General features: G+C 71.5%; 39 protein-coding genes and 2 pseudogenes. 15 read left to right on the top strand and 26 right to left on the bottom strand.

Translation table 11 applies throughout. The features are described from left to right. Together ACZ3TS_RS36245 and ACZ3TS_RS36240 are read right to left on the bottom strand one after the other, a co-directional pair. Positions 1 to 928 (bottom strand): maltotransferase domain-containing protein (locus ACZ3TS_RS36245; RefSeq protein ID WP_467626135.1); only part of this gene is annotated, 928 nt, incomplete at its 3' end. Positions 929 to 988: 60 nt separating this feature from the next. Further along, positions 989 to 1,270, bottom strand: a complete 282-nt coding sequence (locus ACZ3TS_RS36240) for a DUF5133 domain-containing protein (RefSeq protein WP_467626133.1) — start codon at positions 1,268 to 1,270, stop codon at positions 989 to 991. A gap of 326 nt (positions 1,271 to 1,596) precedes the next feature. Here ACZ3TS_RS36240 and ACZ3TS_RS36235 point away from each other — a divergent pair, with 326 nt between their 5' ends. The 4 genes from ACZ3TS_RS36235 (at position 1,597) to ACZ3TS_RS36220 (ending at position 5,372) form a co-directional block, all read left to right on the top strand. Next, on the top strand, positions 1,597 to 2,127 hold the full coding sequence (locus ACZ3TS_RS36235) for a pep a2 (RefSeq protein ID WP_467626132.1): 531 nt from the start codon (positions 1,597 to 1,599) through the stop codon (positions 2,125 to 2,127). A gap of 321 nt (positions 2,128 to 2,448) precedes the next feature. Beyond that, a complete protein-coding gene (sthA, locus tag ACZ3TS_RS36230; protein WP_467626131.1) occupies positions 2,449 to 3,852 on the top strand; it encodes a Si-specific NAD(P)(+) transhydrogenase in 1,404 nt (467 codons plus the stop codon). A 164-nt stretch (positions 3,853 to 4,016) separates the two neighbouring features. After that, positions 4,017 to 4,637 carry an L-threonylcarbamoyladenylate synthase gene (locus tag ACZ3TS_RS36225; RefSeq protein ID WP_467626130.1) on the top strand — a complete coding sequence of 207 codons (621 nt, stop codon included), beginning with the start codon at positions 4,017 to 4,019 and terminating at the stop codon, positions 4,635 to 4,637. Between the two features lie 174 nt (positions 4,638 to 4,811). Next, positions 4,812 to 5,372 carry a hemerythrin domain-containing protein gene (locus ACZ3TS_RS36220; RefSeq protein ID WP_467626129.1) on the top strand — a complete coding sequence of 187 codons (561 nt, stop codon included), beginning with the start codon at positions 4,812 to 4,814 and terminating at the stop codon, positions 5,370 to 5,372. Positions 5,373 to 5,402: 30 nt separating this feature from the next. Here the strand turns inward: ACZ3TS_RS36220 and ACZ3TS_RS36215 are convergent, their stop codons facing one another. Next, positions 5,403 to 5,954, bottom strand: a complete 552-nt coding sequence (locus ACZ3TS_RS36215) for a hypothetical protein (RefSeq protein ID WP_467626128.1) — start codon at positions 5,952 to 5,954, stop codon at positions 5,403 to 5,405. A gap of 178 nt (positions 5,955 to 6,132) precedes the next feature. Here ACZ3TS_RS36215 and ACZ3TS_RS36210 point away from each other — a divergent pair, with 178 nt between their 5' ends. After that, positions 6,133 to 6,390, top strand: coding sequence for a DUF1876 domain-containing protein (locus ACZ3TS_RS36210; RefSeq protein ID WP_329506007.1), 258 nt, complete (start codon positions 6,133 to 6,135; stop codon positions 6,388 to 6,390). A gap of 26 nt (positions 6,391 to 6,416) precedes the next feature. Here ACZ3TS_RS36210 and ACZ3TS_RS36205 read toward each other — a convergent pair whose 3' ends face one another. The 4 genes from ACZ3TS_RS36205 to ACZ3TS_RS36190 form a co-directional block, all read right to left on the bottom strand. Then, entirely contained in the window at positions 6,417 to 6,713 is a 297-nt protein-coding gene (locus tag ACZ3TS_RS36205; RefSeq protein WP_467626127.1) for an SHOCT domain-containing protein, read from the bottom strand. Positions 6,714 to 6,737: 24 nt separating this feature from the next. Next, positions 6,738 to 7,634, bottom strand: a complete 897-nt coding sequence (locus tag ACZ3TS_RS36200; protein WP_467626126.1) for a universal stress protein — start codon at positions 7,632 to 7,634, stop codon at positions 6,738 to 6,740. Between the two features lie 61 nt (positions 7,635 to 7,695). Further along, positions 7,696 to 8,598, bottom strand: coding sequence for a universal stress protein (locus tag ACZ3TS_RS36195; RefSeq protein ID WP_467626124.1), 903 nt, complete (start codon positions 8,596 to 8,598; stop codon positions 7,696 to 7,698). 342 nt (positions 8,599 to 8,940) lie between these two features. Beyond that, on the bottom strand, positions 8,941 to 9,816 hold the full coding sequence (locus ACZ3TS_RS36190; protein ID WP_467626123.1) for a universal stress protein: 876 nt from the start codon (positions 9,814 to 9,816) through the stop codon (positions 8,941 to 8,943). Between the two features lie 621 nt (positions 9,817 to 10,437). Here ACZ3TS_RS36190 and ACZ3TS_RS36185 point away from each other — a divergent pair. Together ACZ3TS_RS36185 and ACZ3TS_RS36180 are read left to right on the top strand one after the other, a co-directional pair. Continuing rightward, on the top strand, positions 10,438 to 10,896 hold the full coding sequence (locus tag ACZ3TS_RS36185; protein ID WP_467626122.1) for a Crp/Fnr family transcriptional regulator: 459 nt from the start codon (positions 10,438 to 10,440) through the stop codon (positions 10,894 to 10,896). A gap of 138 nt (positions 10,897 to 11,034) precedes the next feature. Then, positions 11,035 to 11,655: a CBS domain-containing protein gene (locus ACZ3TS_RS36180; RefSeq protein WP_467626136.1), complete on the top strand. Its 621-nt coding sequence runs from the start codon at positions 11,035 to 11,037 to the stop codon at positions 11,653 to 11,655. Positions 11,656 to 11,691: 36 nt separating this feature from the next. On the opposite strand, the gene ACZ3TS_RS36175 is transcribed toward ACZ3TS_RS36180, so the two are convergent. The 5 genes and pseudogenes from ACZ3TS_RS36175 to ACZ3TS_RS36155 all read right to left on the bottom strand — a co-directional run bounded on the left by ACZ3TS_RS36175 (position 11,692) and on the right by ACZ3TS_RS36155 (position 15,563). Then, positions 11,692 to 12,282: an Rv1733c family protein gene (locus ACZ3TS_RS36175; RefSeq protein WP_467626121.1), complete on the bottom strand. Its 591-nt coding sequence runs from the start codon at positions 12,280 to 12,282 to the stop codon at positions 11,692 to 11,694. 63 nt (positions 12,283 to 12,345) lie between these two features. After that, positions 12,346 to 13,068, bottom strand: coding sequence for a CBS domain-containing protein (locus ACZ3TS_RS36170; RefSeq protein WP_467626119.1), 723 nt, complete (start codon positions 13,066 to 13,068; stop codon positions 12,346 to 12,348). Between the two features lie 270 nt (positions 13,069 to 13,338). Continuing rightward, positions 13,339 to 13,773 (bottom strand): annotated as a pseudogene (locus ACZ3TS_RS36165) (pyridoxamine 5'-phosphate oxidase family protein); the annotation flags it as partial. A 26-nt stretch (positions 13,774 to 13,799) separates the two neighbouring features. After that, positions 13,800 to 14,474, bottom strand: a complete 675-nt coding sequence (locus tag ACZ3TS_RS36160) for a helix-turn-helix domain-containing protein (protein WP_467626118.1) — start codon at positions 14,472 to 14,474, stop codon at positions 13,800 to 13,802. Positions 14,475 to 14,492: 18 nt separating this feature from the next. Next, on the bottom strand, positions 14,493 to 15,563 hold the full coding sequence (locus ACZ3TS_RS36155; protein WP_467626117.1) for a zinc-dependent alcohol dehydrogenase family protein: 1,071 nt from the start codon (positions 15,561 to 15,563) through the stop codon (positions 14,493 to 14,495). A 274-nt stretch (positions 15,564 to 15,837) separates the two neighbouring features. On the opposite strand from ACZ3TS_RS36155, the gene ACZ3TS_RS36150 reads away from it, so the two are divergent. After that, positions 15,838 to 16,221, top strand: a complete 384-nt coding sequence (locus ACZ3TS_RS36150; protein WP_467626116.1) for an STAS domain-containing protein — start codon at positions 15,838 to 15,840, stop codon at positions 16,219 to 16,221. A 564-nt stretch (positions 16,222 to 16,785) separates the two neighbouring features. Here ACZ3TS_RS36150 and ACZ3TS_RS36145 read toward each other — a convergent pair. Then, positions 16,786 to 19,167 carry a phosphoketolase family protein gene (locus tag ACZ3TS_RS36145; protein WP_467626115.1) on the bottom strand — a complete coding sequence of 794 codons (2,382 nt, stop codon included), beginning with the start codon at positions 19,165 to 19,167 and terminating at the stop codon, positions 16,786 to 16,788. A gap of 27 nt (positions 19,168 to 19,194) precedes the next feature. After that, a complete protein-coding gene (locus ACZ3TS_RS36140; RefSeq protein ID WP_467626114.1) occupies positions 19,195 to 19,746 on the bottom strand; it encodes a hypothetical protein in 552 nt (183 codons plus the stop codon). A 460-nt stretch (positions 19,747 to 20,206) separates the two neighbouring features. Here ACZ3TS_RS36140 and ACZ3TS_RS36135 point away from each other — a divergent pair, with 460 nt between their 5' ends. Next, a complete protein-coding gene (locus ACZ3TS_RS36135; RefSeq protein ID WP_467626113.1) occupies positions 20,207 to 20,665 on the top strand; it encodes a pyridoxamine 5'-phosphate oxidase family protein in 459 nt (152 codons plus the stop codon). 15 nt (positions 20,666 to 20,680) lie between these two features. Here the strand turns inward: ACZ3TS_RS36135 and ACZ3TS_RS36130 are convergent, their stop codons facing one another. Continuing rightward, positions 20,681 to 21,067, bottom strand: a complete 387-nt coding sequence (locus tag ACZ3TS_RS36130; protein ID WP_467626112.1) for a hypothetical protein — start codon at positions 21,065 to 21,067, stop codon at positions 20,681 to 20,683. A gap of 274 nt (positions 21,068 to 21,341) precedes the next feature. Then, positions 21,342 to 22,250 carry a universal stress protein gene (locus tag ACZ3TS_RS36125; protein ID WP_467626111.1) on the bottom strand — a complete coding sequence of 303 codons (909 nt, stop codon included), beginning with the start codon at positions 22,248 to 22,250 and terminating at the stop codon, positions 21,342 to 21,344. Positions 22,251 to 22,536: 286 nt separating this feature from the next. Here ACZ3TS_RS36125 and ACZ3TS_RS36120 point away from each other — a divergent pair, with 286 nt between their 5' ends. From ACZ3TS_RS36120 to ACZ3TS_RS36110, 3 genes are all read left to right on the top strand, one after another. Then, on the top strand, positions 22,537 to 23,001 hold the full coding sequence (locus ACZ3TS_RS36120; protein ID WP_467626109.1) for a Crp/Fnr family transcriptional regulator: 465 nt from the start codon (positions 22,537 to 22,539) through the stop codon (positions 22,999 to 23,001). A gap of 27 nt (positions 23,002 to 23,028) precedes the next feature. Then, positions 23,029 to 23,712, top strand: coding sequence for a CBS domain-containing protein (locus tag ACZ3TS_RS36115; protein WP_467626108.1), 684 nt, complete (start codon positions 23,029 to 23,031; stop codon positions 23,710 to 23,712). Positions 23,713 to 24,425: 713 nt separating this feature from the next. Next, positions 24,426 to 25,127: a response regulator gene (locus tag ACZ3TS_RS36110; RefSeq protein WP_467626106.1), complete on the top strand. Its 702-nt coding sequence runs from the start codon at positions 24,426 to 24,428 to the stop codon at positions 25,125 to 25,127. A gap of 124 nt (positions 25,128 to 25,251) precedes the next feature. On the opposite strand, the gene ACZ3TS_RS36105 is transcribed toward ACZ3TS_RS36110, so the two are convergent. Then, positions 25,252 to 26,985, bottom strand: coding sequence for a sensor histidine kinase (locus ACZ3TS_RS36105; RefSeq protein WP_467626105.1), 1,734 nt, complete (start codon positions 26,983 to 26,985; stop codon positions 25,252 to 25,254). Between the two features lie 186 nt (positions 26,986 to 27,171). Between ACZ3TS_RS36105 and ACZ3TS_RS36100 the strand changes: the two genes are divergently transcribed. Beyond that, on the top strand, positions 27,172 to 28,362 hold the full coding sequence (locus tag ACZ3TS_RS36100) for an AI-2E family transporter (protein WP_467626103.1): 1,191 nt from the start codon (positions 27,172 to 27,174) through the stop codon (positions 28,360 to 28,362). Between the two features lie 559 nt (positions 28,363 to 28,921). Here the strand turns inward: ACZ3TS_RS36100 and hypE are convergent. The 9 genes from hypE to ACZ3TS_RS36055 form a co-directional block, all read right to left on the bottom strand. Continuing rightward, a complete protein-coding gene (gene hypE / locus ACZ3TS_RS36095) occupies positions 28,922 to 30,001 on the bottom strand; it encodes a hydrogenase expression/formation protein HypE (protein WP_467626102.1) in 1,080 nt (359 codons plus the stop codon). Further along, positions 29,994 to 31,118: a hydrogenase formation protein HypD gene (gene hypD / locus ACZ3TS_RS36090; protein ID WP_467626101.1), complete on the bottom strand. Its 1,125-nt coding sequence runs from the start codon at positions 31,116 to 31,118 to the stop codon at positions 29,994 to 29,996. The genes hypE and hypD overlap by 8 nt, the downstream gene beginning before the upstream one ends. Beyond that, positions 31,115 to 31,423, bottom strand: coding sequence for a HypC/HybG/HupF family hydrogenase formation chaperone (locus ACZ3TS_RS36085; protein ID WP_467626099.1), 309 nt, complete (start codon positions 31,421 to 31,423; stop codon positions 31,115 to 31,117). The genes hypD and ACZ3TS_RS36085 overlap by 4 nt, the downstream gene beginning before the upstream one ends. 53 nt (positions 31,424 to 31,476) lie before the next feature. Continuing rightward, positions 31,477 to 33,867, bottom strand: coding sequence for a carbamoyltransferase HypF (hypF, locus tag ACZ3TS_RS36080; RefSeq protein WP_467626098.1), 2,391 nt, complete (start codon positions 33,865 to 33,867; stop codon positions 31,477 to 31,479). Continuing rightward, entirely contained in the window at positions 33,864 to 34,613 is a 750-nt protein-coding gene (gene hypB, locus ACZ3TS_RS36075) for a hydrogenase nickel incorporation protein HypB (RefSeq protein ID WP_467626096.1), read from the bottom strand. The genes hypF and hypB overlap by 4 nt, the downstream gene beginning before the upstream one ends. A 2-nt stretch (positions 34,614 to 34,615) precedes the next feature. Further along, on the bottom strand, positions 34,616 to 35,011 hold the full coding sequence (gene hypA, locus ACZ3TS_RS36070) for a hydrogenase maturation nickel metallochaperone HypA (protein ID WP_467626095.1): 396 nt from the start codon (positions 35,009 to 35,011) through the stop codon (positions 34,616 to 34,618). 180 nt (positions 35,012 to 35,191) lie between these two features. Then, entirely contained in the window at positions 35,192 to 35,737 is a 546-nt protein-coding gene (locus ACZ3TS_RS36065) for a hydrogenase maturation protease (protein ID WP_467626094.1), read from the bottom strand. Beyond that, a complete protein-coding gene (locus ACZ3TS_RS36060; RefSeq protein WP_467626092.1) occupies positions 35,734 to 36,984 on the bottom strand; it encodes a hypothetical protein in 1,251 nt (416 codons plus the stop codon). Before ACZ3TS_RS36060 ends, ACZ3TS_RS36065 begins: the two co-directional genes overlap by 4 nt. Next, positions 36,981 to 38,717, bottom strand: a complete 1,737-nt coding sequence (locus tag ACZ3TS_RS36055; RefSeq protein ID WP_467626090.1) for a hydrogenase maturation protein — start codon at positions 38,715 to 38,717, stop codon at positions 36,981 to 36,983. Before ACZ3TS_RS36055 ends, ACZ3TS_RS36060 begins: the two co-directional genes overlap by 4 nt. Before the next feature lie 212 nt (positions 38,718 to 38,929). Here ACZ3TS_RS36055 and ACZ3TS_RS36050 point away from each other — a divergent pair, with 212 nt between their 5' ends. Continuing rightward, complete coding sequence (locus ACZ3TS_RS36050; protein WP_467626089.1) at positions 38,930 to 41,728, top strand: SpoIIE family protein phosphatase; 2,799 nt, start codon at positions 38,930 to 38,932, stop codon at positions 41,726 to 41,728. A 170-nt stretch (positions 41,729 to 41,898) separates the two neighbouring features. Then, positions 41,899 to 42,183 (top strand): annotated as a pseudogene (locus tag ACZ3TS_RS36045) (chitosanase); the annotation flags it as partial. Between the last annotated feature and the right edge of the window lie 1,279 nt (positions 42,184 to 43,462).

The following is a 43,462-nucleotide window of genomic DNA, read 5'->3' as shown; positions in this document are numbered from 1 at the left end:
ACCAGACGAAATCCTCCACCGTCCCCAAACCCGGATGCACCGCATCGTGCCCACCCTCCGGCGACCCGATCGCCCACGGCACCCCCACATCCCCCGCACCCGCCGACAGAGTGTTGTTGCGGCCCTTGCGAAAAGTCGTCCCGATCGGATGAATGGGCGGCAGATACACCACGTCAAAACCCATCCCCGCGATCACCGGCAACCGCCGCGCCGCCGAACGGAACGTCCCGTGCGGCCGCTCACGCGTCCCCTCCGACCGCGGGAAGAACTCGTACCACGACCCGAACAACGCCCGCTCCCGCTCCACCACCAACCCCAGCACATCCGACGACGACACCCACTCACGCAACGGATACCGCGCCAACACCGCATCCACCTCCGGAGTCAACGCCGCCGCCAGACGGGCGACGGGAGGGCGGGACTCGTCGCGCAGTGCGCGGACGGCCGCCCCTATCGCCTCCCGCTGCGGTCCGTCCGGCACTCCTGCGGCAGCCCGCTCGTACAGGTCGGCGCCCTCTTCCAGGACCAGGGAGACGTCGATACGGGACGGAACCTTGATCCGTGCGTGCCGTCGCCACGTGGTGACGGGATCGCTCCACGCCTCCACGGCATAGGTCCAGTTGCCGACTGATGACGGCGTCACCTGGGCGCCCCAGCGGTCCGTGCCGGGCTCCAACTCGTGCATCGGCGTCCACGGTCCGGGGCGGCCCTCCGGGTCCCTCAGGACGACATTGGCGCCGATGGAGCCCTGTCCTTCGCCGAAGACCCTTGCGGTGACCTGAAAGGTCTCCCCCTCCACCGCTTTCGCCGGGCGCCGGCCGCGGTCGACGGCCGGACGGACGTCCACGATCGGGATGCGTCCGATCATCGGCCTCGCGCCCCCGGAGACCGGGGTCACCCCGTCCCGGGGCGGGGCCTGCGGTTCCATGGACTTCGCCTCCTCCGCCCTTCTCGAGCCTCGGTGGACCCCCGCTCTCCGCTCCTCGGTTCAGCGCTTGCGTACGGCGTCCACCCATGCGTCAGCCGACGGTGTGGGCCAAGCGCCGCGCACGGTTCGCTCGCGGGGCCCGTGCCGGGCGTTCAGATACAGCTCGGCGGCGTCGACGGCCTCGCGCGCGCAGCGCTTGCCCATCAGCACGCACAGCGTGTAGCCCGTGTTCTCGAAGTTGCCGCGTACCGCCCGGTTGTCGGGGGACGCGAGCATCAGACGTTCCCACGCCCGGTACCGCTCGAGATGTCTGGCGACCTCGGCTCTGGCTGGCAGCAGCATGGCGCCGGTCACCTCCCAACCTCTTCGCTGGAGCACGGTTCCGGACGGTTCGCGGGGTCGCGGTCCGGAGGGTGCGCGAAGGCCGTCCACGGAGTGGGTTGATCCGTTGCGGCGATCGAGACCTTCACCCATGGTGCACGGTGCGCCACACAGCGTCCTGTTCAGAATTGAACCAGTGGGATGGGTGTGCTTCGTGTTGCACGAATGGAGTAGTGCTCGCACTCTTGAAATGACTCAGGAGCGATGAACGCTCACGCTTCGCGTTCGGGGCTCGGCCCACAGGGGCGAGGAGGAGCGAGAGCTTCGCCGGTGAGGAGCCAACGACGATGAAGACCGCAGCGCCCTGCTACTACCACCTCGACGTGGAGATCAGCCCGGAGCGGATCGGGCAGGTCCGGCGCATTCTGGCCGCCCATCTCCGGTACTGGAACCTGGAGATGCTCGTCGAGCCCGTCTGCCGGTGCGTCGACGCGCTGTTGCGCACGATCGACGCACACGCGACGGACAAGAACACCACCATCGAGATGTGGTGGAACGGTCACCACCTCATCACCGCGGTCCAGGACAGTGAGCGGGACATCCGGCCGCACTACGCGCCGAGCGGCTGCCTGGCGCAGATCGCCGCGCTGAGCAACGGCTGGGGGTGCTGTGCCACCGACACCGGCGGCAAGATCATCTGGTTCTCGCAGCGCGCCCGGTCCGGTGACCACGCCCCGCTCGTCCCGGTGGGCCCCTCGCCGACACTGCGCGAGACGCGGCCGCTGCCCCGCGCACTGCCGCTGACCGCGGACGCCACCGCGCGGGAGCGTGAGAACGCGTCGGAGGAGCAGCGGGAACCGGCCGTGGCCCCCGCCTGACGACCGGGCGCCGGTGGGCGCGCCCCGGCGGACACCCGGGGCGGCGCGCTTCGGCCACGACGGCTGCCGCACCGGGGGCGATGTCCGCCGTGAGCCCGGCAGTCGGTGGCTCGCGCGCGGCACATCCGGCCAGGACCTCATGCGGAGCCGCCGAACTTCCGGGCCGTCCGCCGCGTGCAGGGCCCCGCTCCGGTGCCCAACTACCGGATTCGGCAGGGGCGTTGCGCCTACGTGGTGCCCGCCCGCGATGTGCGCCCATCCCGCGCATCCCGTCGACTCCGCTCTTTCGGCCAGGGGGTCCGGCCTGACAGACTCCGGAGCGTGCCCGACTTCGACATGCTTGTCATCGGATCCGGCCCGGGTGGCCAGAAGGCCGCCATCGCCGCGGCCAAGCTCGGCCGCCGGGTCGCCGTCGTCGACCACCCCGACATGGTCGGCGGGGTCTCCATCCACACAGGGACCATCCCCTCCAAGACCCTCCGCGAGGCCGTCCTTTATCTCACCGGCCTCACTCAGCGGGATCTGTACGGACAGAGCTACCGCCTCAAGGAGGACATCACCGTCGCCGACCTGACCGCGCGCACCCGGCACGTGGTCGGCCGGGAGGTCGACGTCACACGCAACCAGCTCTCCCGCAACCACGTCTCCCTGTTCGCCGGCACCGGGCGGTTCGTGGACCCCCACACCGTCGCCGTGCGCGAAGCGACGGGCAACGAGCGGCTGTTGAGCGCCGAGCACATCATCATCGCCACCGGTACCCGGCCCGCGCGGCCCGCAAGCGTCGAGTTCGACGGCCGGTCGATCATGGACTCGGACAACGTACTCGAACTGGAGCGGGTGCCCCGCTCGATGGTCATCGTCGGGGCGGGTGTGATCGGCATGGAGTACGCCTCCATGTTCGCCGCCCTGGGCAGCAAGGTCACCGTGGTGGAGAAGCGGCCCGGAATGCTCGACTTCTGCGACGTCGAGGTGATCGAGTCGCTGAAGTACCACCTGCGGGACCTGGCGGTCACCTTCCGCTTCGGCGAGACCGTCGCAGCGGTCGAACAGCATCCCAAAGGCACCCTCACCATCCTGGAAAGCGGCAAGAAGATCCCCGCCGACGCCGTGATGTACTCGGCGGGCCGGCAGGGGCTCACCGACGAACTCGGCCTCGACAAGGCGGGCCTGACCGCCGACGCGCGTGGCCGGATCACGGTCGACAAGAACTACCGCACCGAGGTGCCGCACATATACGCCGTCGGGGATGTCATAGGCTTCCCGGCGCTGGCCGCCACCTCCATGGAACAGGGCCGTATGGCGGCCTACCACGCCTGCGGCGAGCCGGTGCACGGGATGTTCGACCTCCAGCCGATCGGCATCTACACCATCCCTGAGATCAGCTTCATCGGGCGAACCGAGGACCAGCTCACGGAGGACTGCGTGCCCTTCGAGGTCGGCGTCTCCCGCTACCGCGAGCTGGCCCGCGGGCAGATCATCGGCGACTCGCACGGCATGCTCAAACTGCTGGTCTCGCCGGAGGACCGGACCCTGCTCGGCGTCCACTGCTTCGGCACGGGTGCCACGGAGCTGATCCACATCGGCCAGGCGGTGATGGGCTGCGGCGGGACGGTCGACTACCTCGTCGACGCTGTCTTCAACTACCCGACGCTCGCGGAGTCGTACAAGGTCGCCGCACTGGACGCGACCAACAAGATCCGGCAGATCGACCGCCTCAGGGACTGAACGACCGATCGGTGCGGCCCGACCACGACGCTCCGTGGTCAGGCACGCGGCACGGACGTGGCGGCCCGTGGCGGCCGGGCCGCCACGCGGACGGCTGACACCTTCGCGCGCCCGCCCGGGCCGTCGCATGGACAGCCCGCCCTCGGGTGATCGAGACTCGGCGGATGGCGAAGTACTTCGACGTTCACCCCGACAACCCCCAGCCGCGCACCATCGGCCAGGTCGCCGACAGCATTCGCGACGGTGCGCTCGTGGTCTACCCGACCGACTCCTGCTTCGCGCTGGGGTGCCGTCTGGGCAGCCGCGACGGCATCGACCGCATCCGGGCGATCCGTCATCTCGACGACCGCCACCACTTCACCCTCGTGTGCCGTGACTTCGCACAACTGGGCCAGTTCGTACACGTCGACAAGGACGTGTTCCGCGCGATCAAGGCGTCGACGCCGGGCAGCTACACGTTCATCCTCCCCGCCACGCGCGAGGTGCCGCGCAAGCTGCTGCACCCGAAGAAGAAGACGGTCGGCGTCCGCATTCCGGATCACGTGGTGGCACAGGCGCTGCTGGCCGAACTCGGCGAGCCGCTTCTGTCCAGCACGCTGCTGCTGCCGGACGAGGAGGAGCCGATGACACAGGGCTGGGAGATCAAGGAGCGGCTCGACCATGTCGTGGACGCCGTGGTCGACTCGGGCGACTGCGGCACCGAGCCGACCACGGTCATCGACTTCTCCAGCGGCGAGCCCGAGATCGTACGGAAGGGTGCGGGCGACACCTCGCGGTTCGAGTGACGTGTCGACGCCATGGCCCGGGCAAGGCCACTCCCCCAACCCGGGGACTACCGGCGAGGGACGTTAGCGACCGATTTGCTTCGGGAAGTGCTGATCGGACGGTTGATGCTGCCACGGGAAGCCGTGGGTGCCGGCCGCCTGCTCACTCATCAGCCACGTCACAGGGAGACCGCCATGGCACACGGTGGCGACATCATCGCCGAGCTCACCACCGACCACCGGGAGGTGGAGGACCTCTTCCAGCAGATCGAGTCGCTGCCCAGCGGCCACCAGGACCGCCGCAAGCTGGCGGACGAGATGACGATCGAGCTCGTACGGCACTCCGTCGCCGAGGAGCAGTACCTCTACCCCGCCGTACGGCAGCACGTCGACGGGGGCAACACGATGGCCGACAAGGAGATCGCCGACCATGCGCGGGTGGAGCAGATCCTCAAGCAGATGGAGCACAGCGAGGTGGACGACCCGGAGTTCGAGCGGTTGTTCACCACCCTGCAGGACGAGGTGACCTCGCACGTGGAGGACGAGGAGAACAACCTCTTCCCGAAGCTTCGGACGGCCTGCACCCAGGACATGCTCGACGAGCTCGGTGACAAGATCCGCATGGCCAAGAAGATGGCGCCCACACGTCCCCACCCGGCTGCCCCGGACCAGCCGCCGCTCAACAAGATCCTCGCCCCGGGCGCCGGCCTCGTCGACCGGGTCCGTGACTTCGTCACAGGCCGCGGCCGTTCGTGACCGCGATGCGTACGCACGGGAGGTCGGACGTCAGCCGCTGACGTGGTCCCCGACCGTCCCGTCCTCGTCCACGGGCTCCTCGTGCAGCCGCTGGACGAGGGAGTCCCGGTGCAGGCCCGCGAGCGCGGCCGACAGGTCGGGGTGGCGCAGCAGCGGCGCCGCCCGGCGGTCCCGCTCGTCGGGGTCGGTGAGCCTGCGGAAGTCGAACGCCAGCCCGGCGGCATGGTCGGTGCCGTCGAGCGCGTCGACCGCGGCGTGGGCGAGGGGCGGCATGGTCAGCAGACAGGCCGCCCAGCTCGCGACGACCTCGTCCACCCACGTCCGCCAGCCGGCATCCGCGTCGTCGGCAGCCGCCGACTCGGAACCGAGGGTCCAGTCGAGGCGGTCGGAGCCGCCGGGTCCCACGAACACGACGAGAGCGGCATCGGCCTCGGTGGGATAGCGCAGCCAGGCGGCGACCGTGACGGCCTGGGATGCCTGGGCCTCCGCGAGGGCGGCGTCGAGGGCTCCTCCGGTACCCGGGTAGGAGCGGAGCAGCCACCGGGTCGTGGCGGCTATGACGGGAGACAGGTCGGCGGACATCGCCGTCACGTTAGTCATCGCCTCGAAACGGGGAAATGACGAGCATCACACCAACAATCCGAAGAATGGTGCGATACATCACCAACCAGTCAAACTGTGCAGGCCGTCCAGGCCGTCCCGGCCGGTAAGCAAGTCCCCGCCTCCCGCCTCGCCGCCCCTCGGCACGGAAGTGATCACGATGGAAGCCAAGCAGTGGACCGTGCAGATCTACATCACCGAGGAGGGCGACGACACCCACGCGCGGGCCGTGCTGAGCACCCGCGACACGGCGACCGTCACCGGCCGCGGCGTGGCCCGGCGCAACCCGATCGACCGGCCGATCCCCGAGATCGGCGACGAACTCGCCGCCAGCCGCGCACTGGAGGACCTCGCCATCAGACTGCACGACGTCGCCTCCGACGACATCGTGGAGCTGGCGGGCCCCGCCGCACCGTGACGGCGCGCCGAACGGCACGTTCCCGCTCAGCGTCCGGGCAGGTCGGAGCGCAGCACGGCGAGCCGCCGCCGGTACTCCTCCTCGTCGATCTCCCCGCGGGCGAACCGCTCAGCGAGTATCCGTTCGGGCGTGCTCGCCGCACCGGGCATGCTTCCCGCACCGGGCGCACTCGCCGCACCGGGCCTGTGCGCGTCCCTGGGCCCGCGGTTCAGTGCGCGGAAGAGCAGCGCGCCCACGGCGATGAGCACGGCCCAGAAGAGGATGGTGCTCAACGACATGGCCAACCAGCCCCAGCCGGTCATTCCGTCGTGGTTCCAGTACATCGTGGATCACTTCCTCGGAACGCGTCAGTCGTGCGGGACCAGCGCGACGGGGCACCGTACGTGGTGGATCACCGCGTGGGCGACCGGACCGGTGTGCGCCCCGACCGCGGTACGGCACCTGCGGTGGCCCGCGACCAGCAGGCCCGCCCCGCCCGCCGCCTTCACGACGGCGTGGGCCGGACGCCCCTCGTACAGGTTTTCGCGGACGAACACAGCGGGGAACTTCTCGGTCCAGGGCGCGAGCACCGCTTCGAGCCGCCGTTCCGCCTCCGCCCTGAGCCGTGCGCGTTCCACGGCGTCCGGGACGCCCCGCGAGAAGGGAACGTGCCAGGCGTGGACCGCCCTCAGGGGGGCCCGGCGCAGTTCGGCGGCGCGGAACGCGAAGTCCAGCACGGCGTCGCACGGCCCGTCGACGTCGACGGCCACGGCGACGTCACGGTAGGGGGTCTGCTCCGACGGCGTCCCGGAGCCGTTCGGCAGATGCTCGTTCTGTGAGCTGTCACCGGACCGTACGAGAACCACCGGCCGCTCGATGTGGGCCACCGTGGTCATGGCGACGGACCCGGAGAGGAACCCACCGACCCGGCTGAGCCCTTGGTTGCCGATGACCAGGAGCTCGGCGTTCTCCGCTTCGGCCAGCAGAGCGGGCCCGGCCTGCCTGTGCACCTGCTCGGCGGCGATGTGCAGTTGCGGGTACCGCTCGCCGAGCCGGTCGGCCGTGCCGCGCAGCATCCGGCGTGCCCGGTACTGCGGGGCACACAGTTCGGGCGGCGGCGCGTCGGTGCTCACGTCGGGCATACCCTCCCAGGCGTGCACCAGACGGAGCGGCAGGCCCCGGCGCACGGCCTCCCTGGCCGCCCAGTCCGCCGCGGCGAGACTTTCGGGCGAACCGTCCAGGCCGACGACGACCGACCTCGGCATGACGGTCACCTCCCAGGCCACCCGGTGCCCGCGTCGGACGCGGCCGGCACGGCCCGGCCTCTCACTGGTGAGGCACGACGGCTACCGGGCAGCCGACGTGATGGATCACGGCGTGGGCCACGGGGCCGGTGCAGGGGATGCTGGCCCGCCCGGCCAGATGATGGCCGACGACCAGCAGACTCGCCGACGAGGCCTCCCGGACGAGGGCGTTCGAGGCCTTGTCGGCCACCACCGACTCCACGACCTCCACGTCGGGGTATTTGTCGTGCCACGGCTGGAGCACGGCCGACAGGAATCCCAGCCACTCGTCCGCCCGCTCTGGGCCGCTCACCAGGCCGATGTCGCCCGAGCCGAGGCCCAGCGGGGACGGGCTCTGCCAGGCGTGCACGGCCCTCAGGCGCGCGTGACGCAGCCGGGCGGCCTCGAAGGCGAACTCGATGACCTCGTCGCACGGGTCCCCGACGTCGATGCCGAGCACCACGTCTCGGGATCCGGTGCGCGTGGAGGCGTTTCCGTCGTCGTCCGGAAGGTGCTCGTCCTCGGCTTCCTCGCCCGCCCGCACGAGAACGACGGGCCGTGTGGCCCTGGCCACCGCGCCGAGGGCGACCGACCCCGCCAGCAACCCGGTGAAGCCACTCAGTCCGCGCGAGCCCAGCACCAGCAGCTCGCCCCGCTCGGCGGCCTTCACCAGGGCCGCGGTGACCGGGCCCGCGACCTGCTCGCAGAACAGGCTAACCTGCGGGTACGTGGCGCGGACGTGTTCCTCGGCCTGCCGCAGAACGCGCCGCGCCAGGTGGCGCTCGGCCGCGCTCGCGGGTTCCCCCTGCCCCTGACGCGGATGCCGGTTCCAGGCGTGCACCAGCCGCAGCGGGCGCTCACGACGCAGGGCCTCGCGGGCCGCCCACTCGGCGGCGGACAGGCTCTCGTCGGATCCGTCGACTCCGGCAACGACGGACGAAAGCATGGTGCCCACCTCCAGCGCTCGGTGTCCTTCTGCAGTTCCAGCGTCGCGCGGGGGCCGTCTCAGGGGGATGGGCTGTCAGGGCCCCGCAGGGGACCGTCCGGCCCATGGGCCAGGTGCGTGTCGACCCCCTCGCCGAGCCCGTACCGGGTCCGGCGCTCGAGCAGGCGTAGCCGTTGCCCAGCGTGCACAGGGACTCGCTCAATCGTTCGTCGCCGGGTCGTAGCCCTCGTACTGCCAGGTCCAGCCGGTCACCGGGGCGCTTCCCACAAGCGGATCCAGAGGCCGCGTACGGCGCTGCCGCTGTCGGCACCTTGCCGCACCAGTCTCCGGCATCCGGGGCCGTCACACCCGCTGAGGCACGATCGCGACCGGGCAGTCCGCGTGGTGCAGCAGCGTGTGCGCCACCCGGCTCAGCTGGAGCCCGAAGTGCCGCTGCCTGCGCCGTGCCCCGATCACGGCGAGGTCGGCGGCGGCCGAGCGTTTCAGCAGCACCGAGCGAGCCGGGCCTTCGACCGTGTACCGGTGCACCCGGACGTCCGGGTGTTCACCGGTCGCGTCCTGAAGCAGGACGTCGAGCAGGGCGGACGCCCGCTGTTCGTCCTCGCGCGCCGGTTCCCCGGCCGGCCGGGGGTGGGAGGTGGTCCTGTGCGCCGGACAGCGCCAGGCCCGTACGACGTCCAGGATGCAGTGGCGTGCCGCGGCCTCCTGGAAGGCGAACCGCACCGCCTCGCCACTCGTGGCGGGGTCTCCGGCACCGAACAGGATCCGCTCGTGCACACCGGTCAGGCCGGCCTTGTCGCCGCGGACGACGATCACCGGGCAGGGGGCACGGGCGGCCACGGCCAGGCCGACCGAGCCGAGGAGCAGCCCCTTGAGCTCGCCGCGACCACGGGATCCGGTCACCAGCGCGGCGGCGTTGTTGCCTTCGTGGAGGAGGGCGTCGACCGCGTCCTCGGGCAGCACCTCCGCGGAGACCTCAACCTCGGGGTTGCGCCTGCGGGCGCGCTCCGTCGCGGAGCCGACGATGTTCTGCGCCATCAGGCTCTCGGACGGGGGCTCGGGGCCGCTCGGCGGTGGGGCGCCTTCGTAGCGTTCCCACAAGGACGCGTACACCAGCCGCAGCGGCAGCCCGTGCCGGGAGGCTTCGTCCACAGCCCAGTCGACCGCCGTCAGGCTGGAATCCGAACCGTCGACGCCCACGATCAGGGGCAGTTCCATCCTCTTCACCGCCTCTCGTCGGCTGCGGAGCCGTGCAGCGACATCCACCTTCACCGTCGCACCCGGTCCCCGACGGCGCGAGGGGCTGTTCGGCCCTCGTCGAGGACGTGCGAACCCCGCCACCGTCCGGCCTGGCGCGTACGCCGCGCACGTGGTGTCCTGAGGGTGACGGGAAGGACTCCTGCGAGAGACGCGGAGAAGCGGCTGACGGCCGCGCACCGCGCAATCAGGATCCGGGAGAACCGGATGGGGTCCTTCCCGCCTCGTCGTGGCGCGCCGGTACCAGGCATGACGCCGACGACCTCGCGGCGTACCTGATCGGTCCGCGTCCCCCGCCCCTCGGTTGGGCCGAACGACCCACGGCCGGGACCGGGCGGCCCGTGTTGCCGCCCGTGCCCGGTCGCCCACGCTGGACCAGGGGAAGCCCATGGCGTTCCGGAGGGGGAAGATGACAATCAGCCCCGCGACCGCCGTCCTGGACCGGAACGGGCTCGACGTCCGGTCACTACCTCGGCTGCGCAGGGACCACGGCGGCCCGGTGTGCGCCGAGGCGCGCAGCCGGTACCGACCGCGGCCGACCGCCGACCGGCTGCGGCGACAGGAACGAAAGGACACGGAGCGATGACGACCTCTGTCACCACCATGACCGCGGCCCTGCCGCCCGAGTACCGCGAGCGGCTCATGCGGATCGCCCGCGAGGTCTCCTTCGAGGAGGGGACCCGGCTGTTCGAGGAGGGCCGGCTCGCCAACCGGTTCTGGATCGTCCGGACCGGGACCGTGGCGCTGGACCTGCATGTGCCCGGCCGCCGGGCCGCCGTCATCGAGTCGCTCGGGCGTGGCGAGCTGGTCGGCTGGTCCTGGCACTTCACGCCCCACGTCTGGCAGCTGGGCGCCGAGGCGACGACTCCGGTGCGCGCCTACGAGTTCGACGCGTTGGCCGTTCGGGCGATGTGCGACGAGGACGCCGAGTTCGGCCGTGCCATCGCAGTCTGGGTCGGCCGGGTGCTCGCCCATCGGCTGCACGCGGCCCGCACACGGCTGCTCGATCTGTACGCCCCCTATGGCAGCGGCAGCCGGTGACGAACGATGACCACCCTGTGCCGCGACAACACCTCGTCGCTCCCGCGCTCCGCCCGCTTCCTCGACCGCACCGCCGACCGCACCTGACACCCCGAGGAGGAGACCGTGACCGGCAGCCTGCACGTCGTGGGCGATGTGATGACCCACTCCGTCGTCGCCATCGGTCGTGACGCCCCGTTCAAGGACATCGTCAAGCTCATGGAGCAGTGGAAGGTCAGCGCCCTGCCCGTGCTGGAGGGAGAGGGCCGTGTGGTCGGCGTCGTCTCCGAGGCGGACCTGCTGCCCAAGGAGGAGTTCCGCGACAGCGATCCCGACCGGTACACACAGCTGCGCCGTTTGTCCGACCTGGAGAAGGCCGGCGCGGTGACCGCGGGGGAGCTGATGACCGCGCCGGCGATCACCGTCCACTCCGACAGCACCCTCGCCCAGGCAGCCCGGATCATGGCCCAGCGCAGGGTCAAACGCCTCCCGGTCGTCAACGACGAGGGCATGCTCGAAGGCGTCGTCAGTCGCGCCGATCTGCTGAAGGTGTTCCTGCGCCCGGACAACGACATCGCCGACGACGTCCGGCGCGACATCGTCGACATCCTCTTCCCGGTTCCGGTCGAGCCCGTTCACGTCATGGTCGTCGAGGGCGTCGTCACCCTCACCGGGAAGGTGTCCGACGCCGCCCTGATCCCGGTGGCCGTCCGGCTCGCACGTGCCGTCGAGGGCGTGGTGGACGTCGACTGCCACCTCTCCGGAGCCGACACGGGGTGAGAGTGGTCGCCGACCGGCAACCGGTCACCGTCCGGGTCAGCCGATGGTCCTGCGCCACCGGGGACCCACGGACGCCCACTCCCGGTCCCATGCCTGCAGGCGTCGACGGTCCAGGCGCCCGAGCGCCAGCCGCCCGCAGACCAGCGCCCCGCCCGCCGCGCCGAGACCGACCAGCGAGCCGACGACCGAGGCCTGCTGCCGCGTCTGTTCCGCGGTGGCCGGCTTGGAGACCAGTCGACCCGCCCGGTCCGTCCACACGGTGACCGGGGTGCCTGCCCTCATGCCCGGCTCGACCTTCGCCAGACCCCTGTGCCGGGCGCCTGCGTCGGTCCAGCGCACCTGCGCCCAGACGCTGCCGTCGCCGTACTCGGACACCGCCTGTGGTGCTCTGGCCGCGTCCTCGGTCAGCACGGCCCGCACGGGGTGCGAGCCCGCGCTGCGTGCGGCGAGCGCATGTTCGACCGCCGCCGTCGCGGCCAGCCCGGCAAGCACCCCTGCCAGCAGGACGAGCACCCATGTGACGAGGACGATCCACGCTTCCAGAAGGTCACTGGGGCGCCGGAGGGGATTCCGCCGCCACCGCCAGAGCCACACCCTCGTCCCCCTCGTACGGCGCGTCGTCGCCATGGGTCGCCACCTTCTTCTGCATCCTGCGGTCCGTGACTGCGGGGTAGGTCCTTCCGGTGCAGGTCAGGTGATGCTTCCGGCTCTCCGGGGCCACCGTGCCCCGCCGTCCCCGGGGAGATCGGCGTCGAGGTCGGGAACACGAGGGGGTCCCGCGAGCGCGCAGTCCACGTCCACCACGCCCTCGATGCCCAGCACCAGGCGTGTCGCGACGGGCACCAGCGTGGTGTCCCGGATGCGGCCGGTGAGCCTCACGACACCGTCGCGCACCTCCACGCGGATGGGGTCCAGCGGAGCCGGGAAAAGCTGGGTGACGATCTCCTGGCGGATCTCCTCGGCGATGTCCTCGTCCTCACGCAGGAACACCTTGAGCAGGTCGGAGCGGCTGACGATGCCCAGCAGCGTGTCCTCCTCGCTCACCACGGGCAGCCGCTTGATCCTGGCCCGGGCCATGGTGCGGGCGGCCTGTCCGACGGTCTCGTTCGCACGGACGGTGACGGCAGGAGCGGTCATCAGTTCCTCGGCGGTCACCGCTCCGGCCTTGACGAGTTCCGACAGCCGCTGAAGGCGGTCGTACCGGTCGGGCTCGCTGCCGCGGTACTCCTCCTTGCGCAGCAGGTCGGCCTCGGAGACGACGCCGACGACCCGGTTCTCCTCCTCGACCACGGGCAGGGCGCTGACCTTCCACTGCCGCATGGCCTTGACGATGTCCTTGAAGGTCGCCGTACGGCCGACTGCGACGACTCGGCGGGTCATGACATCGCTCACGAGGTGGGGAGTGCCGTGCATGGTGTCCTCCGGTGGTGCCGGGGCGGGGACAGGGTTACGACACCTTCAGGGTGGGTCATCGACCGGGCGACTGCATGGGCCGAGTGGCCCAGCCCGGCGTCCCGACCGGCTCTCGTTCGACGTGTCGTGCGGCGGGGGACCGGGCCTGCCGACGGACGCGCGCTCCTACGGCCCCGGGGATGCGCCGCCCTGCCCCTCGGCCGCTCGCAGAGGGCCGGCCGGCCCATACGACGGGGCGGGCGGCACCTGCCCGTCAGCGGCTCGCTCACGAGAGAGGTCCACCCCGTACAGGGTGCTGCCACCCACAAGTTCGCGGCCCGTCACCAGTTCGGGCTCGATGCGCACGAAGACCTCCTGGGGAGAGGGCACCCAGGAGAGCGGGCCTGTCCGGCTCAGCCGCTCGCGTTCGGCGGGATCGGTCACGACCGCGGCCGGCCCGGTGACGACGACGCTCCAGCCGGAGTGCGCTCTCGCGTCGACCTCGTCCGCCTCGAAGGCGACCACCGAGCCGTCGATGGCACGGACCAGCTCCGAGGCCGCCGAGGTCCGCAGCAGCACGGCGCCGTCGCCGTCCAGGCCGAAGTTGATCGGCAGGACCGCGGGCAGGGCCTGACGCGTGTGGACGATACGGCCGACGGGGACCTTCGCCAGCAGACGCAGGCACTCATGCCGGTCGAGTTCACGGAAACCGTCGTTGGGATACATCAGTCGTGTCCTTCGCCGAGGTGCTGTCACACGGTGATGCGCCGCCCGGTGATGTTGTCGGGGTCGATGCGGATCCACAGGTCCAGCCGCCCGCTCGGCCAGGACCTGTTGCACGCCTGCTCCTCCAGCCGCTGCACGTCATCGGGGTCCGTGACGGTGCTGGCGTGTCCGCGTACCAGGACGCTCCAGCCCTGGCTGAACGCGGCGTCGATGCGGTCCACCTCGAAGGCGACCTGAGTGTCGGCCGCCTCCCACCGCACCGTGTCGGGGGCGGTCCTGAAGACGATGGAGCCTCCGATGAGGCCGTAGTTCACGGGGACGATCTCCGGCCCCGTGTCGACGGTCACTGCGAGTCTTCCCACGCCGTGGGTGGAGAGCAGGTCGTGACACTCCCGGGTCGTCAGTTCGGTGAACCTCGGATGCCGCCCGGGCTGTCCCAGGCCTGGTGGCAGTTCGACGTCGCCGCCGGTGAGTTCGAGCACCGTGGTCTCGAGCGCGCCGGCCAGCCTGAGGAGGGTGCTCACCCCGGGTGCGGCGGTGGGCTGCCCCTCCAGGTACTGCAGGTAGCTGGGGGCCATGCCCGCCCGGTTGGCCGCCTCGTCGAGCGACAGTCCGAGTTCCTCGCGCCGCAGAGCGATCCGACGCCCGAGATTGCCCGGAGGGTGGCCCTCCACCGTGTCCGCCGATTCCCGTGCGGCCATGGCCCGTCACATCCTCTCTCACGCCGCGCGAACAGCGACCACTTCGTGCTGCTGACCGCCTAGTACCACCTTGAGCGCGCCGGTGTCGGCGCCCCGGCCGAAGACGTCGTACGCCTCCTCCATCTGGTCCAGCGGGAAGGTGTGCGTGACCAGCGACGAGGTGGGCAGCCGGCCGGCGGCCGCCATCCGCAGGAGCGTGGGGGTGGAGTAGGTGTCGACCAGTCCCGTGGTGATCGTCACGTTCTTCATCCACAGGTCTTCGAGGTGCAGCGTCACGGGCTTGCCGTGCACACCGACGTTGGCCACGTGCCCGCCGGGCCGCACCATGCGCGTGCACAGCTCGAAGCTCTCCGGTTCGCCGACCGCCTCGATGACCACGTCGGCGCCCAGTCCGTCGGTGAGGTCGTCGATCAGCTGCTCGGGGGCCTCCTCGGCATCCGCGAAGGCGTCGGCGCCGAGCCGCTTGGCCGCGTCCAGCCGCGTCGCCGCCAGATCCACGGCGACGATGCGCTGGGGGGCGAACAGCCGGGCCGTGGCGATCGCCGCGAGCCCGATGGGGCCGACCCCGACGACGGCAACGGTGTCCCCGGGCCGTACGTGTCCGTTGAGGACGCCCACCTCGTAGGCGGTGGGGAAGATGTCCGCGAGCAGCACGGCGTCCTTGCTGTCCACCGCGCCGGGCAGGGCGTGCACGGACAGGTCCGCGTAGGGAACGCGGACGAATTCGGCCTGCGTGCCGTCGATCACATGCCCGAGGATCCAGCCTCCGCCGCCACGGCACTGGCCGTATGTCCTCTCCCAGCAGTAGCCGCACCTGCCGCAGGCCGTGATGCAGGAGACGAGGACACGGTCACCCGGCTGCACGGTGTGCACGTCGCGGCCGGTCTCCACGATCTCGCCGACCGCCTCGTGCCCCAGCACGGTGCCGGGGCGCACCTCGGGCACGTCGCCCTTGAGGATGTGCAGGTCCGTCCCGCAGATGGTGGTCGTGTCGACGCGCACGATCGCATCGGTGGATTCCTTGATGTCGGGGTCCGGAACCTCCTCCCACGCGGACTGTCCTGGGCCGTGGAAGACGAAGCCCTTCATGACGATCCTTCCTTCCTCTCCCCGGGCCGATGTCCCGGGGACTCTCCGGAAGCCGGTACTGTCGAGCATCCGACAAGATGTCGGGATTGCCCAGCAGGTCCAGCTTGTCCGACCCCTTCCGAGATCCGCTTGGGCCGGTCGGCCCTCATCGTTCCGCCGGAAGGGACCGTCCCGGCGGAAGGGCCGCGCACAGCCCCTGAGGACCCGAACGGACGGGCCGCGAGGGACCGAACGGCCCTACCGCACACCCCGCGCCTGCCGCTTGTCTGTGACCATGTCCGAAAACCGGCCCAGGTCCCTGCCGACGGACACGGAACGGGTGGTCGGCGGCACGACCGTCGTGGAGTTGTGCGGCGAGATCGACATCCTCACCGCGCCACTGCTGCAGACGCGCCTGGACGCCCTGAGCCCCGCAGCGCACCTCGACCTGGTGGTGGACCTGCGCCAGGTGTCCTTCATCGACTGCGCCGGCCTCGGCCTGCTGTGCCGGGTGCGGAACCGGGTTCTGAGCCGGGACGGGCGATTGCGGATCATCACCGACAACGCCCGCTTGCTGCGCATCCTGCGCCACGCCCGTCTGGCAGGTGTATTCGAGATCTGCTCGCGCCTCCCCGCGGACCTCGTGGCCATACCGGACCACAACGCCGCCGCGGGCTGATCGCGGGCCGCGTGGTGCCGGGTCGCCGGGACCTCACCGGGGCCGTTCGCCCCCCGGCGCTCGGCGGCACACGCGCATCAGGGCAGGGCGGGGAGGGCCTCTTCCCTGCATGCCCGGGAGCGGATCGTCATGGAACAAGTCGTGCTTGCCCGTGCCGACCGGTCGGCGAGCGGGAGCGCCGTGTCCCTGTGGGCTCGCGCGCGAGGCACTGCTGCGCGAGCCGCCGCTTCGAGTGCTCACCGTCCCACCGCCCGACGGCTGGGACCGCCGCCCCGAAGGCATCCACGCTGGGCGTCGACACCCACGAACCCATGGCAGAGGCGGTCGACTTCGCCTTCGAGACCGCCGTGCGTCGCCCGCCGCCGAGTACGGGCGGGACGGCGCGCTCGGAGGCCGAGGGGTCGAGCGGGCCTCCGCGGAACAACCACCCCGGCAGCAGGTGGGCCCGGCATGGCGGGCGGGGCGATGTAGTCGACCGCCACCACATCGACGTCTGGGATCCCGCCGCGGCTCGGTCGAGCGCCGCGCGCGGACAGGTGCGGCCGATACGGCCCATGAAGGAGATCACGATGTCCATGTCCAGTCGGCGACCGCCGGCAGGTCCGTGCCGTGCTCGCGGATCCAGGCGTGGTGGCGGGTGCGGGCGTCGGCCATCTGCTGACGTACGCCGGCGGCGCGGACGGCGAGTCCGGGTACGCGGTCGATGACGTCCATGACCAGGCGGTAGCGGTCCAGGTCGTTGCGGACCACCATGTCGAACGGGGTGGTAGTGGTCCCGGACTCCTTGTAGCCGCGCACGTGCAGGTTGTTGTGGCCTTCGCGACGGTAGGCGAGGCGGTGGATCAGCCACGGGTAGCCGTGGTAGGCGAAGATGACGGGCCTGTCGGCGGTGAAGAGACCGTCGTACTCGAAGTCCGTCATGCCGTGCGGGTGTTCCTCGTGCGGCAGCAGCCGGGTCATGTCGACCACGTTGACGACGCGGACGGCGAGCTGGGGCAGGTGACGGCGCAGCAGCTGTGCGGCGGCCAGCACCTCCTGTGTGGGCACATCACCCGCGCAGGCGAGGACCACGTCCGGCTCGGCGCCGTTCTCGGTGCCCGCCCACTCCCAGATGCCGGCACCGCGCGCGCAGTGGACCCGGGCCTGGTCCATGGACAGCCAGTCGAAGCAGGGCTGTTTGCCCGCCACGATCACGTTGACGTAGTCCCGGCTGCGCAGGGCGTGGTCCGCCACCGACAGGAGGGTGTTCGCGTCCGGCGGCAGATAGACGCGGACGACCTCCGGGCTCTTGTTGAGGACGTGGTCGACGAATCCCGGGTCCTGGTGGGAGAAGCCGTTGTGGTCCTGGCGCCAGACGTGCGAGGTCAGCAGGTAGTTGAGGGAGGCGACAGGGGCACGCCAGTTCAGCTGTCGGGACGTCTTCAGCCACTTGATGTGCTGGTTGACCATCGAGTCGACGATGTGCACGAACGCCTCGTAGCAGGAGAACAGCCCGTGCCGTCCGGTCAGGAGGTAGCCCTCCAGCCAGCCCTGGCAGAGGTGTTCGGAGAGGATCTCCACCACCCGGCCGTGCCGGTCGAGGTGTTCGTCCACCTGGAGCATCTGGGCCTGCCACGCCTTGCCGCTGGCGTCGAAGACGGCCTGCAGCCGGTTGGAGGCGGTCTCGTCCGGGCCGACCAGGCGGAAGTCCCGGCGGGCCGACGTGTCCTCCATGACCCGCTCCAGGAGGCCACCGAGGACGCGGGTGGGTTCGTGCAGGGTGGTGCCCGGCTTGTCGACGGGGACCGCGAAGTCGTCCAGGGAGGGGATCGGCAGATCGCGCACCAGCATCCCGCCGTTGGCGTAGGGAGTGGCGCCCAGCCGACGGGCGCCCTCGGGCACGCAGGAGAGCACGTCGGCGCGCGGGCGCCCTTCGGAGTCGAAGAGTTCATCGGGTCGGTACGACTTCAGCCACGCCTCCAACTGCCGCAGGTGGTCGGGGTTTTCGCGGACGCCCGGCAGCGGGACCTGGTGTGCGCGCCAGGTGCCTTCGACCGGCACGCCGTCCACCTCGGCCGGACCGGTCCAGCCTTTGGGGGTGCGCAGCACGATCACCGGCCAGTGCGGGCGCTCGGTCACGTCCTCCTCGCGTGCCGTGCGCTGCAACAGGGCGATGCGGTCGAGCGCCTCGTCGAAGGCCTGTGCCAGGGCCCGGTGGACCTGGACGGGGTCGTCACCGGTGACATGGATCGGCTCGTGGCCGTATCCCCGTAGCAGTGCGTCGAGTTCGCTCTCCGGGAGACGGGACAGCACGGTCGGGTTGGCGATCTTGTAGCCGTTGAGGTGGAGGATCGGCACTACCGCCCCGTCGTGGACGGGATCGAGGAACTTGTTGGAGTGCCAGGATGCCGCCAGCGGTCCCGTCTCCGCTTCGCCGTCGCCGATCACGCAGGCGACCAGCAGGTTCGGGTGGTCGAAGGCGGCGCCGTAGGCGTGGGCGAGCGAGTAGCCGAGCTCACCGCCCTCGTGGATGGAGCCGGGCACTTCCGGTGCGACGTGGCTGGGTACGCCCCCGGGGAACGAGAACTGCCGGAACAGCTTCGCCATCCCTTGCGCGTCCCGCGTCACGTCGGGATATGTCTCGCTGTAACTGCCTTCCAGCCAGGAGTTGGCGAGCACGGACGGCCCGCCGTGCCCGGGCCCCCAGATACACAGTGCATCGAGGCCGCGGGCCTTGACGACGCGGTTGAGGTGGGTGTACACGAGGTTGAGTCCGGGCGAGGTGCCCCAGTGGCCCAGCAGCCGCGGCTTGATGTGCTCGGGCTTCAGGGGCTCGGTCAGCAACGGGTTGGACATCAGGTAGATCTGTCCCGCGGCCAGGTAGTTGGCGGCCCGCCAGTGGGCGTCCAGGGTGCGCAGTTCCTCGTCGGTCAGCGCGGTGCCGTGGGGGTGTGCGGCCTTGGGCATGGTGACTCCACAAATCGTCGACGGTGCTCATTGGGCGCGGCGGGCGCCGGGCCTGCCGCGCGGGAGGTACGGACGCTGCCGGTCACGCCCGCTGGGGTACGGCGGCGACCGGGCAAGCGGAGTGGCGCAGGGCGGTGGGGGCGACCCGCTGTAGCTGGAGGCCGAAGTGCTCCGGGCGCGGCCGGGCTCCCAGACCAGCAGGTCGGCGTCGTACGAGGCGTCCAGCAGGACCTTGCGGGCGGGGCCCTCGACGGTACGGCGGTGCAGTGCCACCTCCGACGGCACACCCCGCAGTGCCGCTTCCTGAGCGGCGAAGCGGACGGCCGGGGAGTCCGGTGTCTCCTGTCCCACGCCCAGCACGATGCGCCGGTTCGCACTGGTTCTGGCCTGATCGTCATGGTTTCCACACAACACGATGACGGGACGGTCGGCGCGCGCGGCGACGGCGAGGCTGACCGATCCGAGCAGGAACTCGGCGATGTCGCTGCGGCCCGCGCGTTCCCACGACCAGTGCGGTGGCGTTGCGACCCTCCCGGGTGAGGACGGGGAGCCCGCGCTCCGGTGAGGGTGCTCGCGCACGGCCATGATGTTGACCCCTTCGGGATTGGTCGGGTCGGTGCCTCACACCACTCACTCTCTTCGCCTGGGACGGCTCCCGCCGGGTGCCGAAGGTCCGCGACCGGCGGGCCGAACGGCCCCTGCCACAGGGGCCTGTTGGCGGCAGAGCCGATCCGGGATCCATCCTTCGCGCGACGAACCCGATCGGCGGCCGGACGGCCCCCTGCCAGACCGTTGACCCCTCGGCCGCGTGCTCTGTAGGCCCTGCTGCCGGCCGCGGAGGCCGTCGACCGTGCCGCACTCGCCCGGCATGCCCGGCGTATCGCCCGCCGTGAGGGGCCGGGCGTCCCGATCATCCGGGCCGAACGGCCCTACCGGACCGCGGTCGGCCGCCCTTCGATGGAGCCACTCCGCCCGTCGTGGCGGGCAGCCGCTTCGCCCGCGACACGTCACGAGGTACGAACCCGTACGGAAGAGCACCATGTCCACCGACAACTCCGCCCCGGCGGCCCCGACGCCCCGGCAGCCCGTCGTCGTCGACGGCGACGAGGCGCTGCGGCTGTTGGGGACGGTTTCACTCGGCAGGCTCGTCTTCACCCGGCACGCGCTGCCGACGATCCGTCCCGTCAACCACGTCCTGCACAACGGCGACATCGTCTTCCGTACCCACGAGGACGCGGCACTGACCTCGCACGCCCGGGAAGCGTCCCGCCGGGGCGTGGTCGTGGCGTACGAGGCCGACTCCCTCGACCCTGTGACCCATCTGGGCTGGAGCGTCGTGGTCACCGGCTACGCGCGCCCCGTCACCGATCCCGGCGAACTCGCCTATTACCACTCGGTGTTGCGCCCGTGGGTGGACGGGACGATGGACCACACGTTCCGTATCCGTCCCGACCTGGTAACGGGCGTCCGGCTCATCGCCGGGCCGGCCGAGGAGTGACGGTGGCCCGCTCGTTCACGGCGGAGCGGGAAACGCTCCGGCGCCGACAGGAATGATCAGCACGACGCGGTGAGCCCGGTCCAGGAGCACCCGCACGACCGGGCCGAGCCGTCGGCCCTGCCCGCCCGGATCAGGGCGACCCGCGACAGCGACGAGGTCGACCGCGCGGCCCACCCCACGAGTGCCCGCGTCGAGGACCGCAAGGCCCACAGGCTCCGCAAGGCCCGCGCAGGCTCCGCAAGGCCCGCGCAGGCTCCGCAGTCGAGCTCCACGGAGTTCCGCCTTGCGGAGCGCGTACGCCACCGTCTCGGCGTCTGCTGCGCCGTCGAGGCCGAGCACCACCTCGTCGTTCCTGCGGGAGGGCGCATGACCGCGGACCACGAGCAGGGGGGCCTGGCGCACGGGCGGCCCGGTGCTTGCTCACCGAGGCGAACATCGTCCCGGAGATGCCGCCCAGACCCCGGCAGCCGACGACGGTGAGCGCTGCGCCGCGTCCGCGTTCCATCCGTGTTCCAGCAGTACGGCCGCGCAGTGCCCTTGAGCCGGCGCGGGGCCGAGGGCCAGGTCGGGACGCCTGCGCGTACTCGTGCGGCGGCGCAGGCGCGCACCGGTTCTGCCTCGTCACGGCTGATCCTTCCCATGGTCGTCGGTTCCCGGACGCCGTCCAGGAACCGGTTCAGGTGTGCGGGACGACGGCGACCGGACAGCCCACGTGATGGAGCACGGCGTGCACGACGGATCCGATGTGCGTGCCGAGCCCGGCGTCCCGCGTCCGGCGCCCGACGACGACGAGAGAGGCGTGGGCGGACGCCCGCACCAGTTCCGCCGAGGGGCGCCCCGCGGTGACGGTCTCGGAGACCGGGACGCCGGGGAACTTCTCGCGCCAGGGGCGCAGAGTCGCCACCACGAGGTGGCGCCGCTCCTCGACCAGTTCCGCTGCGCGTTCCGCGCCCGACCGGCCGTCGGCGGCGAGGTCCGCCACGTCGCTGCACACGTGGATCACCTGCAGCGGCGTGCCACGGCGCCGCGCGGCCTCGAAGGCGAAGTCCATCAGTTCGTCGCAGGAATGCCCGGTGTCGAGACCGAGCACCACGTCGCGGTACGGAGTCTCGGGTATCTCGTCCGGCGAGACGCCGTTCAGGGCCGGCAGGTGTTCGTCGGCGGAGGTCTCACCGGCCCGTACGAGCACCACGGGGCACCGGGACCTGGCGACGACGCGTTGGGACACCGATCCCACCACGAACCCGGCGATACGACCGAGGCCGCGGGATCCGAGCACCAGCAACTCCGACTCCTCGGCTGCCGCAAGCAGGACCGTGACCGGGGAATCGGCCGGCAACAGGTCCTCCACCTGCAGCCCCGGGTGCGCGGCACGCACACTGCGGACGGCCCGCTCCAGGGTCTGTTGCGCCCAGCCTCGCCGGGTGGTGTCCATCGGGACGGAGGGCGCCGGTGTCCGCTGCCGCTTCCAGGCATGCACGAGGCGCAGCGTGGCGCCCCGGCGCAGGGCCTCCCGAGCGGCCCAGTGGGCGGCCGCGAGGCTTTCGCCGGTCTCGTCGACTCCCGCGGTGACGTGCCGAACCATGGGGCGCACCTCCTACGTCCGGGATGTTCCGCTCATGTGTCGAGCCTGGTGCTGGCGCGGCCTCGTGCGCAGGGGCCGCACAGAACCATCGTGGGGCCTGTCGGCGCAACACCGCCTGCGGTGGGCCCTCGCGCTCCCGGACATTCCGATCACCGGCTTCCGCGCGGATCGCCGAGGCCGGTCGCGCAGTGCCGGACGGCCTGGCCGGGGGCCGGGTGGCCCATGGTCCGCATCGGGGCACGGGGCGACGCTGGAGGCGTCGGGCCCTCTCCCCCTGGAGGCTGTCATGAACGCTCCCCCGACGATCAGCATGCTCTGCGCGCTGCCCACCGAGCACCGGGAGCGGCTGATGCGCACCGCCCGCGAGGTGTCCATCCCTCAGGGAACGCGCCTCTTCGACGAGGGCGGCCGAGCCGACCGGTTCTGGATCATCCGCAGTGGCACGGTCGACCTCGACATGCACGTCCCCGGCCGCCGCGCCGCCGTCATCGAGACCCTGGGGCGCGAAGAACTCGTCGGATGGTCCTGGCTGTTCGCGCCGCATGCCTGGCACCTGGGCGCCGAGGCGACGACGCCGGTCCGGGCGTACGAGTTCGACGGGGCGGCGATCCGCTCGATGTGCCAGGACGATCCGGCGCTCGGCCTCACGGTCGCCCAGTGGGTGGGAGGCATCCTGTCGCACCGCCTGTGCTCGGCCCGGACACGGCTGCTGGACCTCTACGCCCCGTACGGCAGCGGCAGCCTTCGCTGACCGCGGCCCTCGACCGCAGGAGACGTCATGCACGGCACCCCGCACATCGTGAGTGATGTGATGACCCAGACGGTCGCCGCGATCGGCCGCCGCGCGCCCTTCAAGGAGATCGTGCAGATGATGCATGACTGGAGGGTCAGCGCCCTGCCCGTCCTGGAGGGCGAGGGCCGCGTCGTCGGCGTCGTGTCGGAGGCCGACCTGCTGTCCAAGGAGGAGTTCCGCGACGACGGCCCGTCCCCTCTCTGCCCGGCCGGGGGTTCCCCCTTCACCCGGCTTCGCGGACTCACCGGGCTCGCCAAGGCGGACGCGGTGACGGCGGAGGAGCTGATGACCTCCCCGGCTCTGACCACGCGTGCCGACGCGACGCTCGCGCAGGCGGCGCGGACCATGGCGCGCCACAAGGTCAAACGGCTTCCCGTCGTCGACGAGCTCGGCATGCTGCAGGGCATCGTCAGTCGCGCGGACCTGCTGAAGGTGTTCCTGCGGGACGACGAGGAGATCGCCGAGGAGGTCCGGCGCGAGGTGGTGGCGTATCTCCTCCCGCCGCCGGACTCGGTCGTACACGTCGAGGTCGAGGACGGAGTGGTGAAGCTCGGCGGCCACATCCGGGACACCGCTCTGGTACCCGTGGCGGCGCGTCTGGCCCGGGCCGTCGAGGGCGTCGTGGATGTGCAGTTCGACCTCGCGGAACGAGAACCCACACCGGCGTAGGCGCAGGCGTGGACTCCACACCGGCGTAGACCGGGCGTGGTGGGGTCCCCGTCGCGTCCGGCCCTCACCTCCTCTTCCGCCCCCGTAGCGGTCCGGGCCGGTCCCGTTCCTCGCCCCACCGCTCGGTGGTCCGCCGCCCCATCCGCAGACGCACCACGCCTCCGCCCACGAGGATCATCGGGCCCGGGCCGTGCCAACACCCGCGCCGGACAGTGCGACAGCGCGCGGCCTCCGTCGAGCCGATCGGCCCGGACACCGGGTTCCCATGCCCTTCCGTCCACGCCCGCACCCAGGTGCCCTCAGCGGCTCCCGCCTTCACGGCCGTGGTGCCGGTGGGGACGGTGCCGTTGCCATCGGCGTCGCTCCGCAGGCCACGGCCGTCGCCCACGTGCCGACTACCGGGCCCCTCCACCGCATCGCTGTGGCGTCGCAGCGGATTGTGCCGCCACCGCCACCCCAGCACCGTCCTGCGCCTGATCTTCCGCATCGGTCACACCCCCTCCCGGGCCCTGCGGACACGAACACCGCAAGGAAGGAGCCCTTCGCGCGACGCCGCCCGGAAGGGGCCGCCGGTCCGGGACGAGGGCGCCGGGGAGGGTGCATCGTGGGTACCAGTGGGGTCTGTCGGCCCTAGTGCCCACGGCCCCGCCAGGCGATGATCGTCGGCACGGGTCGGTCCGCTGCCCGTCCTCATCCGGAAACGAGAGGTCCTCATGGCCGAGGCACGCACCTTCAGCGATCAGAACCCGATCCGGGTCTTCCTGCTGGACGACCACGAGGTGGTACGACGCGGCCTCGCCGATCTACTGGACGCCGAAACCGACATCACGGTGGTCGGCGACGCCGACACCGTCGAGCATGCGCTCGCCCGCGGCCCGGCGGTGCGACCGGACGTGGCCGTCCTGGACGTACGTCTCCCGGACGGCGACGGCATCAGCGTCTGTCGTGAGCTGCGCAGCCGTATGCCGGATCTGGCGTGCCTCATGCTGACCTCGTTCGACGACGAGGACGCGCTGCTCGACGCGATCATGGCCGGTGCCTCGGGCTACGTACTCAAGCAGATCAAGGGTTCCGACCTGATCTCGGCGGTCCGCACCGTCGCCTCCGGCCAGTCCATGCTCGACCCCGCGACCACCGCACGGCTGATGCACTCGCTGCGCGCCGACCCCGCCGAGCAGCCTGCCATGGCGCCCGAGCTGGCGAGCCTGTCCCCGCGCGAGCGTGACATCCTCGCGCTGATCGGGGACGGACTGACCAACCGGGAGATCGGCAAGAAGCTCTTCCTGTCGGAGAAGACCGTCAAGAACCACATCTCGCGGCTGCTCGCCAAGCTCGGCGTGCAGCGCCGCGTCCAGGCCGCGGTCCTCGCCTCCCAGCTGGAGACACCCGAAGCCGGGGGACACTCCGCCCGGTGAGCCAGGGCCGTCCGGGGACTCACACCACCGTCGCGCGGCCCGGTCCCGCACAGATGGCCCTCCGGATCGGGTACGGCCCCGAAGGGTCCGCGAGGCCCCGTCGTGCCGCCCGCCGACCGTGCCGTCAGCTCCCCGCTGACCGCACCGGGACACGCCACACCAGACACGTCCCGCAGCCCTCGCGGAGTTCGCCCACCGTGAGGCTGCCGCCCAGCGCGACGGCCCGCTCCTCGAGGTTACGCAGCCCGCTGCGGACCACGCCCTCCGGCACCCCGCAGCCGTCGTCGGCCACCGTCAGGGTCAACTCGCCGTCGGCGAAGCGCAGGTGGACGTCCACGGAACGCGCCCCGGAGTGCCGGGCCGCGTTGCTCAGGGCCTCACCGAGGACGGCCAGGACATGATCGGCCACGTCGCCGGGGACATCGGTGTCCACCAGCCCCTCGATGCGCAGCGCGGGAGTGAAGCCCAGCGAGGTGGCCGACGCCGTCACTGCTTCGGACACCCGCCTGCGCAGACCGGCTTCCTCCTTCGCCCCGGCGCCGTGCGTACGCAGCCCGAAGATGGTGGACCGAATGATCTTGATGGTCTCGTCGAGGTCGTCGACCGTCCGCGACAACCGCTCCACCGCCTCGGGGTGGTCGACGAAACGCTGGGTGCTCTGCAAGGTCATGCCCGCCGCGAACAGCCGCTGGATCGCGAGGTCGTGCAGATCACGGGCGATCCGGTCGCGGTCCTGCAGCAGCGTGATCTGCTCGGCGTCCCGGCGCCGCTCGGCCAGCTCCAGCGCCAGCGCGGCCTGCCCCGCGAATCCGAGAAGGGGACCGGCGTCGGTGTCCGTGAACGCGGCACGCCCCGCGGTGCGCCCCAGCACCAGCGCCCCGATGGACTTGCCGCTCGCCACCAGGGGCACGCCGACCACGGATCCGAGCCCGGTCCACAAGGCCGACTCCGGGTCGATCCGGGGGTCCTGCCTGATGTCGGGGCTGATCACCGGCTCCGGCGTGCTCAGGGCGGCCTCCACGAAACCGTCCTGCCCGGACATCACAAGACCGCTGCGGTGCTCCGCGCCGAGGCCGACCGCGAACAGCGGCCGCAGCGCCTCCTCCCCGGCCACCCGCTCGGCGATCATCCCCGCGTCGGCGGAGACGATACCCCTCGCCTGCTCGACGATCAGCTCCAGCACGTCCGCGCTGGGGGCACCCGACAACAGCGCGCTGGTGACCTCGGAGCTCGCTCTGAGCCAGCGTTCCCGCAGCCGCGTCTCCTCGTAGAGCCGGGCGTTCTCGATGGCGACACCGGCGGCCACCGCCAGGGTGGACAGCACGGCCTCGTCCTCGGAGTCGAACTCCTCGGCGCCGCGCTTCTCGGTGAGGTACAGGTTCCCGAAGACCTGGTCGCGGACTCGGATGGGCACACCGAGGAAGGAGTGCATCGGCGGATGGTGGGCCGGAAAACCGTAGGAAGCCGGGTGGTCCGAGATCTCGGACAGGCGCAGCGGCTCCGGGTGCCGGATCAGCTCCCCGAGGATGCCGTGCCCACTGGGCAGTGCCCCGATCTTCGCCCGCTCGTCGTCACCGATGCCGATGGTGAGGAACTCGGCGAGCATACGGTCGTCACCGATGACGCCCAGTGCGCCGTACTCGGCGTCCACCAGCACCACCGCCGCCTCGACGATGCGCCGCAGCACCTGCGGCAGGTCGAGTTCCCGTCCGACCGACAGCACGGCCTCCAGGAGGCGGTGCACGCGGTCCTGTGTGCCGCGCGCCGCGTCGATGCGGGTCTGCAGCTCGTCCAGCAACTCGTCCAGCCGCAGTTTGGGCAGGACCTGCTCCGGCCGCCCACGCCCTTCCCCGCTCATCGCTTCCTCCGACCGAATCGCGCAGACAACGTGCGGATCAACGGCACCTCTCAAGTCCTCACGATAATGGGTGATCTGCCGGTATGGGGATCCTTGCTCACGCACAGTGACTACCCGGCCCACGCCTTGTGCACGGGCGCGTTGCACGCCGCCGCCTGTCCGCTTTGCCCCTACTGTGCTCTGGAGATGACCGGCAGTCAGGACGCGGGAGACGCGGTGGCGCATGAGGGCGGCCCGGCACGAGGGAGCAGGAGGGGCGCCGTGGTGCTGGGCAGTCGGCCGCCCCGGTCCGCGCGCTTCCTTCGGCGCGTCCCGACCGCCCCTGGGCCCCCGGCGGCCGAGCGCACGGTCCCGTGGCTGCGCGTCGCGGCCGCCTACGCCTGGCGCCTGATCCTCATCGGGATCGCCGTCTACGGCGTCTTCACCGTCCTGGGCCGCTTCCAGCTCGTCGCCGTGTCCCTCTTCCTCGCACTGGTCATCACCTCGGTCCTGCGCCCCCTCACCGACCTGCTGAACCGCCGGCTCCCCCGCCCCCTCAGCGTGGCGATCTCCCTGATCAGCAGCATGCTGCTGATGTTCTCCCTGCTCGCCCTCGTGGGCGAGGCGGTGGCGGGCGAGTGGGGCAAGCTGACCGGGGAGTTCCGCGGCGGCATCCGGCAGATCGAACGCTGGCTCGAACACCCGCCGTTCCGGCTCAGCCACCGCAAACTCTCCGAACTGCAGGGTCAGATCGCCTCCTACCTCTCGTCCCACCGCGCCGACCTGCTCAGCAGCGCGGTCAGCGGCCTGGGCAGGGTCGTCGAACTGATCACCGGGGCCGCGCTCGCACTCTTCTCCTCGGTCTTCTTCCTCCACTCCGGCGAACACCTGTGGTCCTGGACCCGCGACGCGTTCCTGCCCCGGAGCGCCCGGCCCGCCTGGGACCGAGTCGGGCACGCGGCCTGGCGGACGTTCGCCGGGTACACACGGGGCATCATCATCGTGGCCGCGACCAACGCGGTGCTCGTCGGCGTCGTCCTGCTCGTGCTCCAGGTGCCACTCGCGCTGCCGCTCACGCTGCTGGAGTTCTTCGCCACCTTCGTGCCGCTGGTGGGCTCGCCGGTCGCGCTCGGCGTGGCCACCGTGGTCGCGCTCGCGGGGCGCGGTCCCCTCACGGCGGCAGCCGTACTGCTGCTCATCGTGGTCATCGGCCAACTCGAGGGGCACGTCCTGCATCCCCTCGTGATGGGCTGGGCCGTCCGCCTCCACCCGCTCGTCGTGGCCGTGTCCGTGATCGCGGGCAGCATCGTCGCGGGAGTGATCGGCGCCGTCGTGGCCGTCCCGTTCGTCTCCGTCATCTGGGCGGTGCTGCAGGCGCTGCGGCCGGCGCCCTCGTAGCGTCCGGCAGCCGGACGCGGGGGCGCGACCCGCCCGACGGTGCCACGCCGGCCTCGAGGCGGTGGTGGGTCGCCCTGACCCGGTGCGACACGACTGTGCAGGGGCCGCACGGTCCGCAGCAAGAGAGACGGCGGATGTACCGCTCATCACCGTTTTCCTGCTGCACGCGGCGGTCACCCAAGCACCGTGCCCCGGCTACGCACGGAGCGACGGGCCAATGCGAGGCGCGAATTCTCACGAGCTCGAGGATTTCCGGTTCGATCTTGGCGTCCTGCGCCGCGGTAACGGTGGATCCGTGCAGGGCGTGGCCGCCGCACCCAACAGCCGGTCCCGAGAACTCGGCTTCGCGTCCGTGGTCATACCGAGGGGGCAACCGGTTTCCGCCCACCGGGATACCGACCGGTTTGTCAGGGGGCGTCCGGTGGCCCCCCGTGTTCCGGTCGGCATGCACGGCCGGGGCGGACGGAGCCTGCCCGTGCATGCCCGGGTGAGCACCGTGGGTGTCCTGCCGGCGCTGCCGCTGCGCGTCGTCCGGTTCCCGGCCGTCCTCCGCCGTGGGTCAGCAGATCCTCGGCAGTTGCTCCCCGAGCGGCATGTCCACCACGCGCGTGCCGCCCAGCCCGGTGCGGGCCACCACCATGCCCGGATGGCCCTCCACCGTCTCACCGATGATCCTGGATCCCCCGCCCAGCGGATGCGCCCGCATGGCGTCGAGGACGGCGTCGGCGTGCTCGCGCGGGACGAACGCCACCAGTTTTCCCTCGTTGGCGACGTACATGGGGTCCAGGCCCAGCACGGCGCAGGCGTTGGCGACGGGCTGCGGGACCGGGATCTCGCGCTCCGCGATGACGACCCCGGTGCCCGAGGCGGCGGCGATCTCGTTGAGGGCGGCCGCCAGCCCGCCCCGAGTGGGATCGCGCAGGACGTGCAGATCCGGGGTGACGGCGAGCATGGCGTCGACCAGTCCGCCCAGGGCCGCGCAGTCGCTCTCGATCTCCACTCCGAATTCCAGGCCCTCTCGGACGCTCATGATGGCCACGCCGTGCACGCCGATCGGGCCACTGACGATCACCACGTCGCCGGGGACCACCCGCTGCGGACGCAGGTCGACGCCCGCCGGGACGATCCCGATACCGGCGGTGTTGATGAAGACGCCGTCGCCGTGACCGGCCTCCACCACCTTGGTGTCGCCCGTCGCCACCTCGACGCCGGCGGTGCGCGCGGCCCTGCCGAGCGCGTCGGCGACACGGGCCACCGTCTCCATCTCGACGCCCTCTTCCAGGATGAATCCGCAGGAGAGGTAGGCCGCCCGTGCACCGCTCATGGCAAGGTCGTTGACGGTGCCGTTGACGGCGAGATCGCCGATGCTGCCGCCAGGGAAGAACAGCGGGCGTACGACGAACGAGTCGGTGGAGAAGGCCAGCCGGACACCTCCCAGCGACACCACGGCGGCGTCGCCCAACTGGGCGAGCGTGTCACCGCCGAAAGCGGGCGCGAAGACGTGCTGGACGAGTTCGGCGGAGAGCGTCCCGCCCCCGCCGTGGCCCATGACGATGCGGGACTGGTCGCGCAGCGGAGCCGGGCAGGTCCAGCTCGCCGGGTCCACGGACGGCGTGCGCAGGTCGATGGCGTCAGACAACGGGGGTCGCCTCCCGGGGCGCGGGGGTGGTGTCCAGGCGCCGGTAGAGGTAGTACGCGGCGCAGGCGCCCTCGCTGGAGACCATCGTGGCTCCGAGCGGGGTACGGGGTGTGCACGGGGTGCCGAACGCCTCGCACTCGTGCGGCTTGATCAGGCCCTGCAGGACCTCGCCACTGCGGCAGGCGGCCGGCTCGCGGGTCTGGATGTTCTCGACCGCGAAGCGGTGCTCGGCGTCGTAGTCGCGGTACTTGGCGGACAGCCGCCAGCCGCTGTCGGGGATCACACCGATACCCCGCCAGGCGCGGTCGGTGACCTCGAAGACGTCCTCCAGCATCGCCTTGGCGGCCGGATTTCCCTCGGCGCGGACGGCGCGCGGATAGGCGTTGTCCACGGTGTGTTCGCCACGCTCCAGCTGGGCCACGGTCCGGCGTACGCCCTCGAGGATGTCCAGGGGCTCGAAGCCGGTCACGACGATCGGGACACGGAAGCGCTCCGCCAGTTCCGGGTACTCGTCCACGCCCATCACGCTGCACACGTGGCCCGCGGCCAGGAAGCCCTGGACCCGGCAGTCCGGGGACCGCATGATCGCCTCGATGGCGGGAGGCACCCGCACATGGGACACCAGCAGGCTGAAGTTCCCAATGCCCAGCTTGCGGGCCTGATACACCGTCATCGCGTTGGGCGGTGCGGTCGTCTCGAAGCCGATACCGAAGAACACCACCTGCCGGCCGGGGTTCTGCTGCGCGATCCTCAGGGCGTCGAGCGGCGAGTAGACGACCCGTACGTCCCCTCCTTCGCCGCGCACCTGGAACAGGTCCCGCCCGGTACCGGGCACACGGAGCATGTCACCGAAGGAACAGAAGATCACCTCGGGCCGGGAGGCGATCTCCAGAGCCTTGTCGATGACCTCCAGCGGGGTCACGCACACGGGACAGCCGGGCCCGTGGATCAGTTCGACCTGGTCGGGCAGCAGTTGGTCGATGCCGTGGCGGATGATCGAATGGGTCTGTCCGCCACAGACCTCCATCAGCGCCCAGGGCCTGGTCACCGTGGCGTGGATCTCGTCGAGGAGCCGGCGCGCCAGCTGCGGGTCCTGGAATTCGTCGAGGTACTTCACTTCCGCGCCTCCTCAGGTGCGGGCGGGAGCGCCCCGCCCGCTTCCGCGGCCATTTCCCAGGGATCGCCGAACTCCTCCTGCAGCATGCCGAGGGTTTCGAACAGTTCGAGCGTCTGCTTCGCGGACTCCTCGTCGAGGCGCTGCAGGGCGAAGCCGACATGAACAATGGCGTACTCGCCGACCTGGAGGTCGGGCAGGTACTCCAGGCACACCTCCTTGACCACGCCGCCGAAGTCGACGCTGGCCATCCGGGTGCCGTCGCGTTCCTCGATGTCCAGCACTCTGCCGGGTACCGCCAGGCACATGGGCCTCTCCTCGCTGTGGGTGGTGCGTCGCCCGGCGCTGCCGGGACGGTTGGTCAGTCGGGGGCCTCCCCGGTACGGGCGGCCACCACGAGCTGGCCGAGGGCCAGGCCGCCGTCGCCGGGCGGGACGAGGTGGTGGCGCAGCACCGTGAAGCCGTCCGCGCTCAGGGCCTCGGTGCAGGCCGAGGAGAGCAGGGAGTTGAGGAACACGCCGCCGGTCAGCGCGACCGTGTCCAGTCCGTGCCGTTCTCGCGCCAGTACACAGAGGTGGTGGACCAGGCCGGTGACGGCCCGGTGGAAACGGGCGGCGATCAGGCTCTGCTCCGCGCCCGCCCGCAGGTCGTCGACGACCGCCGCGAGAACGGGTGCAGGATCCGCACGTACCGGGCCGCCGTCCGCCTCCGGTGCCTCGACGTCGAACGCATAGGCGGCGGTGTCCCCGGCGGGGGCGCGCAGCGCGGCCGCCTCCAACTCGACGGCGGCCTGTGCCTCGTATCCCGCTTGGTGGCAGACGCCCGCGAGGGACGAGACCGCGTCGAAAAGGCGGCCCATGCTGGAGGTCGGAACGCAGTTGAGGTTCCGCTCCAACTGCCTCGCGAGTACCAGGCGTTCGCCGGGCGGACAGGCGGCCGCACAGGCCAGTTCGCCGGACCAGTCGATCCCGGCCGCGCGCAGGTGCGCGAGCGCCATGCGGTACGGGCGGTGCACCGCGGCGTCGCCGCCGGGCAGTGGCACGTACGCGAGGTGCCCGAACCGGGTGAAACCGTCGTAGTCCGCGAGCAGGAACTCCCCGCCCCACACCGCTCCGTCGTCGCCGTATCCGGTGCCGTCGAAGGCGACGCCGATCACCGGCCGGCTGCCGTCGAGTCCGTGTTCGGCCATCGCGGAGGCGACGTGCGCGTGATGATGCTGGACGCGCACGACGGGCCGGCCGGCCGCGTTCCGGGCGGCCCACCGGGCGGAGCGGTAGGCGGGATGCCGGTCGGCCACCAGCAGTTCGGGCCGCACCGGGGTGATCGACTCCAGTTGTGCCACGGCGCGCTCGAAGGCCCGCTGGGTGGCGAGGTCGTCCATGTCTCCGACGTGGGCGGACAGCCAGGCCCGGCGGCCCTCGCCGACGCTGAACACGTTCTTGAGGTCTCCGCCGACGGCGAGTGCCGGCCGCAGGGGCACCGGAAGCGTCAGCGGCAGCGGCGCGTAACCGCGGGCGCGGCGCACGATCAGCGGCTGTCCGTCGCACACGCGCACCACGGAGTCGTCGCACGGCACATGGATCGGCCGGTCGTGTGTGAGCCAGGCGTCGGCCAGGTGCGCCAGCCGCTCCAGCGCCTCCTCGTCGTCGGTGACGATCGGCTCACCGGACACGTTGCCGCTCGTCATGACGAGCAGTCGGGGACCCTCCGGGTCACCGGGGAGCCCGAACAACAGATGGTGCACGGGGGTGTACGGCAGCATCAGGCCGAGGTCGGGGCTGCCTGGGGCAACGGTCCCGGCCGGGCGGAGGCCTTCCGGTGCGCACCCGGTGTCCGTGCGGCGGCGCAACAGCACGATCGGTCTCGTGGCATCGGTGAGCAGACCGCGTTCCTCGGGAGCGATCCGGACCAAGGGCTCGATGTCGTCGACGCTCCCGGCCATGAGGGCGAACGGCTTGTTCCCCCGGCCCTTGCGGCGGCGCAGCCGGGCGACGACGGTGGAATCGGTGGCGTCGCAGGCCAGGTGATAGCCGCCCAGGCCCTTGACCGCGAGGATCGCGCCGCTCGCCAGGAGCCCGCGCGCCTCGGCGACCGGGTCCCGTGCCGCGGCCGCACACGGCGGACCGGCGCCGTCCGGCCGGGCGACGAGCAGACGCAGCCGTGGTCCGCACTCCGGGCAGGCGACCGGCTGGGCGTGGAAGCGGCGGTCGGCCGGATCGGCGTACTCGCGGGCACAGTCGGGACACATCGGGAAGCCGGCCATCGTGGTGTGCTCGCGGTCGTAGGGCAGACCGGTGACGATCGTGAACCGTGGACCGCAGTGCGTGCAGTTGACGAAAGGATGGCGGTGGCGCCGGTCCGCGGGGGAGGCCAGCTCGCGCAGGCACGCCGCGCAGGTGGCCGTGTCGGGCGGGATCAGGGTCCTTCCGCGTCCGCCCGTGCGCGAGGCGAGAATGGTGAACGCGGCCTCGCCGGTGGCGGGCACCTCCTGGTGGTCGATGCAGTCCACGCGGGCCAGCGGCGGCGCCTCCGGGGCGAGGCGGTCGCAGAACCGGGCGACGGCCTCGGGTGCTCCCTCGACCTCCGCGATGACGCCCTCCGGGGTGTTGGTCACGTGTCCGGACAGACCGAGCGCGGTGGCGAGGGTGTGGACGTAGGGCCGGAAGCCGACGCCCTGCACCACACCCCGTACGGTGACCCTTCGGCGCACCGACGTGTGTGCGGAGACGGCCGTCGGCGGGGCACCGCTCACGAGCGGGACTGCGCCATGACCCCGGTACCGTCCGTGTGGTCATGAGTGTGGTCGTGGGGCTGACGGGCCATGACGGGCGAGTGGAGCGGGGCGCCCTCCGCGGCCGCCAGCGCGAGATCGAGCAGGGCACCGAGCCCCACATCCCGGCGGGCCGAGGTCAGCAGCACCTGCACACCCGGATTGACCCGCTCGACGTTCGCGCGGAACGTCGCCTCGTCGAACCCGACCGCGGCGGCGATGTCGGTCTTCGTGACCACCACCACGTGGGCGAGGCCGAAGGCCGTGGGGTACTTCAGCGGCTTGTCCTCGCCCTCGGTCACGGAGGCGAGCACGACGCGCAGCGTCTCCCCCAGGTCGTAGGAGGCCGGACAGACGAGGTTGCCGACGTTCTCCACGAACAGCAGCCGGGTCGCGTCCGGCAGCCACCCCTCCAGATGGCGGGCAAGCATGCCGGCCTCCAGGTGGCACAGCCCGTCGGTGAGGATCTGCTTGACCGGGACGCCGGAACGCGCCAGCCTGGCCGCGTCGTTCTCGGTCGCGAGGTCGGCGGTGAGCGCCGCCACGGGCACGGACCGCTGGCGGGCCAGCACCAGTTCGCGTTCCAGGAGGGCGGTCTTGCCGCTCCCGGGACTCGACAGCAGGTTGACGACCGTGGTGCCGCGGGCCGCCAGCTCGGCGCGCAGCGTGTCCGCGGCCCTGTCGTTCTTGGCGAGTACGGCCTGCTTCAGGTCCACCACACGGCACATGGTCAGCGCTCCTCGGGGATCGGTTCGGGGGTGGGTGCGGGCGCCCTGCCGTCCTCCCACTGCACACCCACGATCTGCAGTTCACGGCCCGCCAGCAGGTCGGTGGTCCCCCCGTCGCACTGCGGACAACTCAGCAGGGGCGGCATGCCGACGGCCCATTCGTGCGCGCAGGGTGCGCAGCGGGCTCGTCCGGGGACAGTGTCCGTGACCAGCTCGGCACCCTCCAGTACGGTCCCGGCGCAGGCCAGTTCGAAGCAGAAGGACAGGGCATCGGGTACGACGCCGGCCAGCTCGCCCACCTGGAGCCGCACCGAACGCACCGCCGTGACGCCACCGGCCCGCTCGGCCGCCTCTTCCACCTGGCCGATCACCGCCATCGCGATGGACATCTCGTGCATGGGTCTCCGTCCCGGCGAAGACCGGGGTCCCCGCCCCGTGGGGCAGCGTGCGTACGCGGTCCGCCGACGTCCATTAGAGGTGAGCCGCCAGGGACCACCGGACCGGCACGCCGTCACCACCCGCCCGCGTACGCCGTTCGCCGCAACGGCAACAGCGCAGCCGACCGGGCACCCGCACACTCACTGCACGGCATCACCGACCACCGCCCGCGGCTCCTGCCCACCGGAGTCCTCGGCCCGCAGCAACTCGACGATCAGCCGCACCGCTTCCGGCACGGCCTCGGACACCGGCGGACTCAGGCCGATACGCTCCTCCACCGAGGCCGGCTCGCACCCCACCACGAGCGTGCGCCGCGGTGGCCGTGCTCCGGTTCCGGCACAGAGCGTGCCCAGCAGGGCGAGCAGGGTGTCCGGGGCCATCCCGTGGCCGTCGAGCGGTACACCCTGCTGACCGTCTCCCGTCGCGCTGTCGTGTTCGATGAGGTACACCGTGCCGGGATGCCCGCCGCGCTCGGTGGCGTCCACCAGGATCAGGGTGTCGTAGCCGTCGAGAAGCTGGTAGGCGAGGTGCACTCCCCGCACCCCGACGTCCACGACCTCGACGCCGTCGGGCAGGTCACACCCGGTCAGCGCGCGCACCGTCTCGACGCCGAAGCCGTCGTCCCCGAGGAAGATGTTGCCGATGCCGGCGACGAGGACCCTGCCGCGGTCCGCGGGAAGGCTCATGCTCCGTCCTCCAGGGGTGTGACCTCCTCGGGCCGGAAGTAGAGGAAGAATCCCTGTTCCCGGCGAATGTCGGCGCCCGGATCGTCCTCCACCGTCACCGCCAGGTGCACCGCGCCGTCCACGTCGTTCAGGACGGCCTCGACCGTCGCGGTGCGGCCCCGCAGGAAGAGATCCTGTGCGTCGGTGCGCCGCAGACCCGGGTTCAGCCGCACCCGGCTCCCGGCGACCACCGGACGGCCGTCCACGACGACGCGGTCGGGCAGCGGGGCGGATGCCGGGCCGGAGCCGGGCTCGGCCACCGGTTCCCGCCACTCGTGAGGCACGGAGCCGGCCATGGCGAGGACCTCGTCGACCTCGGTGGTGCGGTACGGCGCACCGGTGACGGCCGGGGCGAGCGCCGGGTGGTCCTCCAGGATGACCGGCGAGGACAACACCACGTCGGCGCGGCCGGGTTCGCCTGCGAGGACGGGCCAGGTGTGCAGGTTGCGGCAGGAGGCGATCGCGCCCTTGGCCCACTCGGGTGGATCGGTCATCGAGAGGAACGACCCGGCGCTCAGCCCCATCAGGAGGTGGGTGGCCACCAGAGAGCGGGGGAGCGCCGCGTCCCGGTCGGCGGTCTGGTCCTCCGCGGGCGTCCAGGCGCTGGTGTTCTCGACGACGGCGGTCAGCCGCATGAGCCGGAACGGTCCCTCGACCCGGCGTGCCGACAGCCGCACCACGCCGCTGGTCTCCTCATACCGGTGGATCAGACGGCCGGCGGCACGGCCGTCCTCGTCCAGGATGCGCTCGCTGTCCTCCCCCGCGGGGCGGCAGAAGGCAATCGTGATCCCGTCGCCGTCGACAAGCTCGTCCACCGTCACGACCGCCTCGACGCGTTCTTCGCTCCCTTCGTCCAGGGGGACCAACGTCCTCTCGCCCAGCGCCAGTTCGGGCACCGTCTCGAATCCGCCGTCGGGACGGGCTCGTTGGACGGTGCGCCGCCGGGCACGCAGAAAGCGCAGCTCCACCGCCAGGGAGGCGCCCGCCTTGGGCTCCATCAGGCATTCGGTGTGCTGGAAGTCGTACTCCTCGTCGTCGGCGTTCCAGGCGGGCGGCACGAGCAGCCCGAACTGCCGCCGCAGCCTGTGCCGGGAGGCGACGGCGCGGTACGGGTGGAGCGGACAGCCCTCGAAGAGGACGGCGTCGGCCACCTGGCGGGCAAGGGCGAAGCGTGCCTCTGTCTCAGGGGCGAACGAGCTGACGCTCACGGCGCGGTCCTTCCGGTGGTCGGGATCCCGGACCGGACCCGCTCCGCCCCGGCCCGGCCGCCCGTGGCGAGCGCGAGATGCGGGGGCGTGCACGGCGGCTTCTCCTTGCGTACGAAGGCGCGCCGCAGTGCGTGGTAAGGAGCGTCCGGATCGCGGAAGATGCGGTGCATCTCGGTGAGCTCCCGTGCCCGGAAGGCCGACAGGGGCTCGATGCTCGCCTGGCGGTCGAACTCGGCCTTCTTCGCGGCGATGCGTGACCGCGTTCCCGGCAGTGACGCCAGCCGGGCCGCCAGCCGGCCGACCTCCACGGCGAAATCCTGTGGCCCGCACTCGACCACCCGGTCGACGAGTCCGAGACCGTGGGCGCTCGCGGCGCTCATCGGCAGGGCCTCGCGCATGAGTCGGTCGGCCGCCGCTTCACCCACCCGGCGGGGCAACGTGTACGTCCAGTACTCCGAGCCGTACAGGCCCATCAGCCGGTAGTGGGGGTTCAGCACGCAGCCGGTGCGGCACCACACCTCGTCGGCGGCCAGGGCGAGCATCACACCACCGGCCGCTGCGTTGCCCGCGAGTGCCGAGACCACCAGCCGGTCCGTGGTCGTCAGGACCGCCTCCACCAGGTCGTCGATGGCGTTGATGTTCGCCCAGGACTCGGCCGCGGGGTCCGCGGCGGCCTCGATGACGCCCAGGTGGATCCCGTTGGAGAAGAAGTCCCGCCGGCCGCCGAGCACAAGCACCGAGGTGGGGCGGGCACACGCGTGCCGGTAGGCGTCCAGCAGACGTCGGCACTGCGTGGTGCTCATGGCGCCGCCGGGGAAGGAGAACGAGAGGAAGCCGACACTTCCCTCCTCGCGATAGCGGATGTCCGTCCAGGTGCCCCATCCCGGTTCGGGCATCGCGGGCAGCCGCGGCACCGGAGGCAGCCGGTAGCCGAGCGCCCGGACCGCGGGGAGCTTGAACGTCGGTGGCTGTCCCGGGCCGCGTCGGCGGCGCAGCTCGGGGATCCACACGGCACCGTCCCGCGTCGCCCGGCAGACGGCCCCCGCACGGGTGGCGAGCAGCTCGCCCGGGGCGCCGCGCAGGACGTCCTCGGGATGGCCGCCGTGCAGGTACCACTCCTCACCGAGCAGCGTGTCCAGCACGCCGGGCTGCGAGTCGGCGGCGCGCAGCTTGCGGGCGACGGTCCCCGTCGAGTCGGCCTCCCAGTCGATCCGCCTCACGCTCTGGTCGAGGTAGGGACGGGTCCGTGCCGTGTCCTGCCGGAGTGGGGTGTGGGTCCCGGACGCGAAGCGCTCGACTGCGAGCAGGACGGCGGCGAGTGCGGCGTCGGCGATCTCATTGCGGTACAGGTCGCTCTTGGACACCGGCGGGAGAGGACACGCCACGGACGCCCACACGTCACCGGCGTCCATCTCCTCCTCGGCCTGAAGGACCGTCACTCCCCACCGCTCCGCGCCCTCCTGGATCGCCCAGTCGAGGGAGGACGGGCCCCTGTCCCCCACCGGCCCCGGGTGCACGATGAAACACGGGTACACGGACCACACTTCCCGGGGGAGCGCCGTCCTCAGCATCGGTGCGAGGACGAGCTGCGGCGCGTGCCGACGTACGGCCTTGGTCAACGAGACGTCCGGGAGGGCCAGTTCCACCGCCACGGTGTGGCCACGGTCGCGCAGTTCGGCGTGGACGCGCTGGGTGAGGCTGTTGAACGCGCTGGCCACGAGCAGGATGTTCACGGCGCACTCCCGACGGACTCCCGGCGGACGACGGTGCAGGCAGAGTAGCCCCGCCGACTGCGATCGTGGAGCACGCCCGCCCGCCGGCCCCGCAGACAGGCTGCCGGGTCACCCGAACGCGGGCGGGGGCGGCCGTGCGGGACGGCGCACCGCAGTGGTCACCGGATGTGACGCCCCTCGCCTCCTGGGGCCCGGCGGTGTAGACATGGCACATGGTCCGGCTCCTGCCTCGAACCGGCACCCGGTCGACCCGTCCCAGCGGTCCGCGCGCGCCGCGTGCCCACGGCTCCGGCCGAGCGTCCGAGAGCGACACACGGCCGACGCCGCGCCGGCCGCACGCGAGGCGTCAGCCGGATGCGGGACCGTCACGGACGGGGCCCCTCGCGGGACTTCGGTCCGCGCTGAGCGGCCGCAGCGTCGCCGGGCAGGTCTTCATGCTGCAAGTGGTCATCGTGCTGCTGCTGGTCGTGTCCGCGGTGGTGGCGCTGCTGCTTCAGGTACGGCACGACACCGTCCAGGAGGCCCGCAACCGTTCCCTCGCCGTCGCCGAGACGTTCGCCAACGCCCCTGGCACCCGCGAGGCGCTGAGCGGCCCGAACCCCACGGCGGTGCTCCAGCCGCGGGCCGAGGCCGCCCGTAAGACGGCGAAGGTCGACTTCGTCGTCGTGATGAACACCGAAGGGATCCGCTACACCCACCCCGAACGTGACCGCATCGGCAAGAAGTTCGTGGGGAACATCGAACCCGCTCTGGCCGGCGGCACCGTGATCGAGGAGATCAACGGAACCATCGGGCGGCTGGTGCAGGCCGTGGTGCCCGTCGAGGCGCCCGACGGCAAGGTCGTGGGCCTCGTGTCGGCCGGCATCACCACGGAGCACGTGGGCGGCGCCGCGGACCGGCAGCTGCCGCTCGTGCTGGCCTCCGCGGCCGCGGGACTCGCGCTGGCCACCGCCGGGACGGCACTCGTCAGCAGGCGGCTGCTGCGGCAGACCCACGGCCTGGGACCGCGCGAGATGACCCGGATGTACGAACACCACGACGCGGTGCTGCACTCCGTCCGGGAAGGAGTGATCATCGTCGGCGGCGACGGCCGTCTGCTGCTCGCCAACGACGAGGCGCAGCGTCTGCTCGACCTGCCGTCCGACGCCGAGCGGCGCCAGGTGACCGACCTCGGCCTCCCGCCCGACACCGCCGCCCTCCTGGCCTCCGGACGGGTCGCCACGGACGAGGTGCACCTGGTCGGGGACCGGCTGCTGGCCGTCAACCAGCGGCCCACGGACCTGGAAGGGGGCCCGCCCGGTCATGTCGCCACCCTCCGGGACTCGACCGAGCTGCGCGCCCTGTCAGGCAAGGCCGAGGAGGCACGGGAGCGCCTGACGCTGCTGTACGACGCCGGGCTGCGCGTCGGAACCAGCCTGGACGTGACGCGTACCGCCGAGGAACTGGCGCAGCTGGCCGTGCCACGGTTCGCGGACTTCGCCACCGTGGACCTGTTCGAGGCGGTTCTGCGCGGCGAGGAGCCGGAAGCGGGAACCGGTCTGCGCCGCACGGCGTTCAGCGGGATCCGTAAGGACTCTCCCCTCTATCCGGTCGGTGAGCGGATCCGTTTCGTCGCGACCACTCCGCAGGCCCACAGCCTCGGCAGCGACCGGACCACCCTCGAGCCCCGCCTCGGCGAGGCCCCCGGCTGGCTCGCGCAGGACCTCGAGCGCACCACGCAGGTCGTGGAGTACGGCATCCACTCACTGATCACCGTGCCGGTGCGGGCGGGGGCGCTGGTGCTGGGCGTGGCCAACTTCTGGCGCGCCGAGCAGCCCGAGCCCTTCGACGAGGAGGAGCTCGCGCTCGCCGAGGAACTGGTGGCCCGGGCCGCGGTCTCCATCGACAACGCGCGCCGGTACACGCGCGAGCACGGCATGGCGGTGACCCTGCAGCGCAGTCTGCTGCCGCGGAAGCTGCCGGAACAGGGCGCCCTGGACATCGCCTACCGCTACCTTCCGGCCCAGGCCGGGGTGGGCGGGGACTGGTTCGACGTGCTGCCGTTGTCCGGCGCCCGGGTGGCGCTGATCGTGGGCGACGTCGTGGGCCACGGGCTGCACGCCGCGGCCACGATGGGACGGCTGCGCACGGCGGTCCACAACTTCTCCGCCCTCGATCTGCCGCCCGACGAACTCCTCGGACTCCTGGACGAACTGGTGAGCCGTATCGACCAGGACGAGACGGCCGAAGGCGGCAGCGCCCCCGTGACGGGCGCGACCTGTCTGTACGCGATCTACGATCCGGCCTCCCGGCGCTGCGCCATCGCCCGCGCCGGTCACCCGCCTCCGGCCCTGATCCGGCCCGACGGCAGCGTCGAGTTCCCCGATGTGCCCGCCGGTCCCCCGCTCGGCGTCGGGGGACTTCCGTTCGAGACGGCCGACCTGGAGCTGGCGGAGGGCAGCCGACTCGTCCTGTACACGGACGGGCTCGTCGAGGACCGGGAACGGGACATCGACACCGGACTCGAACTGTTGCGCAGGGCCCTGGCCGGGGCCGGTCCGTCGCCCGAGGACACCTGCCGGGCGGTCCTGGACGCCCGGCTGCCGCACCGGCCGAGCGATGACATCGCCCTGCTCGTCGCGCGGACCCGGGCTCTCACGGCCGGTGATGTCGCCCAGTGGGACGTGCCGATGGATCCGGCGGCCGTCGGCGAGGTACGCGCGGCGGTGACGCGGCAGCTGACGGAGTGGGGTCTGGAGGAGCTGACGTTCACCACGGAGCTGATGCTCAGCGAGCTGGTCACCAACGCCATCCGTTACGGCAGCGCGCCCGTCCATGTCCGGATGCTGCGCGACCGCAGCCTGATCTGCGAGGTGTTCGACGCCAGCAGCACGTCGCCGCATCTGCGGTACGCGGCCATGACGGACGAGGGCGGGCGAGGCCTCTTCCTCGTCGCGCAGCTCGCGGAACGCTGGGGGACCCGCTACACGCCGACGGGCAAGGTCATCTGGGCCGAACAGCCGCTGCCCTGAGCCGCCCTGCACGGCCGCGCCGGGTGCCTTCCTTGTTCGACCCTACGAACTTGTTCCTTGACGGGTACCGATCACACTGCCGGTCTGATAGTAAACCTTCCTATCAGTAGGCCCCGGTTGGCCGTCCCTGGACGCCAACCGGCCGACCCCCCACCTCACTTGGAGTCCCCGTGGTGCAACCAACCCCCGACGCAGCGGGCACCGCCCCCACCTCGCGCCGCACTCTTCTCGCCCTGATCGGCGCCTCCCTGGCGGCGGCCCCGCTGCTCAACGCCCCGCGCGTCTCGGCCGCCCCGACCGCCGCCAGGGCAACCGGACTCGACGACCCGGCGAAGAAGGAAATCGCCATGAAACTGGTGTCGAGCGCGGAGAACTCCTCCCTCGACTGGAAGGCCCAGTACAAGTACATCGAGGACATCGGCGACGGGCGCGGCTACACCGCGGGCATCATCGGATTATCTTGGCCACCTCAGCGGGCATGACCATGCACTCCGTAATGCGGTAAATGGAAACGTCTAAAATCGAATTTTCTACACTCGCAGAATTTAAAGGAACTGACATACCTTTTCCAAAAGCAAATTTGCTACGACTGGATGTTCGGGCGTGTACGGCGCCTCTGGTGCCCCGACCGGGCGACGAGGAACAGGCCTGCACGAAGACTGAGGGCTCTGTGAAAGAACCGTCCATGCGACAGTGATCCCACTCCGGCTGACGCCGCAACTCCTGCAGTGCCCCAGAAATGTCCGCGCCGACCGTGAACCGTCGCAGCACCATGCCGAGGCTCCCTGAACCGGCGTCCCACTCCTGTCCGGGCGGCAGGCTGCTCGGCACGTACCGGTCGATCCAGGCAGCCGAATGCGCACTGAGCCAGGTCCCGCCGGGTATACAGCTGCCTGCTGCACACGGTCGTGTTCAAAATGACCAGCGCAGCGGCCACTGCCGGCACCGCCCAGCCACCCGGCGTTGGACCACTCCTCCAGGGAGCGCGCCAGCGTCCTCGCCACGAACTGTTGCCAACAGCCCTGCCCGAGTGCGGGGATCGTCGCGTGCGCCCGTGAAATGCCGGTCCCTGATGCCCGGAGCATCTCCAGCCCGCCTCAGGCGCCAAAAGCGCTGGGCCTCGAGCGCTTTCCAGTACGGCCTGGCCATCCGCTGTCCGGAAGGATGAGGTCCAAGCAAGCCGCCCGACGAGCCTCATACAGCCGTTGCATGCCTGGTGAAGCTGCCGCACCGGCAGTGCTCTGGCCCTCCCCGCAGCTGACCAAAACCGCGCTGTGGCCGGCAGACGCGGCAGTCCGCAGCATCATTGGCAGTCACCAACTGGGCGGAGCCGGGGACCTGCGCTGCAACGGCCAGACACCTGACCAGGCAGTCCCTTTGAAGAATCCGTTGACCAAGGCCCCAGGAGGGCCTCCAGATCAGCTGCAGAGCTTGTTCCTCACAGGCAGCTGCCCCCTTGCTTTCGCCCGAACGCCCGCCACGCGGCAGGCCTCTGCACCAAACCGATGAGCGGGCAATCCTCCGCAGTGGCGTGTGAGCGGGGCCCACAGACGGGCCCCGCCACACGCTCAGAGGCGCAGGTGAGGCTGCAACCAGCACCCACGCAATGCTTCCGTCACCCCGTCTGGACCAACAGATGGAGCAATGCTCAGTACCTGTGGATCGGCCTCGGGAAGGGTGCCTCGCGGAACGCGGAGGGCGTACCTTCCCGAGTGATCGATTGATGGTCACCGA

Source organism: Streptomyces sp. NPDC022910 (assembly GCF_055561075.1).
The sequence above is the reverse complement of the archived record's forward strand: the minus strand, read 5'-3'. Positions and strand labels throughout refer to the sequence as shown.

Coding starts and splice junctions, on each gene's coding strand:
- ACZ3TS_RS36240 (WP_467626133.1), bottom strand. CDS start 1,270: ATGCTGCTGCCAGCCAGAGCCGAGGTCGCCAGACATCTCGAGCGGTAC.
- ACZ3TS_RS36235 (WP_467626132.1), top strand. CDS start 1,597: ATGAAGACCGCAGCGCCCTGCTACTACCACCTCGACGTGGAGATCAGC.
- ACZ3TS_RS36225 (WP_467626130.1), top strand. CDS start 4,017: ATGGCGAAGTACTTCGACGTTCACCCCGACAACCCCCAGCCGCGCACC.
- ACZ3TS_RS36220 (WP_467626129.1), top strand. CDS start 4,812: ATGGCACACGGTGGCGACATCATCGCCGAGCTCACCACCGACCACCGG.
- ACZ3TS_RS36215 (WP_467626128.1), bottom strand. CDS start 5,954: ATGTCCGCCGACCTGTCTCCCGTCATAGCCGCCACGACCCGGTGGCTG.
- ACZ3TS_RS36210 (WP_329506007.1), top strand. CDS start 6,133: ATGGAAGCCAAGCAGTGGACCGTGCAGATCTACATCACCGAGGAGGGC.
- ACZ3TS_RS36205 (WP_467626127.1), bottom strand. CDS start 6,713: ATGTACTGGAACCACGACGGAATGACCGGCTGGGGCTGGTTGGCCATG.
- ACZ3TS_RS36200 (WP_467626126.1), bottom strand. CDS start 7,634: ATGCCGAGGTCGGTCGTCGTCGGCCTGGACGGTTCGCCCGAAAGTCTC.
- ACZ3TS_RS36195 (WP_467626124.1), bottom strand. CDS start 8,598: ATGCTTTCGTCCGTCGTTGCCGGAGTCGACGGATCCGACGAGAGCCTG.
- ACZ3TS_RS36190 (WP_467626123.1), bottom strand. CDS start 9,816: ATGGAACTGCCCCTGATCGTGGGCGTCGACGGTTCGGATTCCAGCCTG.
- ACZ3TS_RS36185 (WP_467626122.1), top strand. CDS start 10,438: ATGACGACCTCTGTCACCACCATGACCGCGGCCCTGCCGCCCGAGTAC.
- ACZ3TS_RS36180 (WP_467626136.1), top strand. CDS start 11,035: ATGACCCACTCCGTCGTCGCCATCGGTCGTGACGCCCCGTTCAAGGAC.
- ACZ3TS_RS36175 (WP_467626121.1), bottom strand. CDS start 12,282: ATGGCGACGACGCGCCGTACGAGGGGGACGAGGGTGTGGCTCTGGCGG.
- ACZ3TS_RS36170 (WP_467626119.1), bottom strand. CDS start 13,068: ATGCACGGCACTCCCCACCTCGTGAGCGATGTCATGACCCGCCGAGTC.
- ACZ3TS_RS36160 (WP_467626118.1), bottom strand. CDS start 14,474: ATGGCCGCACGGGAATCGGCGGACACGGTGGAGGGCCACCCTCCGGGC.
- ACZ3TS_RS36155 (WP_467626117.1), bottom strand. CDS start 15,563: ATGAAGGGCTTCGTCTTCCACGGCCCAGGACAGTCCGCGTGGGAGGAG.
- ACZ3TS_RS36150 (WP_467626116.1), top strand. CDS start 15,838: ATGTCCGAAAACCGGCCCAGGTCCCTGCCGACGGACACGGAACGGGTG.
- ACZ3TS_RS36145 (WP_467626115.1), bottom strand. CDS start 19,167: ATGCCCAAGGCCGCACACCCCCACGGCACCGCGCTGACCGACGAGGAA.
- ACZ3TS_RS36135 (WP_467626113.1), top strand. CDS start 20,207: ATGTCCACCGACAACTCCGCCCCGGCGGCCCCGACGCCCCGGCAGCCC.
- ACZ3TS_RS36125 (WP_467626111.1), bottom strand. CDS start 22,250: ATGGTTCGGCACGTCACCGCGGGAGTCGACGAGACCGGCGAAAGCCTC.
- ACZ3TS_RS36120 (WP_467626109.1), top strand. CDS start 22,537: ATGAACGCTCCCCCGACGATCAGCATGCTCTGCGCGCTGCCCACCGAG.
- ACZ3TS_RS36115 (WP_467626108.1), top strand. CDS start 23,029: ATGCACGGCACCCCGCACATCGTGAGTGATGTGATGACCCAGACGGTC.
- ACZ3TS_RS36110 (WP_467626106.1), top strand. CDS start 24,426: ATGGCCGAGGCACGCACCTTCAGCGATCAGAACCCGATCCGGGTCTTC.
- ACZ3TS_RS36105 (WP_467626105.1), bottom strand. CDS start 26,985: ATGAGCGGGGAAGGGCGTGGGCGGCCGGAGCAGGTCCTGCCCAAACTG.
- ACZ3TS_RS36100 (WP_467626103.1), top strand. CDS start 27,172: ATGACCGGCAGTCAGGACGCGGGAGACGCGGTGGCGCATGAGGGCGGC.
- ACZ3TS_RS36085 (WP_467626099.1), bottom strand. CDS start 31,423: ATGTGCCTGGCGGTACCCGGCAGAGTGCTGGACATCGAGGAACGCGAC.
- hypB (WP_467626096.1), bottom strand. CDS start 34,613: ATGTGCCGTGTGGTGGACCTGAAGCAGGCCGTACTCGCCAAGAACGAC.
- hypA (WP_467626095.1), bottom strand. CDS start 35,011: ATGCACGAGATGTCCATCGCGATGGCGGTGATCGGCCAGGTGGAAGAG.
- ACZ3TS_RS36065 (WP_467626094.1), bottom strand. CDS start 35,737: ATGAGCCTTCCCGCGGACCGCGGCAGGGTCCTCGTCGCCGGCATCGGC.
- ACZ3TS_RS36050 (WP_467626089.1), top strand. CDS start 38,930: ATGGTCCGGCTCCTGCCTCGAACCGGCACCCGGTCGACCCGTCCCAGC.